This is a genomic window from Alkalilimnicola ehrlichii, assembly GCF_003399765.1.
Taxonomy (GTDB): domain Bacteria; phylum Pseudomonadota; class Gammaproteobacteria; order Nitrococcales; family AK92; genus AK92.
This window is the reverse complement of the sequence record NZ_NFZV01000003.1, coordinates 1-57,671: the sequence shown is the minus strand read 5'-3', so window position 1 is coordinate 57,671 and position 57,671 is coordinate 1. Positions and strand designations below refer to the sequence as shown.

The window sequence follows — 57,671 nt, the reverse complement described above, 5'->3', positions numbered from 1 at the left end:
CATAACGAACCCTAGCGGGTGAATCAGGTGCAACTGAGCGCCGCTATTGGCACATAAACGAATAACATTGCCGGTATTCGGCGGAATCTCCGGCTCAACCAGAACCACATGGAACATGACGGCATTCCCAATGACGCGAATCGCGGCATTCTTACCAGAGTATGGCGGAATGTCCACTCTTATTATCTTATCGGCAGAAAGCTTCTCGATCCCGGCGTTATTCCATTCCTAAGTCTTTAATCTTTCGCGTTAAGGTATTTCTCCCCCAACCCAATAAGCGCGCGGCGTCTTGTCGTCGTCCTCCGGTACGGCTCAGGCTCTGCTCGATGAGAATTCGTTCGAAACGGGGCAAGGCTTCCGCCAGGACGCCCTCGTCGCCACGCGCTAATGCTCGGCTCGCCCAACGCGCTAATGCCGCTTCCCAATCGGCGTCTTCTCTAGCCGCTTCGGGTCCGTCCTTCAACTCCGGCGGCATATCCTCCATGTGGATTTCCTTGCCGCTTGCCATCACCGTTAACCACCGGCAGGTGTTTTCCAGCTGGCGAACATTGCCTGGCCAGGGCAGGGTGCAGAAGTAACGCTCCACATCGGCGCGTAGCGTTTTGGGTTCCGTACCCAATTCCTGCGCGGCGCGCCGGAGGAAAAAGCGCGTGAGCTTAGGGATATCCTCCCGCCGGTCCCGCAAGGCGGGCAAGTGAATGCGAATCACATTGAGTCGGTGGAACAAATCTTCGCGAAACTGTCCTTCGGCCACGCGGTGTTCGAGATTCTGGTGAGTCGCCGCGATGATGCGGACGTCGACCCTTACCGGCGTGTGGCCGCCGACACGATAGAATTCGCCATCGGCCAGCACCCGTAGCAATCGCGTTTGCAAATCCGGTGGCATATCCCCGATCTCATCGAGGAACAAGGTGCCGCCATCGGCTTGTTCAAAGCGACCCAAGCGCGACTGCTGAGCACCGGTGAACGCGCCCTTTTCATGACCGAATAGCTCAGACTCCATCAGGTCTTTTGGAATAGCAGCCATGTTCAAGGCGATAAAAGGTGCGGTTGCCCGCGGGCTATGCCGATGGAGAGCCTGCGCTACCAACTCCTTGCCGGTCCCCGATTCGCCGTTAATGAGCACCGTAATACTGGAATGAGATAGTCGACCGATTGCGCGAAATACCTCCTGCATCGTGGGCGCTTCCCCGATGATCTCGGGCATCGGCTCGACGGCGGCATCCTGGACCCGCTCTTTCGAGCGCGCCGCACTTAAAGCGCGGCGTACTAGTTCGACCGCTTCGTCGACATCGAACGGTTTCGGCAGATACTCAAAGGCACCGCCCTGGAATGCCGATACGGCGGAGTCGAGGTCGGAGTGGGCGGTCATAATGATGACAGGCAGGGTGGGCCAACGCGCCGCCACCGTCTCTAACAACTCTAATCCGCTAAGACCCGGCATCCGAACGTCGGTCAACAACACAGCCGGCCGCTCACGCTCCAAGCGACGCAGAACGGCATCGGCGGTATCGAAGGCGGTTACCGAAAGATTGGCTTGTTTCAGGGCTTTTTCGAGTACCCACCGAATAGAACGGTCGTCATCGACTACCCAGACGCTATGCGCCTCGTGCATTGCTTTCCTCCAAGGGTAACCAGATGGTAAATACTGTCTCGCCCGGTTCGCTGCTACACTCGATAAGGCCGCCATTCTGGTTGACCAGCGTCTGCGCGATGGGCAGGCCCAGGCCGCTACCTTCCGCCCGCGTCGTCACCATCGGGTAGAAAATCTGCTCTTGCAGCTCGGTATCGATGCCAGGACCGTTGTCGATCACCTCAATACGGGCAACCAACTTATAAGACGTATCGCCGATCGTGAATCGGCGTTGGGTTCGGGTACGCAGCGTGATGTTGCCTTCGCCGCCAACCGCCTGTAGAGCATTACGTACGATATTCAAACATGCTTGTATTAGTTGATCCGGCTCAGCCATCAAGGGCGGGATACTGGGGTCGTAGTCCCGTACGATCCGGAATCCTTCCGGCGCCTCCGCCTCAACCAGTTGGCGAACACGCTCCAATACTTCATGAATATTGGTCTCGCGGCGGTTGGGACGGCGGTTAGGGCCCAGCATGTTGTCAACCAGCGTCTGCAACCTGTCCGCTTCCCCAATAATAATCTGGGTATATTCGGTGAGGTCCTGGTCGGCCAGCTCCCGCTCCAATAACTGAGCAGCGCCCCGCAAGCCTCCTAGCGGGTTTTTGACTTCGTGGGCAAGACCTCGGATAAGTTCGCGCACCACCCGGTTTTGCGCTAACAGATTATGCTCGCGACTAATGCGTAAGTGACGATCCAACTGCACCAATTCGATTAATAGGTCCCCGTCAGGGAGGGGCGTTACGCTGCAATCGACGGTTACGGTCTGGTTAGCGCCAAGTACCAACTGCCGCTCACGCTCGGTGTAGGCAGACTCGTTAGCCAGGGCATCGCGAATACCCGCTTCCAGCTCCTCGGCACCCGGGGCTAGCACAGGAAAAGGCTGTCCGAGCAACTGCCGAGCACTAACGCCGAACAGGATTTCTGCGGCCGGATTCATATACTGAATGCGTAACTCGCTATCCAGGCAACAAACGGCAGTGCTCATATGCTCAAGGAGCCGGGTCGGATTTGAAAGCTTCTGTATTGGCATAAACCACTCTGGTGCAAGATTCGAACCAGCTATGCAGTACAAGAGTGCACGCTAGCCTAAGTGCTTACGGAATAAAGACTATTGGAAAAATCAGGCAAATTGGGCGAGCAAAGCTTGGGCCAGTATAGCGCAACAATGCACCATCATAGTGCAAAAGGAATGCAGAAAGGACACCTTAGTAGGCATTTAAAGACGTGTGTCGCGTTCGGGGCAGGTTTTACGGTCGGCCGGTACGAGCGTGTACGCAGACGAAGAAAACGGGCCTGCCCTTCCAGGGTGGTGCCGCCATTGCCTGAAAGATGCACCTAACCGGAACGCACGTAAGCGACGCTCAGCTATTAGCTGCCTAATCCCGCCACGCCCTATGAAGGGGTGTTATCCGTACTAACGCGACGGTTGGATTAAACGCGAGGCTTGATGCAGGTAAAAGGTGGTGCTCGCCGTATCCACGACTTCCCCCCGTTGATCGACGATACTCAACCGCAACGTCTGCGCACCGCGATGTAAGCCGCTAAGCGTAAAGCGAGTCGAACGCGTCGTCGGCATTTCGCCCCAAGGTTCGCCGTTCACTTCTATGTAGAGGGTATGCTCGGGTTGCAAGGGTGGGTCGAGCACGACGCTAACGGAAACTTGCCCTAAATTGTCGCGCAGCGTCTCTTCCGGAGCAGGGCTAACGATCCGAAACGTATCGTAGCCCCGAAAAGCATTAGGTGGCTGTTCGGGCCAGGGGACCGCTTCGGCTTCCGGCGGCTGCCGACCTAGGCTTGGCACGCTGGGAGCCGGTTCCACTTCTATCTGCCGAGCGCCTTCGCGCGGCTCGTCGGAAAAATGCGTACGGCCTTCCTCATCCGTCCATGTGTATACCGTCGTACCGACTAAGAGCGGTACAACAGCAAGGCAAAGTAATTTTTTCGTCCCATAGTGAGCATAAAGAGTAGTCCAAGTCGGACTGCCCCACAAGAAGGATAAAGAAGAACGCCGCGACATTAAGCCGCGGCGTAAGGAGTTTGGGGAGGCCGCACGGTCTCCCCAGGAGAGGAAGTAGGATTTAAACGCTGTAGTAGAGATCGAACTCTAACGGGTGCGTGGTCATCCGCAGCTGCTGCACGTCTTCCATCTTCAGCCCGATGTAGGCGTCGATCATGTCGTCGGTGAACACACCGCCAGCGGTCAGGAACTCGCGATCCTCGTCCAGGGCCTTGAGGGCTTCTTCCAGCGAGAACGCCACTTTCGGGATGTCTTTCTCTTCTTCCGGCGGCAGATCGTACAAGTCCTTATCCATGGCATCGCCCGGGTGGATCTTGTTCTGGATACCGTCCAGACCCGCCATCAACATGGCTGCGAAAGCCAGGTACGGGTTAGCCGTGGAGTCCGGGAAACGCAGCTCGATACGACGTGCTTTCGGGTTCGAAACATATGGCACACGGATGGAAGCCGAACGGTTGCGAGCCGAGTACGCCAGCAGCACCGGCGCTTCGAAACCGGGCACCAAACGCTTGTAGCTGTTGGTTGCCGCATTGGTGAAAGCATTCAGCGCTTTGGCATGCTTCATGATACCGCCGATGTAGTACAGCGCGGTTTCGGACAGCCCACCGTACAGATCGCCACTGAAGGTATTTTTACCTTCGTCGGAAATCGATTGGTGCACGTGCATGCCGTTACCGTTGTCGCCGACCAGCGGCTTCGGCATAAAGGTCGCCGTTTTGCCGTAGGCGTGGGCAACGTTATGAACCACATACTTAAGGGTCTGTACTTCGTCCGCCTTCTTCACCAGCGTATTGAACAGAACGCCGATTTCGCACTGACCGGCAGTCGCCACTTCATGATGGTGAACTTCAACCTTCAGCCCCATCTCTTCCATGGCTTGGCACATAGCGGCACGCAGGTCGTGCAGAGAGTCGACCGGCGGAACCGGGAAGTAACCGCCTTTAACTTTCGGCCGGTGTCCCATGTTGCCGTCGGAATAGACTTTCTCGGTATTCCAGCCGGCTTCTTCGGAATCGATCTTGTAGAAGTTGCCGCTCATGTCGGCACCCCAACGTACGTCGTCGAAAACGAAGAATTCGTTTTCCGGGCCGAAGAAGGCCGTGTCACCAATACCAGTGGACTTGAGGTAAGCCTCGGCACGCTTAGCGACCGAGCGCGGGTCGCGCTCATAGCCTTGCATGGTGCTGGGCTCGACAACGTCGCAAGTAATGTTGAGGGTAGCTTCGTCGAAGAACGGGTCCAGCACAGCGGTGGAGGCATCCGGCATCAGGATCATGTCGGACTCGTTGATGCCTTTCCAACCGGAGATGGAGGAACCATCGAACATCTTACCGCTTTCAAAGGTATCTTCTTCCACCGTGTGGGCGGGCACGGTGACGTGCTGCTGTTTACCCCGGGTATCGGTGAAACGAAAATCTACGAACTGAATGTTCTCTTCTTTAATCAGCTTCAATACGTCTGCTGCTGTGCGAGACATGTCTCGACCTCCAATGCGAATGTATGTCGCCCAAAAATGTGTCGCTTAGCTATAGCAGGAACCATGCCAGGGCGTGAGAACAAGCAGTTGCGGGCTTTCTTGGTGCGTTAATAAAAAATCGCACGCTAAAATTGCACGCTAATGGTGCACTAAATCAGTCTATGCACCGATATAGGTCATTTAAATGGTGCTTAACGGGGCAAGCACAAGAGCGTAGGCTGGAAGAGGGCAGAGGTTGGTTCAAAGCGACCGGTAATAGGTCCCGGTCGCGACAGGATAGGAAATAAGCGCAAGGAGCGGTTTACTCGCCGATTTCGATGACCATACAAATCAAATCGCCATCGTCTTGCTCTTCGATAACCGTATGACCGTGAACGCGGCACCAGGCCGGAATATCGGCTTTAACCCCGGGATCCGTAGCATGCATTTCTACCGTGTCGCCGGCGGTAAGCTGCTTGGCCTGCTCGCCCAAGCGGATCACAGGCATCGGGCAAAGCAATCCTTTCACATCTAAAACATAATGCGCCATCGTCGTAGCTCTCTCAGTTGCGGTCAGCCGCCAGCCTAAGCAACGTACCACTCTTGTCTTACTTCGCTAGGCGCGAAAGGCTTAACATCGAATTCGCGGCTAGTACCGTCGGTTCGCGTCACGCTAACCCGTACGCTCTCGGCCTCCCTACCTTGGCTAAAGCGCGCCGTCAATTGCGCGGCCAACTCCTCGTCGTCACCCTCTAAGCTACCATCAACCAAGACTAAAGGCCCGCCGTGGCTAACAGTTTGGAGGTGGGTAAACTGCTTTCGATAACCTTGTAGGAAGCGGTTCTCGCCTTCCTCGCGAGCAATAATGAGCTTAAAGTGGGGGCGAGGCCTCAGATGCCGGCCGATCTTGAGCAACATGATGTCGTCGAGCTCGTAGCGCCGCTCGCCGCGCGCTTCCCATAGGTCGGCCAACTTTTTCGAGTATTGCGGATTAGTTAGAAAGCAGCAACCGCCGGCCGGCTGCGACCACTCCTCAAAGCCCCAGCGCCCGGCCAATTCGATCTGCGGCTTACGGCTACGCCCATTGAAATCGAACAGCTTCTCCCGATCGACCCAACCTTCCTGTTCCGGCAGGGTCGGCGGCAATAACTGCGCGCACAACGGACGCAACAGGCGCTCGCCAGCGCCGGACTCTTTAGCGATCACCGGCATCGTGTCCTTGCGCTGAGACATTGGCCTTTGGCCAATAACTTCGCCGGTAATGATAAAATCGAAACCGTTCTCTTCCATCCACTGCTTGGCGCGGGTCACCATAAACCCTTTGCAGTCCAAACACGGATTCAAATTCGCACCATAACCGTGCTTCGGATTAATCACGATGTCCTTGTATTCTTCAACGACATCGATGATGTGCAGTTTAATACCTAGCTGCTCGGCGACCCATAACGCATTATTTCGCTTCTGTCGCTCGCGATCGCGCTTACGAATGGCGTGAGTGTGGCCTTCGACGCAAAGCCGGTGTAGAAGTTAATACCTTCAACATGTACACCCTGCTCGAGCACCGCTTTTGCGGCCAGCATCGAATCCAGGCCACCAGAAATCAATGCTACAGCCTTACGGGGTTCGCTCATGACGTCACCATTACATTCCGGGTCACTGAAAAAAGGCGGGGAGTATATCAGATCGTCCCCGGTTTTTTCAGGAAGATCCGCACATTCAATCGATTAGGCTTACTGCAAAGGGAAAAATAGCTACTCGCCCGAAAACATACGCCCTGCGATACCTAACCCAACATTGGTACGGTGCAGCATATACAAAGCCATTCGATAGCCAAGCGGAACGGCCAAACCAGCGCACATCCGCAGAGGCGTCAGGGAATCGTTCTGTACTTCCTTAATGACGACGGCCCGAGGAGTCCCGTATCGGTAGACCGTCCGTTAAGCGAGCGAGTTCCTCAAACGCGGCGCGACTACCCGTATCTTCCCAATGCTCGGCGGCTAGAAGGACGTCGTACAAGGTATTATTTTGTTTATCGGTACGCATGGCACGTAGGACATCGGTCAAAGGTACGAAGGCTTCGGCAAGGTCGGAGTACAAGCGGGCGTAAGCAAGACTGGCGGTTTCCGATACCACGCCGTAGGCAGCTTGGCCCAGATCGATAAAATAGCTTACCTTAACTCGGCGCCGCCGCGCCTGCTCCGGAAACAGGCCGGCGTAAATCAAACACTGATCGCCAACTTCCTGCATCCCCTCGCCACGTTCGCGACGATTCGCAAGGCTAGCATGCAGAAACCGCAATGCCAGAATACTACGCACCAGATCCGGTCGCTGTAGGTAACGCATTAGGAGAAAGACCAGATAGCTCTCCTTGGCCTCGTCGAGGTCGCGGCTGGATCGCACAGCCGCTTCTTTGACCAGACGCTGCCAGGCGGCCTTAGCGGTTGGTTCCAGAATGAGCTCGGCCATCGTACACCTCCCCAGCTCAGTGCTAAGCGAACGCTGATGTCCCTTCCCCTCTGCCGGCTGCGAAGCGCACCTTGTTACCAAGCAATCCGGCAGGCTTGAGGAGAATCCAGGGCTTTCCCTAAGTTCTTTATTAACTTTAGCGGCAACTAACTGTTTTGCCGCAGCTCCATGCATTCAAGATGCGCCCTGGCTCACAGTTTACGACTTGAAATACCTACGCCAAACCCGGCCGAACGAAGTGTTTCGGCAGATCCGCTTATAGGAACAGATAGGAGCTAGCGTCCCGTCTCAGAAGTTCGTTGCCTGGGTGGGATCTGCATCCGTCAATCGAAAGCTAATCGGCCACGAGGGCCGGCCTTACATAGAGTTGTGCCGACAGGCTATACTTTTTCGCCAGTTTGCAGCCGGTCACGCACACCTTGCGGCCTCTTTAACCGACGCTGTCGCAGTGGTGTCACCGAGCTGTGGGGATAAACAGCCATCATCTGTGGATAAGAGACAGCTTATCCACAGAGAACCAGCGTGCCAAAGGGGGCGGTTTTGCCTGCAACGAGACAAAGCGGAAAAGCGATGAGCTTTCAGCAGCTCATCCTTGAGCTTCAGAACTACTGGGCCGAACAAGGCTGCGTCATACTCCAACCGTTGGATATGGAAGTAGGCGCCGGTACTTTTCACCCGGCAACGTTTTTACGGGCTATCGGCCCTGAGCCCTGGAATGCCGCTTACGTACAACCGTCGCGGCGCCCCACGGATGGCCGTTACGGAGAAAACCCCAACCGCGGGCAGCACTATTACCAGTTTCAGGTGGTGCTCAAGCCCTCGCCGCTGGAAATCCAAGAACTGTACCTTGGATCCCTGCGCCGACTCGGATTCGATCCGCTTGAGCACGATATCCGCTTTGTCGAGGATAATTGGGAGTCGCCGACGTTAGGGGCGTGGGGGCTAGGCTGGGAAGTCTGGCTAAACGGAATGGAGGTCACTCAGTTTACCTATTTCCAACAAGTCGGCGGACTGGACTGCGATCCCGTCATGGGGGAGATCACCTATGGCCTGGAACGGCTCGCTATGTACATCCAGGGCGTGGAAAGTATTTTCGATCTAGTTTGGACGGAAGGCCCTAACGGTATTGTCACCTATGGCGATGTGTTCAAACAGAACGAAGTCGAAATGTCCGCCTATAACTTCGAACACGCCGATACGGCGAGCCTGTTCGATTGGTTCTCCACCTGCGAGCGCGAAAGCCAACGGCTGATCGAAGCGGGGCTGCCGCTGCCAGCGTACGAGATGGTGTTAAAAGCCTCCCACACCTTTAACCTTTTGGATGCGCGCCGCGCGATCTCGGTAACGGAGCGACAAGGCTACATTCTAAGAGTCCGCGCATTGGCTCGTGCGGTAGCGGAAGCCTACTTCGCGCGCCGTGAGGCGCTCGGTTTCCCCATGCTGGCTAGCGCCGAGGAGGCTCGTCATGACTAACACCCCTCGCGATTTACTAATCGAACTCGGTACCGAGGAACTCCCTCCGAAAGCGCTACGGAAGCTTAGCGAAGCGTTTTGCGAGGAAGTCGTTAAGCAGTTGCAAGATGCCGACATCGGCTTTACGGATGCCAAGGCTTACGCAAGCCCGCGACGGTTGGCGATTCTGCTCAGCAAAGTTGCGGAGAAGCAACCCGACCGCGCGTTGGAGCGCAAAGGCCCGGCGCTTAACGCAGCGTACGACCAAGAAGGAAAGCCCACGAAAGCCGCACTTGGTTTTGCACGCTCCTGCGGTGTGGAGCTGGACGCCTTAAGCACCTTGGAAACCGAGCAAGGTGCTTGGCTTGTCTATCGAGGCGAGCAGAAAGGGCAAGCCACGTCGGCATTAGTACCGGAAATCGTCGCACAGGCCCTAAGTCGGCTGCCGATTCCCAAGCGGATGCGATGGGGGCGGGCAGTGCGAACTTTGTTCGGCCGGTGCACTGGCTTGTCTTATTGTTCGGCGAAGAAGTTATCGACGCCGAGCTTCTCGGCGTGAAGGCAGGTCGCGCAACCCGGGGCCATCGTTTTCATCGCCCGGACCCCATGGAATTGGCCACCCCCGCGGAGTACTTGCAGCGGCTGGAGAGCGAAGGGCATGTGATTGCCGACTTCCAGCGGCGGAAGACCCTCGTCCGCGAACAGGTCGAGCAAGCCGCGCGAGCGGCCAACGCGGTACCGGTCATCGATTCGGATCTGTTAGACGAGGTCACCGCCCTCGTCGAGTGGCCTGTTCCTGTAGTCGGCCGTTTTGACGAGCGCTTCCTCGACGTGCCGTCCGAGGCGCTGATCTCGAGTATGCAGGAGCATCAAAAGTACTTCCCGCTACGCGATCAAAGCGGAGCTTTACTGCCTAGTTTTATCGCCATTGCCAATATCGACAGCCGCAATCCGGAGTCGGTCAAGGCCGGTAACGAGCGGGTTATTCGACCACGGTTGGCCGATGCGGCGTTCTTTTGGAATCAGGATCGTAAACAAGCGCTGGAGACACGGCTTAACGGACTTAAGAATGTCGTTTACCAAACCAAGCTAGGCAGCGTTTACGAGAAATCGCGGCGGGTGGCCTCGCTCGCATCGGCAGTAGCGGAAGTACTCGGCCTGAACGCCGCGCAGGCGGAACGGGCCGCCTGGCTCGGACGCTGCGATCTCGCAACGGAAATGGTCGGCGAGTTTCCTGAGCTGCAGGGGATTATGGGGCGCTACTATGCGCTGCACGACGGCGAGCCGGTAGCGGTAGCCGATGCGCTCGACGAGCAGTACATGCCCCGCTTTGCAGGCGATGCCATCGCGCCCAGTGCGCTAGGCAAAGTACTCGCTGTTGCCGAACGAGCGGACACGCTAGTGGCTATTTTTGCCGTCGGCAAAGCACCCTCTGGCGATAAAGACCCATTTGCATTGCGCCGCGCAGCGTTAGGCTTGCTGCGCACGTTGATCGAGGGCGACATCGACTTGGATCTGGCCTGGCTGCTTGAACAAGCGGCACTCCATCTACCGTCAGCGTTAAACCCCGACCAACAGGCTAATGCCGTCTACGACTTCTGCTTGGAGCGCTTACGCTATTACTACCAAGGCCAAGGTTATGCGGCGGAGCTGTTCGACGCGGTAGCCGCCTGCCGACCCACTCGGCCGGTCGATTTCCATCGGCGGATCAGCGCCTGCCGCGAGTTTGTGACACTACCGGAAGCTAGCAGCTTAGCGGCTGCTAACAAACGTATCCGCAACATTCTGCGCAAAAACGAGGCGCCGTTACCGGATAAAGTCGATCCCAAACTGTTACAAGACTCGCAGGAGCAAACGCTCGCCGCGGCGGTCCAGAAGGTCGGGGGCGAAGTGCGACCCTTACTCGATAATCGCGACTACACCATGGCCTTGGCGAAGCTCGCGGCGCTGCGGGAGCCGGTCGACGAGTTCTTCGAGCACGTCCTGGTGATGGCGGAAGATCCTTCGATACAGGGCAATCGGCTACGCCTGCTGAGCGATATTTCTACCTTGTTTATGGAGACGGCCGATGTATCAAGACTCCCCAGCTAAGCCTGGGGAGCGGCTCGTCGTACTCGATCGCGATGGAGTGATCAACGCCGATAGCGATGCCTATATCAAGTCTCCGGCAGAGTGGGTTGCTCTGCCGGGGAGTTTGGAGGCTATCGCTCGGCTCAACCGGGCGGGCTTTCGTATTGTAGTGTTTACTAATCAATCCGGCATCGCTCGGGGCTTGTTCGATGAAGCTATGCTCTCCGCCATGCATGAAAAGCTCGCCCGCGAGCTGGCAGCACAGGGAGGCAAGCTCAGCGGAATTTATGTCTGTCCGCATGGGCCAAAAGACAATTGCCATTGTCGCAAGCCTCGTACAGGGCTCTTAGAGCAGATTTCGGAAGACTTCGCATGTACGCTAGAGGGTGTCCCTATCATTGGCGATTCGCGGCGGGATCTTGAAGCTGCGGAAGCCGTAGGGGGTAGACCTATTTTGGTTCGTACCGGAAAAGGGCTGCGCACGCTGAAGGATGGAGGGGCGCCACCCAAGGAAGTTTATGCCGACCTAGCGGAAGCCGCAGGGCGGCTTGTGTTCGAGATGGAATCTCAATCATGAATCTAAGCACATCCAGTAAAGCGACCAAAGTTGGTTTTCGTCACTGTTACCCGATTGCCTTCATAGGCTCTTGTCTACAGTCCGCGGGCATGATCGTCTTCACTTTTTTTGGGCGATCTTGAGCCTGTTTACGTTTCCCTTTCCGTATCGTTTTCGGTACTGGTTTATTACCCAATGGTGCAACTTCAACTTGTGGTGGCTAAAGGTCACCTGCGGGTTGGACTACCGGGTCGAGGGAGGCGAGCACCTTCCCAACGAGCCGGGCATCGTCATGTGTAAACACCAGTCGACGTGGGAGACGATGGCGCTGGAGCAGATTTTTGTGCCCCAGAGTTGGGTATTGAAGCGGGAGCTGATGCGAATTCCGCTGTTCGGCTGGGCGCTCGCCTTGCTCGATCCGATCCCCATCGACCGCAGCAGCCACTCCGAAGCCGTACGGCAGATCGTACAGCGAGGCAAGGAGCGGCTGAATCAAGGGCGTTGGGTAGTAATCTTTCCTGAGGGAACGCGGGTCGCGCCCGGCGAACGAGGCCATTACCACCCGGCAGGGGCTTTTCTTGCTACCCGGAGCGGCGCGAAAGTGATCCCGGTGGCACATAATGCCGGCGAATTCTGGGGCAGACGGCAATTCGTTAAACGCCCCGGAACGATCACCTTGAGAATTGGGCCGCCGATCGATGCAAATGGAAAGAAGCCAAAAGAAATCAACCACTTAGTAGAGGAGTGGATTGAATCTCAGATGAAGGAGATCTCCACGCTGTGAGTCTGGGACTCGTCTATGAGGATAAGACGGTTAAAAAGGGCGGAGTTTATAACTCCGCCCTTTTTAATTACACATCGAGGTTACTGGCCGACAGCGCATTCTGCTCGATAAAATCCCGTCTCGGTTCGACGTGATCACCCATTAGGGTAGTAAAGATTTCATCGGCAGCGACCGCGTCTTCGATTCGCACCTGTAACAAACGCCGGGAATCCGGGTCCATAGTAGTTTCCCAGAGTTGGTCGGCGTTCATCTCGCCCAAGCCTTTGTAACGTTGAATAGCTTGGCCTCGTTTAGCCTCATCCAGCAACCAGTCGACAACTTCTTTAAACCGAGAAACCTCGTGTCGCCGCTCTCCCTTCTTTACGTACGAGTCGGAGCCGATTAAACCGTCCAATGCTGCGGACAAGCGTTTGATCGCTTCGTATTCGGGCGACAGGAAGAACTGGGTGCCAAACACGTTCGGGTGCAAAATGCCATGCATCCGCTTCGTTAACACCGCCTCTTGGAACCCGCCATCAGGCCCGGCTGTAAGCTCATAGGAATATTCGGTACCAGCGTGCTGGCCAACATTAAGCTTATCGACAAGCTGCCGGAACCAAGGCTCCAGGCCTGCGGCATTCTGAAAGGCTTCTTTATCAAGCGGCGCTTGGCTGATCATAGCCTCCAGAATATCCGGATCGCGACGGCGACTTAGGTGACGGATCATGTCCATCACGCTGATGAATTGCCGTACCAACGATTCCAGCCCTTGCCCCGCGATTGGCGGCACATCCGAACCAGCATGGAGGGCCGCGTCGGACAAGGCTAGCTGGAGGAGGTATTCGGTCAGTTCGTTGTCGTCCTTAACGTAATGTTCCTGCTTACCGCGTTTAATCTTATAGAGCGGTGGTTGGGCGATATAGATATGCCCACGTTCAACCAAAATGGGCATTTGCCGGTAAAAGAAGGTAAGCAGTAGGGTTCGAATATGAGATCCATCAACGTCCGCGTCCGTCATAATGATAATTCGATGGTAACGCAACTTATCAGGATCGAATTCGTCCTTGCCGATGCCGCAACCTAAGGCGGTGATCAGCGTGCCCACTTCTGCGGAAGAGAGCATTTTGTCGAAACGCGCTTTCTCGACGTTCAGGATTTTACCTTTGAGCGGCAAGATGGCCTGGGTACGGCGGTCACGCCCTTGTTTGGCAGATCCGCCTGCCGAGTCGCCCTCAACCAGATACAGCTCGGACAGAGCTGGGTCCCGCTCCTGGCAGTCGGCAAGCTTGCCTGGCAGCCCCGCAATGTCGAGTGCGCCTTTGCGTCGCGTCATTTCCCGCGCTTTTCGCGCAGCTTCGCGAGCACGCGAAGCATCGATAATCTTCTCGACAATTGCCTTCGCTTCGCCGGGATGCTCTAGCAAGAACGCATTAAACTGTTCCGCGAGCGTCGATTCCACGGCTGGCTTTACCTCCGAGGAAACCAGCTTATCTTTGGTCTGAGAAGAAAACTTCGGGTCCGGAACTTTAACCGATAAAACCGCGGTTAGGCCTTCGCGGATATCGTCTCCCGTAGGGCTCACCTTAAGCTTTTTGCTGTAACCTTCAGTGTCGAGATACGCGTTCAAGGTACGGGTGAGCGCTGCGCGAAAACCGGCCATGTGGGTACCGCCGTCGCGCTGAGGGATATTGTTGGTGAAGCAGAAAATATTCTCCTGGTAGGAGTCGTTCCACTGCATAGCGACATCGACTCCGATACCGTCTTTCTCGGTGGTGTAGTAGAAGACGTCCTTATGCAAAGGCGTTTTGTTGCGGTTAAGGTGTTCAACGAACGCTTTGATGCCACCTTCGTATTTGAAAGTATCTTCCTTATCGGTGCGCTCGTCTTTAAGCGTGATGCTGATTCCCGGGTTCAGGAAGGACAGCTCACGGAACCGCTTGGCCAAAATATCGTAGTGGAACTCTATATTGCTAAAGATTTCCGGACTGGCTTGGAACGTTATTTGGGTTCCGGTCTGTTGGGTTTCGCCGATGGCTTTTAACGGCTCCTGAGGCACGCCCAGATGATATTCCTGCGTATGGACTTTGCCATTCTTGTGAATCACCAAACGCAAACGCTCGGAAAGCGCATTCACCACCGAGACGCCGACCCCGTGCAATCCGCCGGAGACCTTGTAGGAGTTATCGTCGAACTTACCCCCGGCATGCAAAACAGTCATGATGACTTCAGCAGCGGAGCGCCCCTCTTCCGGGTGGATATCCACCGGAATACCTCGGCCATTGTCGCTCACGGTTATCGAGTTGTCGCGATGAATAACGACTTCGATGTGATCGCAATAGCCGGCTAAGGCTTCATCGATTGAGTTATCGGCAACTTCGAACACCATATGGTGTAAACCGGTACCGTCGTCGGTGTCGCCGATATACATGCCCGGGCGTTTCCGGACAGCGTCTAGGCCGCGGAGGACTTTGATGCTTCCTGAATCGTAGTTCGACTGTTCGCTCATAATGAGGTCCTTCGAAAGAGTCCGAGCATTATAACACTTCTCGGTAGGAACCATGTTCCACGTGGAACCATTTGCGTTAGCGCTCGAAACCGTTAAGGCTTGCTGCTCAACACAGGTAATGAAGCTTTGGACGGGCTGGGATTCGAGAATGTCGATAACCGTTCGTCTACGCTCTTCGTCAAGCTCAGCGGGTAAGTCGTCAATTAGGAGAATAGGGCGGCGCTTGCTTCGCTCGGCAATCAGCATTGCCTGAGCGATTAAGATGGCGACCACCGCCAACTTCTGTTGCCCCCTCGACAAACGGTGCTGGGCCTCTACTTTACCTGCCCGAATGGTGAGGTCGCTGCGATGAGGCCCATACAAACAATAACCGGCTTCAAGCTCCCGCGGCCGATTCTCGTCGATGCTTTCCGCAAGATCCTTATCTTGCGGCCATCCGCGACGGTAGCCAAGCGCCAAATCTTCCTCAGGCAGCCAGCGCTCGAAAAGGGGAGCCACCGTTCTACTCAGTGCATCGATCAACGCTCGCCGATGGTCATCCAGTTGGGTCGCGGTTTCTATAAGCTCAGGCTCCCAAGCTTTGCTCAAACGGAGGTCGCGCGCTTTAAGCGCCGCATTACGCTGTCGAACTGCGCGGTCGTAGCGATGCCAGAGCTGGTAATAGTCATGTTCCACGTGGAACATTGTCCAATTTAGAAAGCTTCTCCGAACCTTCGGTCCGTCGAGCAACAAACGCTGACTTTCTGAGTTAATGACTTGGAGCGGAAAATGTTGGGCAAGTTCCGAAAGGCTTCTTACATCGCGGCCATCGATCCTTACCCGAGTATGTCCCGAGGATCGTTCGATTGCCGCCGAGGTCGTTACCCCTTGGTTAACGACCTCGGCCCTGACCCACACCTTTTCCTGCTCATACTGAATGAGTTGCTCGATCCGCGTTGAGCGAAACGAACGAGCCCGGCCCAGGAGGTGTATCGCCTCTAGCAAGCTCGTCTTACCCGCTGCGTTCCGCCCGAATATGACGTTGATCTCGCCCGGTTCCAGTTCCGCTTGTTGGATGTTACGGAAATGATGAACCGCTAATCTACGAATACTCATTCGTCGGTGCGTTACAGCCGCATCGGCATAATAACGTACTTGGCATCGTCATCGCCCCGGCCCCTTACGAGGCAACTACTGTTCGCATCGGTCAGCGCAAGCTCGACCTGATCAGTCTCAACCGCGTTGAGCGCGTCGAGCATGTAGCTTGCGTTAAAGCCCACTTCCAAAGGCTGCTCGTTGTACTCGACAGAGAGTTCCTCTTCCGCCTCTTCCTGCTCCGGGTTGTTAGATTGAATCTTTAACCGCTCGGGTTCGACGCTAAAGCGAACGCCTCGGTATTTCTCGTTAGAAAGAATCGAGGCACGCACCAGCGCCTGTCGCAGACTATCTTTGTCGACAATGACGATCTTATCGGCCGCGGCAGGGATCACCCGTTGATACTCCGGAAAACGCCCATCGATCAACTTGGTGGTAAACCGGATATCCGGCAAGGCCACCCGAATATGATTGCTGCCTAACTCCACCCGCGCCGCTTCGTCGCTTGGCTCAAGTAGGCGCAATAGTTCCTGAATCCCTTTACGAGGGACAATGACTTGTTTGCCCTCGCTCACTTGCACATCGGCTGCCGCTTCCGCCAACGCCAAGCGGTGGCCGTCGGTTGCTACCGCTCGTAACCCCGTCGGTTCGAGCTCTAGCAGCAATCCGTTCAGATAGTATCTGACATCCTGTAAGGCCATGGAAAAATGCGTGCGCTCGATCAGCTCGCGTAATTGACGTTGCGGAAGCAACAGCGGTTGGGCTTCGCCAATATCCTCTACTGTCGGGAAGTCCGCAGCGGGCAACGTCGCTAACGAGAAGCGGCTGCGAGCTGCCGTCACTGTCGCTCGATCCTGCTCAACCGTTAACTCTATCTGTGCATCGGCAGGTAAGTTGCGAACGATGTCCAACAACTTTCGCGCAGGGACAGTGCCTTCTCCTGCTTCGCTCACTTCCGTGTGAAAGTGAGACACTAATTCTACTTCTAAATCGGTGGCCGTCAGCGACACCCCATTGCTATCTGCGACGACGAGTACGTTACCAAGCACCGGCAACGTCTGACGACGCTCGACCACCCCAATGACGGCTTGTAAGGGTTTTAGGAGTTGTTCCCGTTCGATCGTAAATTTCATCGCGCCAGTCCAGTTTCTATATTAAATATATGTATAGATAAGATTGTTGATATTGTAGAGCCGCACGGAATTTGTGGATAACTCGTTAGTTTACTTTATTTACAGTTGCTTAGGTGCGAAAATCGGGGCTCACATCTTCTGTATGAGCCCGTGTGCATCTCAAGGATAAATTGTGGATAACTTTTGGATCCCTTTTCTCCACACCCTTTACCACAACTTATCCACATCATGTCGTCAATGTTCTTAACAGGATCGCGTAGTCATCGCTGATCCGGTTATCGCTCTCTTTTAACTCTTCTACCTTTCGGCAGGCATGCAAGACCGTCGTATGGTCGCGGCCGCCAAACGCATCGCCGATTTCCGGCAGGCTGTGGTTAGTCAGCTCCTTGGCAAGCGACATGGCAATCTGTCGCGGCCGGGTGATCGAGCGCGTCCGCCGTTTGGACAATAAATCGGCGACCCTGATCTTGTAGTACTCGGCCACCATCTTCTGGATGTTCTCGATCGTAACAAGCTTGTCCTGCAACGCTAATAGATCGCGGAGTGCTTCTTTCGTGAAGTCGACGGTAATGGCTTGACCGGTAAAGTGTGCATTAGCGACTACCCGACGTAAGGCACCCTCAAGCTCGCGGATGTTCGATCGGATCCGCTTAGCGATGAAGAATGCGACGTCGCCGGGCAGGTCCACACCTTCCTTGCTCGCCTTGCTCATCAAAATCGCTACCCGGGTCTCCAACTCAGGCGGCTCGATAGCCACGGTCAAACCCCAGCCGAAGCGAGACTTAAGGCGCTCTTCCAGACCGTTAACTTCCTTCGGATACCGATCGCAGGTCATGATGACCTGTTGGTGTCCTTCCAAAAGCGCATTGAAGGTGTGGAAGAATTCCTCCTGCGAACGCTCCTTGCCGGCAAAGAACTGGATATCGTCGATCAACAAGGCGTCTACCGAGCGGTAGTGGCGCTTGAAGTCATTAATCGCGTTGTGTTGAAGCGCCTTCACCATATCGGCGACAAAGCGCTCCGAGTGCAGGTACAACACACGGGCGTCCGGCCGATTACGCAGCATCTGGTTGCCGACAGCATGCATAAGGTGGGTTTTGCCTAAACCTACCCCGCCATATAGGAACAGCGGGTTGTACGCACCGCCGGGGTTTTCGACCACCTGCATGCTCGCAGCACGCGCAAGCTGGTTGGATTTACCTTCGACAAAGGCGTCAAAGGTAAAATTCGGGTTTAAGTTACTATCCGAGGCCTTGGCGGTCGGACGTTCTTTCCGGCGCGTCACAACCGCCGGACCCGGCGCTGGCGGTGCGCTACTACCTATCTCCAATATAAGCTTAGGTGGCTTGTCGGGCCTTTCGGCGGCGAGCATCTCGCTGATTCTTTTAGCAAAATGGGCCTTAACCCAATCCAGTACAAAACGATTAGGAGCGAACAGCCGCAGAGAATCGGTATCTTCCCGTGCCTGCAAGGGACGAATCCAGGTATTCAATTGCTGGTCAGGGATCTCCCTTTCCAGTCTTCTGAGGCAGCTCTTCCAGAGAGACTCGTTCACCAACGCGAACCCCCTCGATATGGGCATCAACAGATGCACGAGTCTATACCCCCAAGGTGCCTAATCTAGGGAGATGCTGAATTATTCCGCGTTGACCTAATCGGACAAAAGTCGCTTTATCTTCAAACGGAAATTGACAGTCGAGGTCTTTTCGCAGTAAATTCGCCGGCTCAGTTGACCCTGCGGATCAACGAAGGCCGTACACACGCCGACCGCTTCGTCGGACGTGTTCGGTTTTCGCTGCATTCGTTAATCATAAACTCTTCTCTGCAAACGGATACCGGATACCGCCATGAAGAGGACTTTCCAACCTAGCGTTATCAAGCGCAAGCGTACTCACGGCTTCCGTGCTCGGATGGCCACCAAAAACGGCCGTAAGGTTCTCAACCGCCGTCGTGCGAAGGGCCGTGCACGCCTCAGCGCGTGAATTGGCTACGCCTGACGACTCCGCTCGGAATCGGTTCCCTCGGCAAGCGCGGTTGACGCGGCCGGGGGAGTACCAACGTGTTTTCTCCGGCGCGAAGCGCTATGGAGATAAGTACTTTACCGTTCTCGCCGCTCATAATGACCGAGGGTACCCGCGGTTAGGCATGGCGGTGGCGCGCCGCGCCATCCCCAGAGCCGTCGGTCGAAACCGGATTAAGCGGCAGGTCCGAGAGAGCTTTCGCCATATACAAGGCGAGCTTGGGTCGTGGGATCTTGTAGTCTTGGCTAAGGCAAGCGCTCGTGATGCGTCCAACGAATGCTTGCAGCGTTCTCTGGCGCGTGTATGGCAGCGGTTAAAACGTTAATGCGTCGCGTTCTGATTCTATTGCTGCGCATCTACCAGCTGGTCATCAGCCCATTGCTGGGGCCACGCTGTCGTTTTCATCCCAGTTGCTCGAATTACGCCATTGAAGCGATTCGTCGCCATGGCGCGCTAGCCGGAACCTATCTCGCGGTCCGCCGCGTCTGTCGTTGTCATCCCTGGCATCCTGGTGGGGTAGACCCTGTCCCGGATAAATCACCCTTCGGTAAATCCTGATGGAAAACCAACGCCTGTTTCTCTACATGGCCCTTATCTTCGTTGCACTGTTGATGTGGAGCGAATGGCAAAGGGACTATCGTCAACCGGCGCCGACCGAAGAGGTCGTGGAAGAAGTGCCGTCCGAGTTCGCTGAGGCACCGGAAGAAGCAGCCCCGGCTACCGATCCGGAACGGGCCACTGTCCCGTCGCCGACCTTACTACCCCAGGCGGAAACGATCCGGGTAGTGACTGATTTGTTGGATGTGGAAATCAACACCCTCGGCGGCGATATCCGCTCCGTGAAGCTGCGCGAATATCCGGTGACGGTGGACGATCCTACGCCATTCCAGTTAATGAGCGACGAGCAGCATCCGATCTTCATTGCCCAGTCCGGCTTACAGGTCGAAGAGGGCGATGCACCGACCCATATGGCGCATTATCGGGCCGAACAGACCGAGTACCGGCTGGAGGAAGGCGAGAATACGCTCGAAGTTCCTTTGGTGTGGACGAATGAGGAAGGTGTAACCGTTACCAAACGGTATATCTTCCACCGCGACGGCTACCTAATCGACGTTCGGCACGAAGTGGCGAACGAAAGCGCCGAGCCTTGGCGTGCTTATCAGTACACGCAGCTGCGTCGCAGTCCCGATCCGGGCGGGCGGAGCATGTTTTTCATCTATACCTACACCGGCGGTGTGATCTACAGCGAAGAAGATCGTTACCAAAAGATCTCCTTTAGCGACATGGACGACAGCCGACTGTCCAGGACCATCACCGACGGCTGGGCAGCCATGATTCAGCACTATTTCTTAGGTGCCTGGATTCCGCCGCGCGAACAGCCGCAGCATTTCTACAGTCGGGCACTACCGGATAACAACTATGTACTGGGGATGTCGTCGCCGCGCCAGACCATCGAGCCCGGCGGTGAGGGTGTGTTCAGCAGCCAGTTGTATGTAGGGCCGAAAGAGCAGGCACGGTTACGGGAGATCGCACCGGGCTTACATCTGACTGTGGATTATGGCTTCCTCACCGTTATTTCCGCGCCGTTGTTCTGGTTGCTGGAGCGAATCTACAACCTCATCGGTAACTGGGGTTGGGCGATCATTATCCTGACCTTGATGATCAAGTTGGTCTTCTACAAGCTCTCGGAGACCAGTTTCCGCTCCATGGCGCGGATGCGGAAATTGCAGCCGAAGCTTCAGCAGCTGAAGGAGCGCTTCGGCGAAGATCGTCAACGGCTCAATCAGGAAATGATGGAGCTGTACAAGAAAGAAAAGATCAACCCGTTGGGCGGTTGCTTACCGGTGTTAGTCCAAATCCCGGTGTTTATCGCCCTCTACTGGGTTTTGCTGGAAAGTGTGGAGCTGCGGCAAGCACCGTTTATTCTCTGGATTCAAGACCTGTCGGTACCGGACCCGTTCTTCGTGTTGCCGGTGTTGATGGGCGTGTCCATGCTGATACAGCAAAAGCTTAACCCAGCGCCGTTGGACCCGATCCAGCAGAAGATCCTGATGGTACTGCCCATCGTCTTTACGGTCTTCTTTGCCTTCTTCCCGGCTGGCCTCGTGTTGTACTGGGTGGCCAACAACGTCTTGTCGATTGCGCAGCAGTGGGTGATTACCCGCCGCATCGAAAAGGAACCGGGTAGAAACGAAACCAAGAAGAATAAGGCTTAACGCCGTGAGCGGCGGCACCGATACGATTTGTGCCGTCGCCACTCCGCCCGGTCAGGGCGGAGTGGGCGTAGTGCGCGTGTCGGGGCCGGCTACCCGCGAATTGGCGAACGCCATTTGGGTAGCGTGCCGGCACCGCGCCAGGCAAGCTTTCGCCGCTTCCGCGATAACGAAGGCGATGTCCTCGACGAGGGCATCGCTTTGTTTTTCCGGCTCCGCACTCGTTTACCGGCGAAGACGTTCTAGAGCTTCAGGGGCATGGCGGTCCGGTTGTCATGGATCGTTTACTGCGTCGCCTGACCGAGCTCGGCGCTCGCCTCGCGCGCCCCGGCGAGTACTCGGAACGGGCATTTCTCAACGGTAAGCTCGACCTCGCACAAGCCGAGGCTGTGGCGGACTTGATTGCAGCGGGCACCGAGGCTGGCGCACGAGCGGCCATGCGTTCCCTTCAAGGTGCGTTTTCCGAGACGGTAGAGAGCCTGGTCGACGCCGTGATCGAGCTGCGCATGTATGTCGAATCCGCCATCGACTTTCCGGACGAAGAAATCGATTTCTTGACGGATGGCGAAGTCGAGCGGCGGTTGGATCGTATCGATGCGGCACTTGCCGACGTCCGAGCGAGCGCCCGCCAGGGGCAGGTGCTTCGCGACGGTATGACGGTGGTCATTGCCGGTCGACCTAACGCCGGTAAGTCGAGCTTGCTCAATCGTCTGGCCGGTTATGAAGCCGCCATTGTCACAGATATCGAAGGGACGACACGCGACGTCCTGCGGGAACATATTCAAATCGACGGCATGCCCCTGCACGTTATCGATACCGCGGGTCTGCGCGATAGCGCGGATATCGTCGAACAAGAAGGAATCCGTCGTGCCTGGGACGCTATCGCAAATGCCGATCGGGTTTTGCTGGTAGTCGACGATGCCCAAGGGCCGGGCGTGGCCGAGCGAGAGGTTGCCGGCCGCTTGCCTGCCCAAGTCGGCTTAACGGTCATTCGCAATAAGATCGATTTAAGCGGCCACGCAGCGGGTATTGAGGAAGGAGCGCTCGGTATCGAAGTTTACGTTAGCGCGGCGACCGGCGACGGTTTGGCCGAGCTGCGCGAGCATCTAAAAGCGTGCATGGGGTATCAGGAATCCGAGACCGGCTTTATCGCCCGCCGTCGCCATCTCGATGCCCTGGAACGGGCCGGACAACACCTACAAGCCGGTCGTCGCCAACTCGTCGAGTTTGCCGCCGGCGAACTACTTGCCGAAGAGCTGCGCCAAGTACAAGAAGCTTTAGGTGAAATCACCGGCCGCTTTACTTCCGACGATCTTCTAGGTCGCATCTTCTCTAGTTTTTGCATCGGTAAGTAACGGCTAACGACTCGCCCCTCACGGTAAACGCGCCCAGGAACACTGCCTCCGCAAATCTATCTGCGAAGGCACGCGAAGACAGGCTCCGTCAGGAGGCGTCATGCCATTCACCCAGCTCGACCGACTGCGTTAGCCGGGCGCCGTCTCCAATATATGTAAATAGTGAGCGATTGATGCTGCTTCGGGATTGCCCGGAAAATACTTCTGCACGAACTTAAGAATCGCTTCCGCACGCTGCGGCTCGCTCAGTTCGGTGTGAAAAATTTGCGCGGCCAGCAGGTACAAGCTGGGCGTACTCGGGTGCTTGGGAAACCGTTTATGAAATCCGTTGATGAGCTGAATCGCTTCGTGAAAGGCGCGCCGGTCGCGTAGCAGTCTTGCCAGCGGTAAATAGACGGACGGTTCGTTCAACTGGAAATCGGGGTCGAGCTGCTTACACGACACGTAAGTCTCTACCGCTTCCCGGATACGTTCCTGCGCGACTAACTTCGGAATAAAGTGGTTACCGTGACCGCGGAGTGAGGATTTATCCCCGGTTAGCTTGCAGAGCCGGTGGAACTGCCGGTGTAACTCCAGATTATCGGGCGTGCTTTGCAGTATGCCGCGCAACTCTTCCCGCGCGGCGTCGTAGCGCCCCTCGGCAAGAAAGCGTTTATATAAAGCAAGATCCGCATCGTCCTCGCCGGTTTCTGCGTCGGGAGCGTAACCGAGTTTGTCATGGTGCTGGTACAGCACGTACCCCATCAGGCTGTACATGATCACCATGAAGTAAAACGAGCTAAACGCCCAGGCCGCCATCAATACCGCTTCTGGCACCTTGTCCCAGAGCAGAGCCACTACGAGGCTGCTGCTACCGTTAAGCAGGATTAAGCAGCCGTATAAACACCAGTACGTCCATCCCAAGCGGGCGATAAGGCCGATCAGTAACATCGGGTGCAGCGCCGAGAAGACACTCCGTGTACCCGCCAAAACCATTACGCTTGCGGGCAGCGCTGCGAGGAAGAAGACGAAAAATACAATACCGAAGAACACCCCGGCGACATTTATGATCAAGCCTTGAATAAAAGGCCTACCAGAATAAACAGCGCGAGTTGTTTAAAAGCGATGCCGTAGCCTTCGAGCAAGGTTTCCCGATTCAGAGGGGGAGGGTCCAAGTAGCCCTCTCCGCAACGGTCGAGAACCTCGAATAGATACTTGGTGAAAAAGGCAAATAACGCCAGTGTGACTAAAACGCCCAGCAAACTAACCGGGAGAACGAGAAATAGCGCCGTTAACGTGGCGACGACAATGAATGCGGCGGGCTTGAACGGATAAGCGAAGAACTGCGGCAAGCGCTGCCAAAAGGGCGCTACGGCGGGAGAAGCGGTTTGCACGGAACGAATTCCCTTTCGAATCTTATGATGTGCTGACGGGTTTTATTGCCCAATTATAACAAAGCGGCCAATACGCTGAATGATCCCTTTGGGTCACTGGATGCTCTGTTATCGCTTGACACATGCAGTGCGAGGAAGTGATCCAGTATCTTAAAGCGGCGCCTCTCTTGACCAATCTCATTGACAGTAGCGGCGCACCTTTGGGTTAATCGGTAACCATAATCTCGACCTGTCGGCAATGAGGAGCACTGCAGGGTGGAAATTCAGTTTTATGGTGTTTTGCAGCAAGTCGTCGGCCAGTCGACCGTGCAGTTGGCGGGGCTTCCGAGCGGAGCGCAGGCTGCCGAGGTGTTACGGCATCTGGGCGACGAATACCCGGAGCTAGCCGAGCACCTGCCCCGGGTTGCTTGTGCGCAAGGGGATAGTTTGATTCGCCGCGATCAGCCGATCGACCCCAACCAAGCTTTAGTGTTGCTGCCCCCGGTCAGCGGTGGCTGAATGTTAGCAAGCGCAGCGACCGAGACAGGAGTTTTTATGAACCGTATTACCGAGCAACCGCTGGATTTAGAAGCCCTATTGCGCGAGACGGCGAACGATGCCAGTGGCGCCCTGGTGGTTTTTTCCGGTACGGTGCGTGACCACCACGAAGGCAAGGGCGTTAGCGGAATGCGTTACACCGCCTACGAGCCGTTGGCGGAGAAAGTCCTGCTGGAGTTGGAGCAGGAAACCATCGCCAAGTTTCCTATCCACACCTGCCGGATCGTCCATCGGGTCGGCAATCTTGCCGTGGGCGAAGACAGCGTACTCATTGTGGTTCGCTCGGCCCATCGCGGCGACGGATTCGACGCCGCGCGTTATGCCATCGATACCTTAAAAGAGCGCTTGCCGGTGTGGAAGCAGGACTTTTATACCGACGGTAGCGAGTCCTATCAGGACGGTACGCCGCTGCCCGGCTCGCAAGCCGCCGACAACTCAGAAAAGGGGTGAGCGGATGAGTCAGCAGCAAGCGCCTGAGTTTCAACCCTTGAATATTGCCGTACTGACCGTATCGGACACCCGTACCGAGGCCGACGACACGTCGGGGAGGATATTGGTGGAACGCATACGGCAGGCCGGGCATCGTCTGGCGGAGAAGCGCATCGCGCCGGACGATCGCTATCAAATCCGCGCCATTCTGTCGCAGTGGATCGCCGACGAGCAGGTCCAAGTCATTATTACCACCGGCGGCACCGGCATTACCGGCAGAGACATAACGCCAGAGGCCGTGCGGCCCTTGCTTGACCGGGAACTGGAAGGCTTCGGCGAACTGTTTCGTTTTCTCTCCTGGGAGGAAATCGGCAGTTCTACGTTACAATCGCGCGCCCTGGGCGGTATTGCTAACGCTACCTTGTTATTCGTACTGCCCGGATCTTCGGGCGCATGCCGTACCGGTTGGGATAAAATATTGCAGCCGCAACTCGACCGACGCATCAAGCCGTGCAACTTCGTAACCTTGTTGCCGCGCTTGCGAGAGCATTAATTTTAGGATCGCGCGGGGCGTTACCACCGCCTCGGACGGAGGATGTTGAGAATGACCACTGTCAGCCGCAGCAACGTCGAACAGGCGATTGCCACTTATACCGAGCCCCATTTGGGCAAGGATCTGGTTGCGACGAAAAGCGTAAAAGACGTTCGTATCGAAAGCGGTCGTGTGGCAGTGGAGCTAGCGCTTGGTTTTCCTGCACGCAGTACGTTCGATGCGTTGCGTGCCGAATTGACTCAGCGCATCGCCGCCTTGCCCGGCGTCGACCAGGTTGAGGTCTCGATAACCACCGACATTAAAGCGCATGGCGGACAAAGCCCGGCGGCGAATGTTAAGGGCGTTAAAAACATTATCGCTGTCGCCTCCGGCAAGGGTGGGGTCGGTAAATCCACCACGGCCGTTAATCTGGCGCTAGCCTTAACTGCCGAGGGTGCGCGGGTCGGTATACTCGACGCCGATATCTATGGCCCGAATCAACCGCGCATGCTTGGTCTTAGCGGTCGCCCGGACTCGCCGGACGGCAAATCGATTCTGCCGATGCGCGCCTACGACGTACAGTCGATGTCCTCGGGTTTTTTGGTTGACGAAGAAACCCCGATGATTTGGCGCGGGCCGATGGTAACTCAGGCCCTAGAGCAACTGCTGCGGGATACCCGCTGGGACGAGGTCGATTACTTAATTGTCGATATGCCGCCCGGCACTGGCGATGTGCAACTGACCCTATCGCAAAAGGTACCGGTGAGTGGCGCGGTTATCGTGACGACGCCACAAGATATAGCCCTGTTGGATGCTCGCAAGGGGCTTAAAATGTTCCAGAAAGTCAACGTGCCGGTGTTGGGTATCGTTGAAAACATGAGTACCCATATTTGCAGCCAATGCGGGCACGAGGAACCGATTTTCGGCGCCGGCGGCGGGCAGCGGATGGCAGAGCAGTACGAAGTCGATTTGCTGGGATCCTTACCGCTCGATATCCGTATTCGGGAGCAGGCCGATGGCGGCAAACCGACCGTAGTTGCCGAACCCGAAGGTAAGATTGCCCTGGCTTACCGCGACATTGCTCGTCGCGTCGGCGCCAAGCTCGCGTTGCAGGTGCGCGATTACGGCAGCCGTTTTCCCAAAATAGTCGTCGAGAACAGCTAGACCCTATGGCGAATGCGTCGGTAACCGGGCTCATCCTCGCCGGCGGGCGCGCTACCCGCATGCAAGGGCGCGATAAGGGGTTGGTAAAACTTGCCGGTAAACCGATGATCGAGCATGTCATTGCGCGATTACGGCCCCAAACCTCCGCTTTGCTTATTAACGCCAATCGCAGCCAGGCGGCGTATGCCGCCTATGGTTTTCCCGTCATTGCCGACGACCTGACGGGCTATGAGGGGCCGCTGGCGGGTATCGCAGCTGGACTGAACGTCGCCGAAACCGAATGGATAGCCACCGTACCTTGCGACGCGCCTTTGTTGCCCAAGGATCTAGTCGACCGCTTGCTAAGCGCCTTACGGACTCGGCGCGCCGAAGTGGCCGTTGCCAAGGCGGACGGTCGTTGGCAGCCGGTGTTTGCATTGATAGCGCGCCGGTTACTGCCAAGCCTGGACGCTTACCTAGCGGCCGGCGGACGTCAGGTTAAACGTTGGTATGCCGAATGCGGTGCCGTCGAGGTCGATTTCGAAGACAGCGCGCTTGGTTTCGCGAACATCAATAGCGTCGACGAACTCACCACCCTGGAATCGGTGCTGCGGGTTGCGGAGTAGCGACGGCGGGTTTTACTGTCCACGCTGAATCGGTAAATCGAAAGTCGATCGGCTTTTACTCCGCGACGTATTGCCTTGATGCAATATCCGGTGTCGCTTAAACTGAACTGTTCTCTTTACTCGATCCGAATAGTTTGAGGCATCCCTCCCATGCAGTACGCGCAGCAGTTCGATGTCATCGTCGTCGGTGGCGGACATGCCGGCACCGAAGCCGCGCTGGCGGCCGCGCGCACCGGCTGTCGCACGTTGCTCCTGACCCACAATATCGAAACGATCGGTCAGATGAGCTGTAATCCGGCGATTGGCGGCATTGGCAAAGGCCATTTAGTCAAAGAGATCGACGCCATGGGGGGGCTGATGGCGCGGGCGATCGATCGCGGCGGGATTCAGTTCCGTATCCTCAATAGCCGTAAAGGCCCTGCCGTGCGAGCGACGCGCGCTCAGGCTGACCGGGTATTGTATAAACAGGCCGTGCGCGCCGCGGTTGAAAATCAACCGAACCTCACCTTCTTCCAGCAGGCTGTGGAAGACCTGACGGTAGAAGGCGACCGAGTCACAGGCGTGGTCACCCAGATGGGTTTGCGTTTCGCCGCGCCGACCGTTGTGCTCACCGTTGGCACCTTCCTCGGCGGCCAAATCCATATCGGGATGAGCAATTATCAAGGCGGCCGAGCTGGGGACCCGCCGGCCAACGCGCTTGCTAAACGCTTGCGTGAGCTACCATTCCACGTGGAACGTTTGAAAACCGGCACGCCGCCCCGTATCGACGGGCGCACCATCGATTTCGAGCAATTGCAGGCCCAGCCGGGTGACGATCCTGTCCCGACCTTTTCCTTCTTAGGCAGTGCCGACCAGCATCCGCGCCAGGTGCCGTGTTATATCACCCATACCAATGAGCGGACGCACGAGATTATTCGTGGCGGTTTGGACCGTTCGCCGATGTACGCCGGTGTGATCGATGGCGTGGGGCCACGTTACTGCCCGTCGGTAGAAGATAAGGTCGTACGCTTTTCCGATAAGAATTCGCATCAGATCTTTCTAGAGCCGGAAGGTCTGGACACGCACGAAATCTACCCCAACGGCATTTCTACCAGTTTGCCGTTCGACGTGCAGTACGAGCTAGTTCGTTCGATCCGTGGAATGGAAAACGCGCATATCACTCGGCCGGGATACGCAATCGAATACGATTTCTTCGATCCTCGGGATTTGAAGCCGAGTTTGGAGACGCGCTTTATCGAAGGGTTGTTCTTCGCCGGCCAGATTAATGGCACGACCGGTTACGAAGAGGCGGCCGCTCAAGGCCTGGTGGCCGGGCTCAATGCCGCCAATCGGGTACTGGAGCGCGAGGCCTGGAGTCCGCGCCGCGACGAAGCCTATATCGGCGTGCTGATCGACGATTTGATTACCTGCGGTACCCAAGAGCCGTATCGGATGTTTACCAGTCGTGCCGAATACCGTCTTTTGCTACGTGAGGATAATGCGGACCTTCGGCTTACCGAGAAAGCCCGCGAGTTGGATTTGATCGACGATGCTCACTGGGAAGCTTTCTGTCGTAAGCGGGAAGCCATCGAACACGAGCAGGCGCGTTTGCAGGCGACGCTGCTGCGGCCCGAACAAGTCACCGAGGAAGAGGCTGAGCGCGTGTTGGGCGGGCCTTTGAAGCGCGAGCAACGCTTGAGCGAGTTGCTCCGTCGCCCGGAAGTCAACTATGCGGATCTGATGAGCTTGACGGCCGCAGGCGAGCCGGTGAGCGATCCGAAGGTGGCCGAGCAAGTCGAGATTCAGGCCAAATACACCGGCTATTTAGAGCGCCAGGTGGAGGAGATCGAGCGCGCCCGTCGTTATGAGGAAGTTCGCGTTCCGGCAGACATCGATTATGACCAAGTACAGGGCTTGTCTTCCGAAGTTCGCGAGAAATTCAAGCAGCGCCGACCGGAAACCTTAGGTCTTGCCTCTCGCATTCCAGGTGTGACGCCGGCGGCGGTTTCGCTGCTTCTGGTTCATCTGAAAAACAAGGTTCGCTGCGTCGCAGCGCATAGTAGTAGCCGTGCTTGAGCATACCGTGAAAGAGCGCTTGTCGCATGGCTTAAGGCAGTTGCCGGAGCCGGTAGACGAGACAGTAGAACGCCCATTGTCGGCCTATCTTGCGTTGCTGGCAAAGTGGAATCGTGCCTTTAATCTATCCGCCGTGCGCGAGCCGGCGGAAATGGTGACGCGCCACTTGCTCGACAGCCTCAGCGTACTGCCTTATCTCGAAGGGCGCCGTTTGCTGGATGTTGGCACCGGCCCAGGGTTGCCGGGGATTCCGCTGGCTTTAGCGCGGCCGGATATGAGCGTGGTACTGCTCGATAGCAACGGAAAGAAAACCCGTTTTCTGCGCCAAGTCGTACTTGAGCTTTCTCTAAGCAATGTGGATGTCGTCGACAGCCGGGTCGAGGCGTATTCGCCCGCGGGCGCTTCGATACGATCGTATCGCGCGCCTTCGCCGACGCCGGGCTTTTTTCCGCTTAACGCAGCCGTTGCTGAATGAGGGTGGGCAACTGCTTGCGATGAAGGGCCGAATCGACGAAGCGGAAATTGCCAAAACCCGCTCGGAACGCGGTAAGCTTCTTATCCACCCATTGCAGGTACCGGGTTTGGATGCCGAGCGGCATTTGCTGCAATTCAAACCGGCAATCGCCTCTCGGGAGGAGGCTAGAGTTCAATAGCCCTTATCCCCAGGGAATGGATGCCGATAACGGGGTACGCATGTCATGACATCATCGATGTCGTATCGCCCGCGTAGCAGAATGCCGACGCCCTGCTACGGGAAACCATTAAAGCTAGCCTTGGGGGACCACTGAACCTATGGGCAAAATTATCGCGGTAACCAACCAGAAAGGCGGGGTTGGAAAAACCACCACCGCCGTTAACCTGGCCGCAGCGCTCGCTGGCAGTCGTAAACGGGTGCTTTTGGTCGATCTCGACCCGCAGGGAAACGCTACGGTCGGTTCCGGGATAGACAAGGATGCCGTCCCCCACAGCGGCTACGATGTGCTGATGGATACGGTAAGTATCCGCGAAGCCTTGGTACCCGTCGAACACGCCAATTTTACGTTGCTACCGGCCAATGGCGATCTAACCGCCGCCGAAGTGACCTTGCTGGAAGCCAAAGGGCGAGAGCAGCGACTGCGCCTGCAACTGGCGCGGGTCAAATCCGAGTACGACTATATATTGGTCGACTGCCCGCCTTCGCTGAATATTCTCACCGTCAATGCCTTGGTGGCGTCTCATGGCGTTCTAATTCCTATCCAATGCGAGTACTACGCGTTGGAAGGGTTGACTGCCTTGCTGGATACCATAAAACGCGTTCAGGAAACGGTGAACCCGGAGCTGGTGATCGAAGGTTTATTGCGTACTATGTATGACCCGCGGAATAACCTCGCGACGCAGGTCGGGGCGCAATTGATCCAACATTTCAACGACCGAGTCTATCGGACGATGATTCCGCGGAACGTACGCTTGGCCGAGGCCCCTAGTTACGGCTTGCCGGCTATGCAGTACGATCGCACCTCGCGCGGGGCCTTAGCCTACATGGCCCTGGCATCGGAGATGATCCGGCGCGACCAGCGCGCTGCCATGAACGACGGCGCGGGTACGGCATAGTAAGGGAGTAGTGGAGCGATGAGCGCGGGAAAACGCAGAGGCTTAGGGCGTGGTTTAGATGCCCTTCTAGGAGCGACTACCGAGGCTGCCGAAGCGGCGGACCACGGCGAGTTGCGTAATTTACCGGTAGAGTTTCTGCAGCGTGGTCGTTATCAGCCACGTACCGAGTTTGATCCTGCCGCTTTACAGGAACTGGCGGATTCCATCCGTGCGCAGGGTGTGGTGCAACCTATCGTTGTGCGACCGCTAGCCGTGGATAGCTACGAGATTGTCGCCGGCGAACGTCGCTGGCGTGCAGCCCAGCTGGCCGGTTTGCACGAAATCCCGGCCTTAGTTCGGGATGTGTCGAATGAAGTCGCCGTTGCCGTCGCCCTGATCGAGAATATCCAGCGGGAGGATTTAAACCCCCTGGAAGAAGCCGTCGCCTTCAAGCGCTTGGTCGACGAATTCGGGATGACCCATCAAGAGGTCGCGGACACGGTAGGACGATCGCGAGCGAGTATCAGTAACCTCCTACGTTTACTGGAACTCAACAGCGACGTCAAAAAACTGGTCGAACAAGGCGAACTCGATATGGGGCATGCGCGCGCACTTGCCGGACTAGCCGGCCCCAAACAAAGCGAAGCGGCTGCGCAGGTCGTCAATCGCAATTTAAACGTTCGGGCGACCGAGGCTTTAGTACGGCGAATGTTAGAAGAGGCCAATGCTCCAAAACCGGCGCCGCGTCCCTTAGATCCCAATATCCGCCGTTTGCAAGAGGATCTCTCCGAGCGGCTAGGCGCAGCGGTTAAAATTCAACAGGAACCGCGCGGCAAAGGGAAACTGGTGATCCAGTACAGCAGCCTGGATGAACTAGATGGCATTTTGGAGCGCATTCGTTAGCCGTGCACTATTTTCGAGCACATTTTTGCCTTTGCTTTGCAAGCGAGCGTTGACCGCTAACTGGCTAATCTTTATACTCCGCGCCTGAACTTGAGCCGGCCAGCAGCCAGCCTCAGTCGCAAAGGTACGCTGGCACGAACCTCGCGGGACGCGGCTATGACATCGATAGAGCAATGTGGATGCAGCCGGTAGTTTCGCGAGTCGCAGTTGGGCAGCTCCTCGTTGCCGTCATTAGCGCCGTTATTTGGTTCATTGTGCGTGAAGCGGGCGCCGCCGAAGCCGCATTCTTCGGGGGAATGATCGGGTTCGTCCCGACCACGGTCATGGCGCTGATTATGTTCCGCCGGCGTGCGATGGGCAGCCCAAAAATCATGGTGCGGGCGTTCTACTGGGGAGAAGCGGTCAAGTTTGTGTTAACGGTTGCAATGTTTCTCATCGCGATACCGTTGTATCACGCAAACTTTCTGCCCTTGATCGTGACGTACGTCTTTTCATTGATGGTGTCCTGGTTCGCTCTTTTAAAGGGCAACACCTAAAGACAGCGGTAGGGAAAAATGGCTACGAACACCGAATCCGTGTCCGCAACCGATTATATTCTTCACCACCTTACCCACCTGCAGGTCGGCGAGGGTTTCTGGACTTTTCACATCGACACGCTCGCCGTTTCTTTTATTCTCGGCGCGATTTTCTGTGGCGTGTTCTATATGGGAGCGCGCCGCGCGACGGCTGGCGTGCCCGGGGGGCTGCAGAACTTTGTCGAATCGATGGTGGATTTCGTTAGCAACCTGACGAAGGAAACCTACGGCGGTAAGAGCAAACTGATTGCACCGCTCGCGCTGACGCTGTTCGTCTGGATCTTCCTGATGAACCTCATGGACTTGGTGCCGATCGACTTGGCGCCGAACACCATGGCCGCCATGGGCGTCGGTTACTTCAAGATTCTCCCGACCGTGAACCTCAACACGACTTTCGCGCTGTCGATCAGTATCTTACTGCTCACCTTCGCCTTCGGTGTGATGAATCAGGGCGGCGGCCACTACGTCAAGCACATGTTCACGCACCCGTTCGGCCCTTGGCTGGCGCCGTTCAACTTCGTGCTGTTTATCGTTGAGAGCTTCGCACGGACCATCTCTCTCTCGCTGCGTTTGTTCGGCAACATGTACGCCGCCGAGTTGATCTTTATTCTGATTGCCATTTTTACCTTGGGCCATGCCATCAGCGACATCGCCAGCCTCAGCGTGATTCCGATGTTCCTGACCCAGATTGTTCTGGCCTTCGCATGGGCGGTGTTCCATATCCTGGTTATTCCGCTACAAGCGTTTATTTTCATGATGCTTTCGATCGTCTACCTCAGCATGACGCTGCCGGAAGAAGATCACTGATTAACTGTTGTTTTTCTTGTCCATAACTGAGCCATCTCTTGGAGGTAACAATGGAACTCGCTAGTCTGGAACTCGCTGCTCTGATCGCCAACGTCCAGGGCATCACCATCATCGCCGTCGCCATCATCATTGCTGCTGGCGCCATCGGCACCGCTTTTGGCTTCGCTATCATGGGTGGCAAGTTCCTGGAAAGTATTGCCCGTCAACCGGAAGTGGCTCCGATGCTGCAAGGCCGTATGTTCCTGTTGGCCGGTCTGCTCGACGCCGTGTCCATGATCGGTATCGGTATTGCCCTGTTCTTCACCTTTGCCAACCCGTTCCTGGATGCCATTTTTCAGGCTGCTGGCGCCTAAGTAATACGTCCACCGAATCCAAACGGGAGGTGATGGCATGGATATAAATGCCACCCTATTCGGCCAGATGATCGCCTTTGCGCTCTTCGTCTGGTTTACGATGAAGTTTGTCTGGCCGCCGATCTCGGAAGCCATGCGCGATCGTCAACAGAAGATCGCCGATGGCCTTGCTGCCGCTGAACGTGGTCAGCAGGATCTCGATCTCGCGCAAGAGCGTGCATCCGAGATTCTTCGCGAAGCCCGTCAGCAAGCGGCCGAGATCATGGAAAAGGCCAACAAGCGCGGTAACGAGCTGGTCGAAGAGGCGAAGACCGCCGCCCGTGAGGAAGGCGAGCGTCAGATTGCCGCTGCCCAAGCCAAAATCGAGCAAGAGCTCAACGAGGCGAAGGCGGAGCTACGCGAGCAGTTGGTGACTCTGGCTATTACGGGTGCCACCAAGGTACTTGAGCGTGAAATCAGTGCGGAAGCGCACAACGACATGCTCAACGAGCTGGCCAAACAACTGTAAGGCGAATCTCGATGGCGGAATTAGGCACAATCGCGCGTCCTTACGCACAAGCAGTGTACGAGCTGGCCAAGGATACAGGCCAGCTCCCGCAATGGTCCGAGCAGCTGGACTTTGCCGCGGCGGTCGCGAGCGACAACCTCATGCAAGGGCTGCTACTGAGCCCGCGGTTCTCTCCGGCGCAGCTTGAAGAAATGTTCATCAAGGTCTGCGAGGAACGGCTGACCGACCAGGGTCGAAACATGATCCGGTTGCTGGCCGAGAACCGGCGTCTGCACCTGCTACCGCAAATTGCGAAGCAGTTTGCCGACCTGCGTGCCGCCGCCGAGAAGACCCTGCAGGCCCGTCTCATTTCTGCACAGCCGGTTGAACCCGCTGCCCAAGAGAAGTTGGCGGAAGCCCTGGGCAAGCGTCTTGACGTCAAGGTGACTCTCACCAACGAAATCGACGCAGGCCTCCTCGGTGGCGCAGTCATTCGCGCGGGAGACTTGGTTATCGATGGTTCGGTGCGCGGTCGGCTGGAGCGCCTTGCCGCCGGCTTGAACCGTTAAGGGGATATTCCAATGCAACTTAAAGCTTCGGAAATTAGCGATATTATCAGAAAGCGCATCGAAGACTTCGATGCTGTTGCCGAAGCCCGCAACGAAGGCACGGTAGTCTCCGTTACCGACGGAATCGTGCGCGTCGCCGGCCTGGCGGACGTCATGCAGGGCGAGATGTTGGAGTTCCCGGGCAACACCTTCGGCATGGCGCTCAACCTTGAGCGCGACAGTGTCGGTGTCGTGGTGCTTGGCGAATACCTGCACATCTCCGAGGGCGACCCGGTTAAATCGACCGGCCGTATTCTCGAAGTGCCGGTCGGCGAAGGCCTGTTGGGCCGCGTTGTCGACGCTCTGGGTAATCCGATCGACGGCAAAGGCCCGATCGAAGCCCAAGCAAGCTCGCCGGTCGAGAAAGTCGCGCCTGGCGTTATCGCCCGGCAGTCGGTAGATCAACCGGTGCAAACCGGTCTGAAAGCCGTCGACGCGATGATCCCGATTGGTCGTGGCCAGCGTGAGCTGATCATTGGCGACCGCCAAACCGGTAAGACGGCCGTCGCGATCGATGCCATCATCAACCAAAAAGGCACGGGCATTAAGTGCATCTACGTGGCTGTGGGGCAGAAAAACTCCTCCATCGCTTCCGTAGTGCGTAAGCTCGAAGAGCATGGCGCGATGGAGCACACCATCATCGTCGCCGCTGCTGCTGCCGACTCCGCGGCCATGCAGTTCATCGCTCCGTACGCCGGTTGCGCGATGGGCGAATACTTCCGCGACCGCGGCGAAGACGCCCTGATCGTCTACGACGATCTGTCCAAGCAGGCGGTTGCTTATCGTCAGGTGTCGCTGCTGTTGCGCCGTCCGCCGGGCCGTGAAGCGTTTCCGGGCGACGTGTTCTACCTCCATTCGCGTCTCCTTGAGCGTGCTGCTCGCGTTAACGCGGACTACGTAGAAAAGGTCACCAACGGCGAAGTGAAAGGCAAAACCGGCTCGCTGACGGCACTGCCGATCATCGAAACCCAGGCCGGCGACGTATCCGCCTTCGTTCCGACCAACGTAATTTCCATTACCGACGGTCAGATCTTCCTGGAAACCGACCTGTTCAACTCCGGTATCCGTCCTGCGATTAACGCCGGTATCTCCGTTTCGCGTGTAGGTGGCTCCGCGCAGACGAAGATCATTAAGAAACTCGGCGGTGGTATTCGTCTGGCACTGGCACAGTATCGCGAGTTGGCAGCGTTCTCCCAGTTCGCATCCGATCTCGACGAAGCGACCCGGAAACAGCTGGAACGCGGTCAGCGGGTAACGGAGCTGATGAAACAGCCACAGTACTCGCCGCTGTCGATTGCGGAGATGGCGTTGTCGCTGTACGCCGCGAACGAAGGTTACCTCGACGATCTGGAACTCGCGAAAGTCGGTCCGTTCGAGCAGGGCCTGCACGCTCATCTGAAATCCGCTCATAAGCCGTTGATGGACAAGATTAACGAGAAGGGCGATTTCAACGACGAGATCGAGCAAGGTCTGCGCAAGGTGATCGAAGAGTTCAAATCGACCGGCACCTGGTAAGCGATAGCGAGGAGCTCCAATGGCTGGCGCAAAAGAGATCCGCACTCAGATCAAGAGCGTACAAAATACGCAGAAGATCACCAGCGCGATGGAAATGGTCGCTGCGAGCAAAATGCGCTCAGCGCAGGTACGCATGCAGGCGGCCCGGCCCTACGCGGAGAAGATCCGTAACGTAATCGGCCACTTGGCACACGCAACGACTGACTATCAGCATCCGTTTCTGGTGCGGCGGGAAGTCAAGCGGGTAGGCTACATCGTAGTCACCAGCGACCGTGGTTTGTGCGGTGGCTTGAACGCTAACCTGTTTCGTCTGCTGTTGCCCCGTCTGCAACAGCACGAGAAGGACGGGGTCGAGGTGGATCTCTGCGCCATCGGCAGCAAGGGCGTGCAGTTTCTGAGCCGGTTTAAGGGCGGTTTGGTCGGACAGGCTACTAACCTAGGCGATACCCCGCATATTTCCGACTTGATCGGTACCGTCAAGGTTATGTTGGACGCCTATCGGGAAGGGCGGATTGACGAGTTGGTGGTATGTTACAACCAGTTCGTCAATACAATGACCCAAAACCCGACCTTGGAAACTGTGCTGCCGTTGCCGCCGGCCGAGGATCTCAAACAGGAGCATTCCTGGGATTACATCTACGAGCCGAACGCCGCCGAAGCGCTTGAGCAGTTGCTGTTCAGGTACATCGAGTCCTTGGTGTACCAGGCGGTCGTTGACAACATCGCCAGCGAGCAGGCGGCCCGAATGGTGGCGATGAAGGCGGCGTCGGATAATGCCGCCAGCCTGATCGACGACCTGCAGCTGGCCTATAACAAGGCCCGTCAGGCGGCGATCACCACCGAACTGTCTGAGATTGTAGCCGGCGCCGAGGCGGTGTAGGCGTCGGGCACCGCCGCCGCACCTAACGCGGGCGGCCCGGTTATCAAAATTCGCGAAGAGGATCAGGGGTATGAGTTCAGGAAACATTGTCCAGATCATCGGTGCCGTTGTGGACGTCGAGTTCCCGCGGAACGCCGTGCCGAAGGTTTACGACGCGCTGGTTGTCAACGACGCCGGGCTCACCCTGGAGGTGCAGCAACAGATTGGCGACGGCACCGTGCGCACCATCGCCATGGGTACCACCGATGGTTTGAAGCGTGGCCTGAGCGTGACCAGCACCGGCGAGCCGATTTCGGTTCCGGTCGGTACCGGGACTTTGGGTCGCATCATGGACGTGCTCGGTAACCCGATCGACGAAGCCGGCGAGCTGGCCATCGATACCAAAATGCCGATTCACCGCGAGCCGCCGAGCTTCGCGGAACAATCCGCCAGCACCGAGCTGTTGGAAACCGGCATTAAAGTGATTGACTTGATCTGTCCGTTCGCGAAAGGCGGTAAAGTCGGCCTGTTCGGCGGCGCCGGTGTGGGTAAAACGGTTAACATGATGGAGCTGATCCGTAACATCGCGATCGAGCACTCCGGTTACTCCGTGTTTGCCGGTGTCGGCGAGCGTACCCGTGAAGGTAACGACTTCTACCACGAAATGAAGGACTCCAACGTACTCGATAAAGTAGCGTTGGTTTACGGCCAGATGAACGAGCCGCCGGGCAACCGTCTGCGCGTTGCGCTGACCGGCTTGACCATGGCCGAGTACTTCCGTGACGAAGGCCGCGACGTGCTGCTGTTCGTCGATAATATCTACCGTTACACGCTGGCCGGAACCGAAGTTTCCGCGCTGCTCGGCCGTATGCCCTCCGCGGTGGGTTATCAGCCGACATTAGCCGCCGAAATGGGCGCCTTGCAGGAGCGTATTACCTCCACGAAGACGGGTTCCATTACCTCTATTCAGGCGGTATACGTCCCGGCGGACGACTTGACCGACCCGTCGCCGGCTACCACCTTCGCTCACTTGGACGCGACGGTAGTCCTTTCCCGCGACATCGCCGCACTGGGTATTTACCCGGCCGTAGACCCGCTTGATTCTACTAGCCGTCAGCTTGACCCGCTGGTTATCGGCGAAGAGCACTACAATGTAGCGCGTGCGGTGCAGGGTACCTTGCAGCGCTATAAAGAGCTGAAAGACATCATCGCCATTCTCGGTATGGACGAGCTGTCCGAGGAAGATAAGCAGGTCGTCGCGCGGGCGCGTAAGATCCAGCGGTTCCTCTCCCAGCCCTTCTTCGTAGCGGAAGTTTTCACTGGCGCGCCCGGCAAGTATGTGCCGCTGAAGGAAACGATCCGCGCGTTCAAAGGCATCGTCGACGGCGAGTATGACGAACTGCCGGAGCAGGCCTTCTACATGGTCGGCACCATCGACGAAGCGGTCGAGAAGGCGAAGAACCTCTAAGACGAATGGGGTAGGCACTTATGGCCAAGACAATGCACGTGGACATCGTCAGTGCCGAGGAAGAGATTTTCTCGGGCGAGGCGGAGTTCCTGGTGGCGCGCGCGGTCAACGGCGAGGTAGGCATCATGCCTCGCCACACCCCGATGCTGTTGCAGCTGCAGCCTGGCGAGGTCCGCGTCAGCCTGGCCGAAGGCGAAGATCAATACTTCTTCGTCTCCGGTGGGATGTTGGAAGTACAGCCGCATGCGGTGACGATACTTTCCGATACTGCGCAGCGGGCTAGCGACATCGACGAGGCGGCGGCACTAGAAGCCAAGCAACGGGCGGAAGACGCGATTAAGAATCGCACTTCGGAAATGGAGTACGGTAAAGCGGCAGCCGAGCTGGCTGCGGCCGCAGCACAGCTGCGCGCACTCCAGAATCTGAAGAAAAAACCCGCCGCTGATTGGCCCGTTCGGAGTCTTGATTTCGACTCCGAAAAGCGCCAACTTCATCAAGGCCGCCGTCGCCCGAGGTGACGGCGGCTTCCTTATTTCTAGCGAATCGGCAGAGACGTATGAAGCTAGCTGTTACCATACTAGCGGCCGGCCAGGGTTCGCGTATGCGTTCGCGGCTGCCGAAGGTTTTGCACCCGTTGGGTGGGCGGCCGTTACTCGGCCATGTATTGCATACCGCGCGCGCGCTGAATCCCGACGGGGTTTACGTGGTGTACGGCCATGGCGGGGATACCGTGCGGGCACAGATCGACCAGACCGACATTGTCTGGGTCGAGCAAGACAAACAACTCGGAACGGGCGATGCGGTTGCGCGGGTTCTCCCCCAGATCGACGACGACACGGCGCTGCTCGTCCTCTACGGGGATGTGCCGCTGGTACGGGCTGAGACCCTTAGGCCGCTGGTTGAAGCGGCGGTATGCGGCCGCGTAGGCTTGCTCACCGCCACCCCGGCCGACCCCAAAGGCTATGGACGCATCGTTCGCAACCACGCCGGCGAGGTTCAGGCGATCGTCGAAGAGAAGGATGCGAGCGAGGCGCAAAAGACTATCGGCGAGGTCAACACCGGGCTGCTGGCGGCGCCAGCGAAGTTGTTACGGCGCTGGCTGGGTGCGTTGAGTAACGATAACGCGCAAGGCGAGTACTACCTTACCGACATTGTTGCCGCCGCGGTGGAAGACGGTGTCGAGGTCGCTGCTTATGCCGCGGAAGACTTTAACGAGGTGCTTGGCGTTAACGACCGGGCACAGCTCGCACACCTAGAGCGGGTTTTTCAACTGCACCAGGCGCACGCGTTGATGCGGGAGGGCATGACGTTGGCCGATCCGTGCCGCTTCGATCTAAGGGGTACGCTTCGCATCGGCCAAGACTGTGCCGTGGATATCAACGTAGTGTTCGAAGGTGAGGTAAGCTTGGGCGATGAAGTTATTATCGGCCCTAACTGCTACCTAAAGAACGTAAGCGTTGCCGATGGCGTGACCATTGAGGCCAACAGCGTTCTCGAAAACGCGATTATCGGCCCGCGGGCGACCATCGGGCCGTTTGCCAGAATCAGACCGGGTACCGAACTCAAGGCCGGCGCTAAGGTTGGAAACTTTGTAGAAATTAAGCAAGCACTGCTTGAAGAAGGTGCGAAAGTTAACCACCTTAGCTACATAGGCGACGCGGAAATTGGTCCGGGTACAAATGTCGGCGCGGGCACGATTACCTGCAATTACGACGGTGCGCGAAAACACCGTACGACGGTAGGTGCTAACGCCTTTATCGGCTCCGGTACCCAACTGGTCGCACCGGTCACGGTTGGCGACGGGGCAACGATCGGCGCCGGTTCGACGATTACGAAGAATGCGCCGGCAGAACAGTTAACCATTACCCGCGTTAAGCAACTTACGGTTCGGGGTTGGTCCCGACCGCAGAAAGACAAGTGACGGGCAGGGCGGCGCGTTAGCGCTCCGGTGAAGGAGGTAAAGCAAGTATGTGCGGAATCGTGGGAGCGGCGGCTGAACGGGATGTCACGCCAATTCTTATCGAGGGGCTGCGGCGTCTCGAATATCGAGGTTACGATTCTGCGGGGCTCGCTGTCCTGAACGGGCAAAACAATCTCGAACGGGTTCGCGCCGCTGGTAAAGTTAGCAAGCTTAGCGAAGCGCTTGAGTCGACGCCGGTGAACGGAAGGGTCGGTATCGCCCATACCCGCTGGGCAACCCATGGCGCTCCCACCGACCGGAATGCGCATCCGCATATCTGTCGCGACGAAGTCGCCATCGTCCATAACGGTATCATCGAGAACTTCGAGGCCTTGCGGGAAACCCAGTTAGCCCAAGGCTACGAGTTTCAATCGGAGACCGATACCGAGGTAGTGGTTCATCAGATTCACCGCAATATGCAAGGCAGCGGCGATCTTTTGGCGGCAGTACGTGCGACGGTGGCCGAACTTGAAGGCGCTTATGCGTTAGGTATCGTTTCGTGCAACGATCCGGGGCGTATCATCGCGGCGCGGCGGGGTAGCCCGCTCGTTATTGGAGTGGGAATTGGCGAACATTTCATCGCCTCCGACGTATTTGCTTTATTACCCGTCACTCAGCAGTTTATCTTTCTTGAGGACGGCGATATCGCCGATATCCGCCGTGACAGCCTGCGGATTTACGACCTCGACGGCAATCTCGTCGAGCGGCCGATACAGCGCTCCGAGTTAGCGGCCGATTCCGCCGACCGTGGCCGTTACCGCCATTACATGTTGAAAGAGATCCACGAACAGCCGCGGGCTATCACCGATACCTTGGAAGGTCGGCTCCTCGACGATCATGTGCTAGAAGCCGCATTCGGTCCCAAGGCGCACGACATCTTCTCTCAACTCGCTCGGATCCAGATCGTTGCCTGCGGCACTAGTTACCACGCCGGTATGGTAGCCAAACATTGGATGGAAACGTTGGCCGGGTTGCCATGCGACGTTGAGGTCGCGAGCGAATTTCGCTACCGCTCGCACGTGGTAACGCCAGGCACCCTGTTCGTAACCATTTCCCAATCCGGCGAAACAGCCGACACGTTAGCAGCGTTACGCGAAGCCAAGAATCTGGGTTATGCCGCTACCCTGGCGATCTGCAATGCGCCGGAAAGCTCCTTGGTCAGGGAGTCGGATCTTACCCTGATGACTCGGGCCGGACCGGAAATCGGCGTCGCCTCGACGAAGGCCTTTACCACGCAGTTGGTTGCCTTGCTCTTACTCACCGTTGCGACGGGCCGTTACCACCGCTTGGATAAAGCGGGCGAGACGGCAGTGGTCGAAGCCTTGCGCCGTCTACCTCGGAGCTTGGAGGCAGCATTGGCGTTGGAAGCGGATATCGAACGCTTGGCCGAGCAGTTCGTCGATAAAAACCACACCTTATTCTTAGGTCGCGGCCCGCAGTACCCGGTGGCTAAAGAGGGCGCATTAAAGCTCAAAGAAATCTCCTATATCCACGCGGAAGCATATCCGGCCGGGGAGCTAAAGCATGGCCCTCTGGCGCTCGTGGATACGGAAATGCCCGTGGTTGCCGTAGCGCCCAAAGACGACTTGGTGGAAAAGCTGAAATCCAACCTGCAAGAGGTGAGGGCCCGCGGCGGCGTGCTTTATGTGTTTGCCGATGCCGGCGTGAACCTAAAATCAGGGGATGGATACGAGGTGTTGCGGGTTCCCGAAGTGGCGGAAGTCATCGCTCCTATCGTCTATACCGTGCCTCTTCAGCTATTGTCGTATCACGTAGCGGTCCTTAAAGGTACCGACGTCGACCAGCCGCGTAACCTCGCGAAATCGGTGACCGTCGAATAGTATACGGACGCAAATGCACGATGTGCGGCACATCCCTGTGTCGCTCAAGCGGGCTGTCGAAAATGATATTTCAGCAGTCCGCTAGTCGGAAAAAGCTTTCCATTTAACCTGATAGATACGGCCGGCTTGTTCGGCCGCGTCCAGGTGTAACCCCAAATAATCGATAATCTCTGCCGGAGCGGGCAGCCGATCCCCTTCCGTTTCCACCGCCATAATCGCAACCGCCGCCGTTATGTTCAAAAAGCCGGCGTACGTTTTATAGGCGCGTAAATTAAGCGCTTGATGAATTCGGCGGAACGAATTGGGATGGCAGCGACGATCGTCTTCGTGGCGAATCAAAATCCCGAAGCATTGTTCATCGAGCCGGGCCACAACGTCTAATGGCCGCATGGCCTGCTGTAGGCGATTGACACTTGCTTCCATCACCTGCTCGGCGATCCGGGTGCCGTACTTAGCCCGTAGCGCCGGAATGTCGTTTAGGCGAATCACGCCGCAGCAGGCGGCGCCGCCGCGCCCCGCAATATGGCGGACGAGGTTATCGAGCTGGCGCTCCAGGTAGGCCCGGTTGCCAAGGCCGGTAACCGCATCGAAACTATGCCGTTCCTCCAGCTCGCGATTCATCGCCAACAGTTTTCTGTTCGCCTTAATGAGATCGCCTTGCAGCTCCGATACCCGGCCTGCCGCATGAATGCGAGCCAACAGCTCCTTATTATCCGGCGACTTATTGATGAAGTCGTCCACGCCTTGGTTAAACGCTTCCGTTAACGACTCCAGACCTTCCTTAGCAGTCAGCAGGATCACATAAGTATAATGATGGCTATCCTCGTCGAGCTGTCTGACCCGCTTGGTTAGACTCAGCCCGTCCATCTCCGGCATCAGCCAGTCCGCGATAAGGATATTGGCCGGCCGCTCTCGTATGAGCTCCAACGCCTGAGCCGCGTTGTTGGCTATCCGGATATCGATAAAGCCGGCGCCCAAGAGCACCCGCTTTATCATTTCGCAGGTAAAACGCGCATCATCGACAATGACGATGGAAAGGCGATCGATATCAATCGAAGGGTGTATTCTCATTGTTGTAGTGTCCCTTACTTCCGATAACGCCAGAATGCGTAGGCAACACACGCTTGGCTCGCGGCAATCGCCGCTAGAACCGTTGCCTGGCGCTTCACGGTAAGCCCACCGCTAGCAAATGTGGGTGAAACTCATTATTTCGGCGCTTTCTACTTCGTAACGGTGTACACGTAAGTGTATGTCGCCTTATTTATTTTTGCTTGAGTAGGCTTATTCTTAGCTGCTGTCGAGTATCCCCTTTTCTACTATACGACAAAATAGCAAACCGTCTCACGCAATATTTATCGGAACGCTCAATAATTGCCGTACCTTGTCTTCGCGTCCGGCAACAAAGCCGGGCATAATTTGACTCTGCTTGAAGCTTAGGGAAACATTCGGTGTTTGTTGGGTTCCTTTCTATGTAGCGGTGGATTCCCCGCTCAGCATAAGAACCCCGCCCAGCGGTACAGAGGTATCGATGAACCTGCGAGATCTACGTTATTTAGTGGCTGTTGCCGAGCACCGTCATTTTGGTCGGGCCGCAGAATCCTGTTATGTCAGTCAGCCGACCCTCAGCACGCAGATAAAGAAGCTGGAGGGGTTTCTCGGTGTGCAATTGATCGAGCGTAGCCACAAGCAGGTTATGTTGACACCCGCCGGGCGAGCGGTTGTGGAGCGGGCGCGTAAGATACTGACCGAAGTCGATGATATGGTCGAGCTATGTCGGGCAGCGCATACGCCTCTCGGGGGCGAGTTACGGCTCGGGCTTATTCCGACCTTTGCGCCCTATTTACTGCCGCATCTCGTGCCGGCCCTGCGTACGGAGCTCAAAGAGTTGCGCCCTTTGCTCTACGAAGATCAAACGGCGCGGCTATTAGAGCGCCTACGTCATGGCGAGCTGGATGCCGGCATGATGGCCATGCCGGTAGAAGGGCTGGATTTGAACTGCGAACCGTTATTCGATGAACCCTTCGTTCTAGCGCTGCCTTCTGGACATCCGCTGGCCGATAAATCGGAGATAGATCTTAACGAACTTAAAGACCTGAAGGTTCTGCTGCTCGACGAAGGCCACTGCCTACGCGATCAGGCCTTAGATATCTGCAAAATGGTCGGCGCCAGTCGGGAAGAGGAATTTCGCGCGACCTCCATGGAAACGCTACGGCAAATGGTTGCCTCCGGTGCCGGCGTGACATTATTACCGGCATTGGCAGCGATGACGAACGCAAGCTTGCCCAACCGCGCGGCATTTGTCCTACGCCCTTTTGCTGAGCCCACGCCGAAACGGCGAATGGCGATCTACTGGCGCAAAGGCTCGGCGCGGGAAGAAGCGATTCGCGCCGTTGCCGAGGTATGCCGCAACCTCCCGGTATTGGATAAATTGGCCTCTCCGGCAGAACTCTTAGAAGAGGTGTGATCGGCGGCCGAGCACTCGTTTCCCGTTTTCCACCAAGGAGTCTGGTAGAATCTCGCGCCATGGACGTATCGGATCTCATCGACCCTCTAAACGAGGCGCAGCGGGTAGCTGTCACGGCGCCGTTAGGGCGCGCTTTGGTCTTGGCCGGCGCCGGCAGCGGCAAAACCCGCGTGCTTACCCACCGTGTTGCTTGGTTAATCCGGGTGGAAGGCGCATCGCCTTATTCCATCATGGCCGTGACCTTCACCAACAAAGCCGCTACCGAGATGCGCGGGCGAATCGAATCGCTGATCGGGGCGACCACCGGCGGCATGTGGGTAGGCACCTTCCACGGTCTCGCGCACCGCTTGCTCCGCCAACACTGGCAAGAAGCCGACTTGCCGCAGAGTTTCCAGATCCTCGACTCCGACGACCAACTGCGCCTGATTAAGCGCGTCATGCGCGCGCTGGAAGTCGACGACGGCCGCTGGCCGCCGCGGCAGGTACAAGGCTTTATCAACGCTCGTAAAGACGAAGGCGAGCGCCCGGACCATATCGATGTCGGGTACGAAGTTTACACACGCGAGATGGTGCGTATTTATCGCGCTTACGAAGAAGCCTGCCAACGTGCCGGCCAAGTGGACTTCGCCGAGCTTTTGCTGCGCGCTCACGAAACGCTGCGCGACAATCCGAGCCTGCTGGCGCACTATCAAGGGCGATTTAGGCATATTCTGGTCGACGAGTTCCAAGATACCAATACCATCCAGTACGCATGGCTCCGCTTACTCGCCGGTAACGATGCCGACGTGTTCGCCGTTGGCGACGACGATCAATCGATCTACGGCTGGCGCGGTGCGCGTGTGGAGAATATTCGCCGGTTCAGCGACGACTTCAAGCAACCGCAGGTATTTCGCCTGGAGCAAAACTACCGCTCTACCGGCGTGATTCTAAAGGCGGCGAACGCGTTGATCGCCCATAACAGCGGCCGGATGGGCAAAACGCTATGGACGGCCGGCGACGACGGCGCGCCGGTTGCGCTGTATGCGGCATTTAACGAGCAGGACGAAGCCCGCTTCGTTATCGACCGAATTCAACAAGAGCTGGAACGCGGCGCGGCACGCTCCGATTTCGCCATCCTCTACCGCTCCAACGCCCAATCGCGCAACTTCGAGGAAAGCCTACTCAGTCGCGGTATTCCCTATCGCGTCTATGGCGGCTTGCGCTTTTTCGAACGGGCGGAGATCAAAGACGCTTTGGCGTATTTGCGCCTGGTTAACGCCCGCTATGACGACCCGGCCTTCGAGCGAGTCGTTAACACGCCGCCGCGTGGCATCGGCGAGCGGACGATTGCCGAGGTGCGCAGCTGGGCACGGGATTACAACCTGACGCTGTGGCAAGCGGCCGAACGGATCGTCGCGGAGAAGGCGTTACCGGCACGGGCCTCGAATGCCTTGAAGGCCTTTCTGGAGCTAATCCAGGGCGTCGCCGGCGAAATCACCGAGCTGCCTTTGCACCTCAAGCTGGAAGAGCTCATCGGCCGTAGCGGGTTGCGAGAACACTACCGCAAAGATCGCAGCGAAAAAGGCGAGGCCCGGGTAGAAAACCTTGATGAGCTGATCTCCGCCGCCCGCACCTTCGAGCAAGAATACCAGCCGGAAGAAGGCATCGATATGCTAACGGGGTTCCTCTCTCACGCCGCTTTGGAGGCAGGCGAAGGGCAGGCCGACGAATGGCAGGACTCGGTTCAGCTCATGACGTTACATTCGGCGAAAGGGCTGGAGTTTCCGGTCGTGTTCCTGGTCGGGGTCGAAGAAGGGTTATTTCCGCACCGGATGTCGGCGGAAGACCCGGGTCGCTTAGAGGAAGAGCGGCGGCTGTGCTACGTGGGTATCACCCGTGCTCGGGAGCGGCTATGTTTGACCTACGCCGAGCGGCGGCGGCTGCATGGTATGGACAACTACACTACCCCGTCCCGCTTCATTCACGAATTGCCGCCCGAATTGTTGGAAGAAGTGCGCAGCCGATTTAGCGTGACGCGGCCGGCCATGGTACAGACGACGCCAACAAGCGCTGGCGGCGGCGCTGCTTTCAACCTCGGCCAACCGGTTTTTCACGAGAAATTCGGCGAGGGCGTCGTGCTGAAATACGAAGGTAGCGGTGCGAGTGCGCGGGTTCAGGTGAATTTTGCGGAGGCCGGCGCCAAGTGGCTAGTCGCCGCGTACGCCAACCTCCGCGCCTTGTAGTTGTTAGTCGTCGATTAGGGGTTCGGTCGCTGTTCCGATTTATCGCTGGCGGCCGGTACTCGCCGCAAGCGATGTAAGCCTTCGGAAATCTCCTCGACCAACTTATGGCAGAATGCCTTGATATCGCCTGGTTTGCGGCTGGTTACTAAGCCTTCGTCGACGACCACCTCTTCGTCTTGCCAATCGGCGCCGGCGTTTATGAGATCCGTTTTAATGGAGTGATACGAGGTCATCCTCCGCCCTTGAATCACGTCGGCCTCAGCCAGTAGCCAAGGGCCATGGCAAATGGCGCCAACCGGTTTCTTCGCGTCGAAAAAGTCCTTCACAAACTGTACCGCCTGCGGCTGTACGCGCAGTAGATCGGGATTAATCTGGCCGCCGGGTATTAGCAGAGCGTCGAACGCTTCGGAATCGGCCTCGTCCAAGAGCATATCCACTTCGAACTCATCGCCCCAGTCGGTCATCTGCCAGCCTTTAACAGGGCCTTCCTTGGGCGAAACCAGAATCGTCTCCGCCCCGGCGTCGTCCAAGGCTTGTCGCGGTTCGGTCATTTCCACTTGCTCGAAACCGTCGGTTACCAAGATGGCTACCCGTTTACCAGTAAGATCTTTTGCCATCGACCGTGCCTCCTTCCAGAAACGCTTAGTAGGTCCTCTTGGCTTCGGCGCTAAGTTGCGCGGGCAAAGGGACCAGAGAGTTGTATAGCCGTTTCTCCATGTGGGGGAAGGGGTGTGGCCAAGCAAGCGAAGAAGATCAGGCCCGCGAGCCTTAGGTGATCATGGCCGGCAGTCGAATGAGCAACACGGCCGCACCGGTCAGCATCGCGCTACCCATACCGAGCAAGAAAAAGCGGATATCGAGATGAGAGAATTTTGGCGCGATGCCGGCAAAGAAAAGCACCGAGGCCAGCATTACCGTTGCCAACAAGTACATATCCGAGCGATGGTTCGCTTCGGCGGCAGCGTCGTGGACGCGTGCCGACTCGCTTTCCAGCGCGTCGGCACGATGAACGAAATCCGAGTCGTACTGCGGCATTTCGAATGGCGTGGTGGGTGCGGCGGCGTCCTCGAAAGGGTCGGTGGCTAGCCATGCATCCACCGCTTCCCGCATCGCAGGCCGGAAGCGGTGGTAGTAGAACTGGGCAAGGGCGTCGTCGCCGCGAACGCGGGCGTCGATGAACTCCGCTAAATGCCCCGCTTCCAATAAGGCTTCTTGATTGGCTTCCAGGCGTTGCATGATCGACTCCCGGCTCAGGCGATTGGCATCCGACAGCTTAAAGGCCTGAATGCCGCCCCAGACCGCAGACTGATAAGAACACCAAGCGGTACCTACCGTTGCGATCGACAGCAGTATGGCCGAGATCAGCTCCGTGCGCTTGACGAGCCAAGCCAGGTTCAGCCGATGAACGAACATAATCACCCCACATCCATGTGGCGCAAGACAAGCTCAGGGGCCCCCCTGAGCTTGTCGATAATTACAGATCGAGCAATATCTCGCGCTCCTCGCGAGAAGGCTCAAACCCACGATGTTCGTAGTGGTCGAAGATAGCGTCTACTACTTCTTTGGGTTCGTTGACGACTTTAAACAGATCGAGATCGCTGGTGTTAATCGTGCCTTCCGCGACCAAGGTATGCTTGAACCATTCGAGCAGGCCATGCCAGAACTTCTCGTGGACGAGAATGATCGGAATGCGCCGGGTTTTGCCCGTTTGTACCAAAGTCAAAATTTCCGCTAATTCATCCAAAGTACCGAAACCGCCGGGCAGCACTACATAGGCGGATGCGTACTTCACGAACATCACCTTCCGCGAGAAGAAATGACGGAAGTTCAACGCGATGTCCTGGTAAGGGTTGCCCATCTGCTCGTGCGGGAGCTGGATATTCAGCCCGATCGAAGGCGACTTGCCGGCGTGAGCGCCCTTATTCGCCGCCTCCATAATACCCGGCCCGCCACCGCTAACCACGGAGAAGCCCGCATTAGACAGCGCCAGCGCAATATCCTCCGCCAACTTATAATAAGGGTGGTCCGGCGGAGTGCGTGCCGAGCCGAACATACTGACCGACGGTTTGATCTGCGCGAGTCGCTCAAAACCCTCCACGAACTCAGCCATGATCTGAAAAATCTTCCATGATTCCCGGCTCATCAAGGAGTCGTTGGCCAAAGTGCGGCCAAGAAATTTATCGCCGTATTCCATAACGCTCCTAATCTACTAGATGTTCAAGCTGTGACCGGTGCCGTAGCAATCTACTGAGAGTGCTGAACAATGCTTCTAAGCAGGTTATTGAGAACGCCCCGGAAGGGACTTCCTCAATATACACATAGACCTGCCAGAAAAACCGACCTTACAATTCTTGTACCATAAAGGTACGGTGTGTGCTTGCTGTTCTATTATTAAATAAGAACAAGTCCACAGGACGGTACGCTCAGTATTTCCCGAATCTGCCGATAAGCGTAGGGATACTGATCGAGCTGTGTTGACAAGAAGCCCTGGGTGGCGGGTTTAACTTGATCAACTTGTCACTATTTAAGTAATTGATAAATGAAACCAGGGGGTTCCATGAAACTTCTAAAATCCGTCATCGCCGCGCCGGGCTCGCGCTGCTTCCCTTTAGCGCGCAGGCGTTACTCTTCGATGCCGAAGTCGGCGCCGCGTTCTGGAGCCATAGCCCCAGCGGCCACATGGGGACTGGCGACGGTAATTTCGATGCCGACGACGAGCTGGGCTTTGGCCGCGAGAACGGTTTCTTCGGCTGGGCCAAGTTCGAACCGATGTTGCTACCCAACATCCGGGTTGCCTACACGCCGCTGGATTTCGATGGCAGCGGCCGTGTCGACCGTACGCTTAGATTCGGCGATATAGAGGTGGATGCGGGTCAGGACGTTGACAGCAAGCTCAGCCTCGATCAGCTTGATGCTACGATTTACATTCAACCGTTGAGCAACGTCGTTAGCCTGGGCGTCGGTTTGAACGTCCGCTTGATGGATGGCGAGGCCCAAGTCACCGCCAACGGCCAAACCGACCGTATTTCTTTCAGCGGCCCGATACCGATGCTATACGGTAACGCGGGTGTGGCGCTACCGTTTACGGGCTTGTCCGCCAATGCCGAGGCGAGCGCGATCGCCTACTCCGGCAACCGCTTGATCGACGCCCAGATCGGCCTACGCTACCATGTTGCGCCGTTCGTTCGGGTCGAAGCCGGTTATCGCCGCTACGAGTTGAAGCTGGACGATTTCGACGACATCGACGTCGACCTGAGTATCGACGGACCTTATCTCGGACTGGTCGCGCGCTTCTAAATCGCGCGCATTGCCTGCCTGTTATAATGCCGCCGCTCTATGGCGGCATTTTTGTTATTCTCCTTGATCTGTCTTCTTCTATCCCAACAGGCTGTCGGTAACGGCAGTCCTAGCAGACTGTTGCGCAAAGACTGCTAGCGGGCACACGTACGGAACGCACTCATGGCCAACGCAGAGCTTAACGACAAACCTTTGTTGCTGGTGGACGGTTCGTCCTACCTCTATCGCGCCTTCCACGCCCTGCCGCCGCTGACGACGTCGCGCGGCGAACCTACCGGCGCGATGTACGGCGTGCTTAACATGCTGCGCAAACTGTTGGATGAGTATCAGCCCAGCCACATCGGCGTCGTATTCGACGCGCCGGGGAAAACCTTTCGCGACGAGCTATTCGAAGCCTACAAAGCCAATCGCCCGAGCATGCCGGACGATTTGCGCTGCCAGACTCAGCCCCTGAAGGACATCGTCCGGGCGATGGGCCTGCCGCTGATAGAACAGCCCGGGGTGGAAGCCGACGACGTTATCGGCACGTTGGCGCAGGTGGCCCGCGAGGCCGGTGTCCGCACCGTCATCTCCACCGGCGATAAAGACATGGCGCAGTTGGTGGATGACTCCGTGACCTTGCTCAACACCATGAGCAACACCGTACTCGACATCGAAGGTGTGCAGAACAAGTTCGGCGTCGGGCCGGAGTGCATCATCGATTACCTTGCCCTGGTCGGCGACACCTCCGATAACATTCCCGGCGTACCGAAGGTGGGCCCCAAAACGGCCGCCAAATGGCTCAACGAATATGGCTCGTTGGACGAAGTCATTCGCAACGCCGACTCCATCAAGGGCAAAATCGGCGAGAATCTGCGCAATAACCTCGAACAATTGGAGCTGTCGCGTAAACTCGCCACCATCAAATGCGATGTCGAACTGGGATTCGGCATTGGCGACTTGCAACGCAAAGACCCCGACCGGGCGCAACTGGCCGAGGCTTACCAGCAGTGGGAATTCACCGGTTGGCTAAAGCAGTTGAAGGAAAGCGAGTCCGCCGCCCCAGGCGAGGATGCGCCGTCAACCGCGGCCGAGGTTAACTACCAGTGCGTTCTTACGTGGGAAGAGTTCGAAGCCTGGCTGCTGCGGCTTAAGGAAACCGAACTATTCAGCTTCGATCTGGAAACCGACAGTCTCAACTACATGGAAGCGGCCATCGTCGGTATCTCCTTTGCCGTTGAAACGGGCGAGGCGGCGTACGTGCCGGTAGCGCACGACTATCCGGAAGCCCCCGATCAGTTAGATCGCGACAAGGTGCTACAGGCACTGAAACCGCTGTTGGAAGATCCCAAACGGCCTAAACTCGGCCAGAACTTGAAGTACGACATGAGCGTGTTGGCCCGTTACGGCATCGCCCTACAAGGGGTGGCGCACGACACCATGCTCGAATCCTACGTGCTCGATAGCACCGCGACCCGCCATGACATGGACTCCCTGGCACTGAAGTACCTCGGCCGGCGCACCACCACATTCGAAGAAGTGGCGGGCAAGGGCGTCAAACAGGTCACCTTCGATCAAGTCGCGCTGGAAGCGGCGACCGATTACGCGGCCGAAGACGCCGAGGTTACCCTGGCTCTGCATCGACATCTGTATCCGCGCTTGGCCGAACAGGACGGCCCGCAGCGGATATACCGCGAGATCGAAGTGCCCCTGATTTCCGTGCTCTCGCGCATGGAGCGAGCCGGCGTGCTGGTGGATAGCGATATGCTGGCTAAGCAAAGCGCCGAACTGGCCGAGCGCATCGACGAGATCGAAGCCGCCGCGCATGAGGAGGCAGGCGGCGCCTTTAACCTAAGCTCCCCGAAACAAATCCAGGAAATCCTGTTCGAAAAGCAAGGCTTGCCGGTTATTCAGAAAACGCCCAAAGGCGCGCCGTCCACCGCCGAGTCCGTGCTTGCCGAGCTGGCTCACGAATACCGCCTGCCGCGCCTGATTCTCGACCACCGCGGTCTGAGCAAACTGCGCTCGACCTATACCGACAAACTGCCGCGGTTGATTAACCCGGCAACCGGGCGCGTGCATACCTCCTACCATCAGGCGGTGGCCGCGACGGGGCGACTGTCCTCCTCCGATCCAAATTTGCAGAACATTCCGGTACGTACCCCCGAGGGGCGGCGAATCCGCAAAGCGTTCATCGCCGAACCCGGCAACAAGCTCATCGCCGCCGACTACTCGCAAGTCGAATTGCGCATTATGGCGCATCTGTCGCAGGACGAGGGCCTGCGCCGGGCGTTTGCCGAAGGCCAGGACATTCACCGCGCTACCGCGGCGGAAGTTTTCGGAGTAGCACTCGACAAGGTCAGCGACGAACAGCGCCGGGCGGCCAAAGCCATCAACTTCGGCTTGATCTACGGCATGTCCGCTTTCGGCTTGGGCAAACAGCTCAACATCGGCCGCAACGAAGCCCAAGCCTATGTCGACCGTTACTTCCATCGCTACCCGGGTGTGGCCGACTACATGGAGCGGACGCGCAAGCAGGCGCACGAACAAGGCTATGTAGAAACCGTATTCGGTCGTCGCTTATATCTGCCGGAGATTAACGCGCGTAACGCCCAGCGCCGCCAGTACGCCGAGCGCACCGCCATTAACGCGCCGATGCAAGGTACCGCTGCCGACATCATCAAGCGCGCCATGCTCCGGCTGGATGGCTGGCTGCAAAAAGAGCACGGCGATGTGCGGATGGTGATGCAGGTGCATGACGAATTAATCTTCGAAGTGCCGGAGCAAGCGGCTGAAGCGCTTAGCCCTCGCATTCAGCGTTTTATGACCGAAGCGGCCGAACTCAGCGTACCGCTGGAGGTCGAACTCGGTATCGGCGACGACTGGGAATCCGCCCATTAAGCAAGGGCAGCGGAAGGCGAGAAGAAATACGAACGATTTCGAACATCGCGTGAACTTTTCTCAGCAGCGCCTGTCATAAACAGTAAGCGCCAGTGCCCGGCGCGGCTCGTCAACTCTCCCCCTTTTGACGGGCCAGACCGGCTTCCCCCAAAAGCCGGACTTAACCCGGGTCCCATCCCCCAGGGGCCCGGGTTTTTTTGCCTGTATGTCGCTCTACGCCATGTCGGATTGGCGGGTAATCGCCCAATACCGGGTTGGGATGCGCGCGGAATTTTTGACAACCGTCCCCATTTTAGGGGCCAGGGCATTGTCGGAGAGAAAGCGCTTATTTAACGCACGGTGTAGCTTGCCGTCGTCGTTCCCCCGAGGTTCGGTCATGCCGACAGTTGGCGATTACATAGAACGAAACCGCGAGCGGCTCGTGGCGCAGTATGCGGAGGAAGTAGGCCAGCTGCCTTCGGCCCGCGGTCTGTCGTACAACGAGGTGATCGACACGCTGCCCGAGTTCCTCGATACGCTGGTGAAAATCTCTCATACAGGCAAGCGGGAAGGCCTCAGCGAGATCGCTCTACGGCTGGAGGAGACGCACCTGAATCTGCGGTTGCGACTTGGTTTCAAGCTCGAAGAGGTTACCAAGGAATTCGTACTGCTGAGTCGGATCATCGCCGAGCTGTGGCAACAGCGGCCGCTCAAGGAGCGACCCGCACCGGAGGATGTGCAGCTATTGACCGACCAGTTGCAGGTGTTCATCGACAAGGCGGTCGAGGTCTTCAGCGGCTACTCCCGTGAAGAGTATCAGGCAGAGAAACACTACCTGCACCGGCTCAATAAGCTTTCGACGCGCTTGACGGAAGATCCGCCGAGTCTCGCTACACTTGGCGCTCGACTCGAACCGCTGGTCGAGGTCGTGCAGGAGGCGGTGCAGGCGGCTGGGGCAGCGTTGTTTCTTGCCGACGACAAAGGGCAATGGCTCTCGGCGCCAACGACGTGCGGCTTGGCTGCGGAGCCGGACCAGCCGGTTTCGCTCGCATCGTCGACCTTCGTGGCCGAGATCGCCGCCGAGGAAAGCCCCGTCTATCTTCCCGACGCGCGGTACGCCGACAACCGAGTGAGCGCACAGGCCCGCCAGAGCGGGTTAAATTCGCTGCTGGGTCTGCGGCTCTACCCGCACGGCAAGCTGCTGGGGGTGCTCTACGTCGGTACGCCTCATGTTCAGCTCTTCGAGCCGCGTACCAAACGCCAGCTGCATATGCTGGTCGATTATCTCGCGGGGGTCATCGAGCGCGCCCGCCTATTAGCGGAAGTGCAGCAGGGTCGTAACCGCCTTCAGCTGCTATTGGATTCGGCCGGCGAAGGAATCTACGGGATCGACGGCGAGGGCCGTTGTACGTTTGCCAATCCGGCCTGTGTCAAACTGCTGGGCTATGACAGCAGCGCTGATCTGATCGGCCAATTCATGCACGACTTGATCCACCACACGAAGGAGAACGGCGAACCGTATCCGGCCGAAGAGTGCCCGCTGCTCCAGACCGCGCGCCAGGGTAAGCCGTTCCGTTCCGAAGCCGAATTGCTCTGGCGGGCGGATGGCACGTCCTTCTATGCCGATCAACGCGCAAGTCCCATGTACGAGGAGGGGCGATTGATTGCCGCCGTCGTCACCTTCGTCGACGTTAGCGCTCGCCGCCGGGCCGAAGCCGAGCGACAAGCGCTGCTTGAACAGACCCGGCAGGCGGTTAGCGCTCGCGAGGAAACCGTGCGCATCGTCTCCCACGACCTGCGCAGCCCGCTAAGTGCCATCCAGCTCTCGGCCGGTCTGCTGATAAGAGACTCCGCCTCGTATGAGCAAGGGCATCGGGTGCGCAGACAGGCTAAGCTAATCCAGCAATCTACCCACAGAATGCAACGGCTGATCGACGACCTGACCGATTTTGGCAACATCGAAGCGGGAACGCTCGCGATTAGCCTAGCGCCGCACGACCCTAGCGCGCTCGTACACGAGGCGACGGAGGAATTGCGCGAGGCCGCCGAAAAAAAGGTTTAACGCTCCAGTACTCGATACCCGAAGCCTTGCCGGCGGTCTTGTGCGACCGCGACCGGCTGCTACAGATCCTTGGCAACCTGCTTTCCAATGCCGTGAAGATTACCGGCGAAGGTGGGCGGGTGAGCGTTACGGCGCAGAGGCAGACGACGGCGGTGCGGTTTTCGGTATCGGATACAGGCCCCGGTATAGCCCCTGACGAGATCCCGCGTCTGTTCGACCGCTACTGGCGTGGCCGCAGAGCGTCCTATCAGGGCACAGGGCTTGGGTTAGCCATCGCTAAGGGCTTAGTTGAGGCCCACAACGGGCATATCTGGGTGGAGAGCCGGTTGGGCGAGGGAAGCACCTTTTGCTTCAGTATTCCGGCTGCTTAGGCCGGCATGGCCTGCTCGGGCAGAAAAGCGATCGCGATATGGGGCCCGCAGTGGTCCGGTATTCCGCAAAAAGATTCTCGCCGCCTTGAACTTTCCCGGCCAGCGAGTGTCTTAACCAGTAAGCGCCAGTGCCCGGCGCGGCTCGTCAACTCTCCCCCTTTTGACGGGCCAGACCGGCTTCCCCCAAAAGCCGGCACTAACCCGGGTCCTCCCCCAGGGGCCCGGGGTTTTTTTCTGCACGCTTTAATAACAGACAGCTAGCCCTGTCGATCGAACGCCTGCTCTTGCTAATTCGTGACACTTCATCCGCTTTGCCCACTCTTATTTCCTTAGGATCTTCAATCTGTAAGAATCGAGGTTTGTACTTATCGAGAGACCCGCTGGAGATCATGAAAACGGATATTTCCCACCTGCCGGATAATAAGCAGCGCGAGCTGCGTTTGATCGTGGAAACCATCACCGCCTTAGTGGACGTGGAGCTGATCGTGTTGTTCGGCAGCTACGCCCGCGGTAATTGGGTGGAGGACAGCTACGTCGAAGGGCACATCACCTACGAGTACCGCAGCGACTACGATTTGCTGGTGGTCACCGATCTGGTGCGGACGAAGAAATCCAAACCGCTGTGGAGCAAGGTCGAGCAACGGGTGCATGAGCATCCGGCCTTAAAGACCTGGCCGAACCTGATCGTGGAAGACTGCGGCCGCTACAGAAGCATCTGCGGGAAGGGCATTACTTCTACACCGATCTCTACAAAGAAGGCATCGTGCTCTACGACAGCGGTCGGGTGGAACTGGAGCCGCCCCGGGAGCTGGATGCGAAAGAGCGTAAGGAGCAGGCTCAGGAAGACTTTGATTTTTGGTTTCAGAAGGGAAAGCAAGCACTGCTTGGCTTCTCGATGTATTTACAAGAAGGCATGTTGGATGACGCTGCTTTCTTGCTACATCAAGCAACCGAACGTTTTTTGAATGCCGTTTTGCTTGTTCATACGGGCTATAAAGCCAAAGAGCACAACATCGAAAAGCTTTATAAGCAGGTGGTCAGATGTGACCCACGCTTTTTGCCTGCATTTCCACAAGCATCCGAAGTCGATAAGCACCGCTTCAAACTACTCAAAAAAGCCTATATCGATTCCCGCTATGAGCGAGATTACGACATAACTCGCGATGACCTGGAATGCTTGGCCGAACGCATCGAGCACGTCAAAGCGCTAACCGAGCAATCTTGCCGCGAGCGGATCGCGAGTTTCTAAAGCCGCTTAAGCTGTACGTTCGCTTTCGCTTCAGTATGATATAACGTAACGATAAAAAATAATCTGTCGCAAGGAGTGCGGCGTGACCTTCTGGAAAAAACAACCGCAAGCCGCTAAGGCCGAACCACCCGCCCCCCAACGCCCCGAACCGCTGGCGCTCATCGCCACCGGCGTCTGCACCCTCGCCGGCACCGGCGACTACGCCGCTCAAGGCGCGGTGCAACTCCAGATCAACGGCGGGCGAGCGCATCCGGAATTACGCACCCCCGTTGCCGGCCAAGGTTTACAGCCGGTGATGACCGCGCCGGTCGAGGACGCCGCCTTCGCGAGCGCAACAGCGCCTGCCGAGCGGCAGTTACTGCTGGCAAGGATCGCACTCGGCAAATTACTGGAGACACGGCCGCCCGAGCCAACCGATGTGCGCACGCGGGTTCAGGTGCTATTACCCCCCGAGGCCAGTAGTCGCGGCCGCCAACTGACGCAAGAAGCCGTCTGGGAAACCTTGGTCGAGGCGTTTCCGGCCACGGCCGCGTATGCCTGGGGCTTTACCCGAACGGCAACCGGCGGCGTGCAAGCGCTGATCGACTGCCTAGCGCCGGAGGCCGAGGAGGAGAACTGGCAGCAATTGATCTTGCTCGGCGCGGACTCGTTGCTGGATGCCCGAACCGTGCTCGCGCTGGCCCAGGCTAATCGAATCATGACCGCGGGCGCCGGCCAGGGCATTGTGCCGGGCGAGGCGGCCGGGGCCGTGGCACTGACCCGCACGCCCGGCGCGCAGCCGGTACGGGC

Annotated in this window: 54 protein-coding genes and 4 pseudogenes (1 of these 58 running past the window's edge); 39 read left to right on the top strand and 19 right to left on the bottom strand. The window is 57.3% G+C overall.

Annotated elements, in window-relative coordinates; translation table 11 throughout:
* The 9 genes from trmL to CAI21_RS03870 form a co-directional block, all read right to left on the bottom strand.
* On the bottom strand, window positions 1-117 hold the start of the coding sequence (gene trmL, locus CAI21_RS03905) for a tRNA (uridine(34)/cytosine(34)/5-carboxymethylaminomethyluridine(34)-2'-O)-methyltransferase TrmL (protein ID WP_116301098.1). Its footprint begins 369 nt before the window's first position; 117 of the gene's 486 nt are visible here — the first part of the coding sequence; it begins with the start codon at window positions 115-117; its stop codon lies off the left edge, out of view.
* Window positions 118-217: 100 nt separating this feature from the next.
* Entirely contained in the window at window positions 218-1,615 is a 1,398-nt protein-coding gene (gene glnG / locus CAI21_RS03900; RefSeq protein WP_116301097.1) for a nitrogen regulation protein NR(I), read from the bottom strand.
* On the bottom strand, window positions 1,599-2,666 hold the full coding sequence (glnL, locus tag CAI21_RS03895) for a nitrogen regulation protein NR(II) (protein ID WP_116301096.1): 1,068 nt from the start codon (window positions 2,664-2,666) through the stop codon (window positions 1,599-1,601). Before glnL ends, glnG begins: the two co-directional genes overlap by 17 nt.
* A 384-nt stretch (window positions 2,667-3,050) precedes the next feature.
* Window positions 3,051-3,653 (bottom strand): DUF4124 domain-containing protein, encoded by a 603-nt coding sequence (locus CAI21_RS03890; RefSeq protein ID WP_116301095.1) that lies wholly within the window; start codon window positions 3,651-3,653, stop codon window positions 3,051-3,053.
* Window positions 3,654-3,714: 61 nt separating this feature from the next.
* Complete coding sequence (gene glnA, locus CAI21_RS03885; RefSeq protein ID WP_116301094.1) at window positions 3,715-5,130, bottom strand: glutamate--ammonia ligase; 1,416 nt, start codon at window positions 5,128-5,130, stop codon at window positions 3,715-3,717.
* 301 nt (window positions 5,131-5,431) lie between these two features.
* Window positions 5,432-5,659, bottom strand: a complete 228-nt coding sequence (locus CAI21_RS03880; RefSeq protein ID WP_116301093.1) for a sulfurtransferase TusA family protein — start codon at window positions 5,657-5,659, stop codon at window positions 5,432-5,434.
* A gap of 35 nt (window positions 5,660-5,694) precedes the next feature.
* Complete coding sequence (locus CAI21_RS03875) at window positions 5,695-6,516, bottom strand: tRNA (5-methylaminomethyl-2-thiouridylate)-methyltransferase (RefSeq protein WP_309544651.1); 822 nt, start codon at window positions 6,514-6,516, stop codon at window positions 5,695-5,697.
* Window positions 6,517-6,533: 17 nt separating this feature from the next.
* Window positions 6,534-6,740, bottom strand: coding sequence for a hypothetical protein (locus tag CAI21_RS24605; protein ID WP_258867993.1), 207 nt, complete (start codon window positions 6,738-6,740; stop codon window positions 6,534-6,536).
* A gap of 262 nt (window positions 6,741-7,002) precedes the next feature.
* The gene (locus CAI21_RS03870) at window positions 7,003-7,575 is read right to left on the bottom strand and encodes a hypothetical protein (protein ID WP_116301092.1); all 573 of its coding nucleotides are present in this window, start codon (window positions 7,573-7,575) and stop codon (window positions 7,003-7,005) included.
* 570 nt (window positions 7,576-8,145) lie between these two features.
* On the opposite strand from CAI21_RS03870, the gene glyQ reads away from it, so the two are divergent.
* The 4 genes and pseudogenes from glyQ (at window position 8,146) to CAI21_RS03850 (ending at window position 12,437) form a co-directional block, all read left to right on the top strand.
* On the top strand, window positions 8,146-9,048 hold the full coding sequence (gene glyQ, locus CAI21_RS03865; protein WP_116301091.1) for a glycine--tRNA ligase subunit alpha: 903 nt from the start codon (window positions 8,146-8,148) through the stop codon (window positions 9,046-9,048).
* A pseudogene (glyS, locus tag CAI21_RS03860) lies at window positions 9,041-11,118 on the top strand (glycine--tRNA ligase subunit beta). Before glyQ ends, glyS begins: the two are co-directional and overlap by 8 nt.
* The gene (gene gmhB / locus CAI21_RS03855; RefSeq protein WP_116301090.1) at window positions 11,096-11,674 is read left to right on the top strand and encodes a D-glycero-beta-D-manno-heptose 1,7-bisphosphate 7-phosphatase; all 579 of its coding nucleotides are present in this window, start codon (window positions 11,096-11,098) and stop codon (window positions 11,672-11,674) included. The pseudogene glyS and the gene gmhB overlap by 23 nt, the downstream one beginning before the upstream one ends.
* Window positions 11,675-11,792: 118 nt before the next feature.
* Complete coding sequence (locus CAI21_RS03850; protein ID WP_220347749.1) at window positions 11,793-12,437, top strand: lysophospholipid acyltransferase family protein; 645 nt, start codon at window positions 11,793-11,795, stop codon at window positions 12,435-12,437.
* A 67-nt stretch (window positions 12,438-12,504) separates the two neighbouring features.
* Here CAI21_RS03850 and gyrB read toward each other — a convergent pair whose 3' ends face one another.
* The 4 genes and pseudogenes from gyrB to dnaA form a co-directional block, all read right to left on the bottom strand.
* On the bottom strand, window positions 12,505-14,922 hold the full coding sequence (gene gyrB, locus CAI21_RS03845; RefSeq protein ID WP_116347563.1) for a DNA topoisomerase (ATP-hydrolyzing) subunit B: 2,418 nt from the start codon (window positions 14,920-14,922) through the stop codon (window positions 12,505-12,507).
* Between the two features lie 93 nt (window positions 14,923-15,015).
* Window positions 15,016-16,017 (bottom strand): annotated as a pseudogene (gene recF, locus CAI21_RS25485) (DNA replication/repair protein RecF); the annotation flags it as partial.
* Between the two features lie 11 nt (window positions 16,018-16,028).
* Window positions 16,029-17,129, bottom strand: a complete 1,101-nt coding sequence (dnaN, locus tag CAI21_RS03840) for a DNA polymerase III subunit beta (RefSeq protein WP_116301087.1) — start codon at window positions 17,127-17,129, stop codon at window positions 16,029-16,031.
* A 226-nt stretch (window positions 17,130-17,355) separates the two neighbouring features.
* Window positions 17,356-18,687: a chromosomal replication initiator protein DnaA gene (gene dnaA, locus CAI21_RS03835; protein WP_404840851.1), complete on the bottom strand. Its 1,332-nt coding sequence runs from the start codon at window positions 18,685-18,687 to the stop codon at window positions 17,356-17,358.
* 289 nt (window positions 18,688-18,976) lie between these two features.
* On the opposite strand from dnaA, the gene rpmH reads away from it, so the two are divergent.
* The 5 genes and pseudogenes from rpmH to mnmE all read left to right on the top strand — a co-directional run bounded on the left by rpmH (window position 18,977) and on the right by mnmE (window position 22,718).
* Window positions 18,977-19,111: a 50S ribosomal protein L34 gene (gene rpmH / locus CAI21_RS03830; RefSeq protein WP_116301086.1), complete on the top strand. Its 135-nt coding sequence runs from the start codon at window positions 18,977-18,979 to the stop codon at window positions 19,109-19,111.
* Window positions 19,080-19,475 carry a ribonuclease P protein component gene (gene rnpA / locus CAI21_RS25795; protein ID WP_404840850.1) on the top strand — a complete coding sequence of 132 codons (396 nt, stop codon included), beginning with the start codon at window positions 19,080-19,082 and terminating at the stop codon, window positions 19,473-19,475. Before rpmH ends, rnpA begins: the two co-directional genes overlap by 32 nt.
* A complete protein-coding gene (yidD, locus tag CAI21_RS03820) occupies window positions 19,475-19,708 on the top strand; it encodes a membrane protein insertion efficiency factor YidD (protein ID WP_220347768.1) in 234 nt (77 codons plus the stop codon). Before rnpA ends, yidD begins: the two co-directional genes overlap by 1 nt.
* Window positions 19,708-21,366: a membrane protein insertase YidC gene (gene yidC / locus CAI21_RS03815; protein WP_116301083.1), complete on the top strand. Its 1,659-nt coding sequence runs from the start codon at window positions 19,708-19,710 to the stop codon at window positions 21,364-21,366. Before yidD ends, yidC begins: the two co-directional genes overlap by 1 nt.
* 4 nt (window positions 21,367-21,370) lie before the next feature.
* Window positions 21,371-22,718, top strand: a pseudogene (mnmE, locus tag CAI21_RS03810) (tRNA uridine-5-carboxymethylaminomethyl(34) synthesis GTPase MnmE).
* A 129-nt stretch (window positions 22,719-22,847) separates the two neighbouring features.
* On the opposite strand, the gene CAI21_RS03805 reads toward mnmE, so the two are convergent.
* Both CAI21_RS03805 and CAI21_RS03800 read right to left on the bottom strand, forming a co-directional pair.
* Entirely contained in the window at window positions 22,848-23,771 is a 924-nt protein-coding gene (locus CAI21_RS03805) for a tetratricopeptide repeat protein (RefSeq protein ID WP_147305027.1), read from the bottom strand.
* Entirely contained in the window at window positions 23,768-24,091 is a 324-nt protein-coding gene (locus CAI21_RS03800; protein ID WP_116301081.1) for a hypothetical protein, read from the bottom strand. The genes CAI21_RS03805 and CAI21_RS03800 overlap by 4 nt, the downstream gene beginning before the upstream one ends.
* A gap of 255 nt (window positions 24,092-24,346) precedes the next feature.
* Here CAI21_RS03800 and CAI21_RS03795 point away from each other — a divergent pair, with 255 nt between their 5' ends.
* From CAI21_RS03795 to glmS, 21 genes and pseudogenes are all read left to right on the top strand, one after another.
* Window positions 24,347-24,589 (top strand): MoaD/ThiS family protein, encoded by a 243-nt coding sequence (locus CAI21_RS03795; RefSeq protein WP_116301080.1) that lies wholly within the window; start codon window positions 24,347-24,349, stop codon window positions 24,587-24,589.
* Window positions 24,590-24,625: 36 nt separating this feature from the next.
* A complete protein-coding gene (locus CAI21_RS03790) occupies window positions 24,626-25,078 on the top strand; it encodes a molybdenum cofactor biosynthesis protein MoaE (protein ID WP_116301079.1) in 453 nt (150 codons plus the stop codon).
* A gap of 4 nt (window positions 25,079-25,082) precedes the next feature.
* On the top strand, window positions 25,083-25,610 hold the full coding sequence (moaB, locus tag CAI21_RS03785) for a molybdenum cofactor biosynthesis protein B (RefSeq protein WP_116301078.1): 528 nt from the start codon (window positions 25,083-25,085) through the stop codon (window positions 25,608-25,610).
* A 51-nt stretch (window positions 25,611-25,661) separates the two neighbouring features.
* Window positions 25,662-26,753, top strand: a complete 1,092-nt coding sequence (apbC, locus tag CAI21_RS03780; protein WP_116301077.1) for an iron-sulfur cluster carrier protein ApbC — start codon at window positions 25,662-25,664, stop codon at window positions 26,751-26,753.
* 5 nt (window positions 26,754-26,758) lie between these two features.
* Window positions 26,759-27,358, top strand: coding sequence for a molybdenum cofactor guanylyltransferase MobA (gene mobA, locus CAI21_RS03775; protein WP_116301076.1), 600 nt, complete (start codon window positions 26,759-26,761; stop codon window positions 27,356-27,358).
* 150 nt (window positions 27,359-27,508) lie between these two features.
* Window positions 27,509-29,413 (top strand): tRNA uridine-5-carboxymethylaminomethyl(34) synthesis enzyme MnmG, encoded by a 1,905-nt coding sequence (gene mnmG, locus CAI21_RS03770; RefSeq protein WP_116301075.1) that lies wholly within the window; start codon window positions 27,509-27,511, stop codon window positions 29,411-29,413.
* Entirely contained in the window at window positions 29,406-29,888 is a 483-nt protein-coding gene (gene rsmG, locus CAI21_RS03765; RefSeq protein ID WP_116301074.1) for a 16S rRNA (guanine(527)-N(7))-methyltransferase RsmG, read from the top strand. The genes mnmG and rsmG overlap by 8 nt, the downstream gene beginning before the upstream one ends.
* Before the next feature lie 19 nt (window positions 29,889-29,907).
* Window positions 29,908-30,066, top strand: coding sequence for a hypothetical protein (locus CAI21_RS24600; RefSeq protein WP_258867992.1), 159 nt, complete (start codon window positions 29,908-29,910; stop codon window positions 30,064-30,066).
* A gap of 139 nt (window positions 30,067-30,205) precedes the next feature.
* Window positions 30,206-31,003, top strand: coding sequence for a ParA family protein (locus CAI21_RS03755; RefSeq protein ID WP_116301072.1), 798 nt, complete (start codon window positions 30,206-30,208; stop codon window positions 31,001-31,003).
* Between the two features lie 18 nt (window positions 31,004-31,021).
* Window positions 31,022-31,885 carry a ParB/RepB/Spo0J family partition protein gene (locus CAI21_RS03750; RefSeq protein WP_116301071.1) on the top strand — a complete coding sequence of 288 codons (864 nt, stop codon included), beginning with the start codon at window positions 31,022-31,024 and terminating at the stop codon, window positions 31,883-31,885.
* Window positions 31,886-32,064: 179 nt separating this feature from the next.
* Window positions 32,065-32,421, top strand: coding sequence for an ATP synthase subunit I (locus CAI21_RS03745; protein ID WP_181919252.1), 357 nt, complete (start codon window positions 32,065-32,067; stop codon window positions 32,419-32,421).
* Between the two features lie 18 nt (window positions 32,422-32,439).
* On the top strand, window positions 32,440-33,267 hold the full coding sequence (gene atpB / locus CAI21_RS03740; protein ID WP_116301069.1) for a F0F1 ATP synthase subunit A: 828 nt from the start codon (window positions 32,440-32,442) through the stop codon (window positions 33,265-33,267).
* A gap of 50 nt (window positions 33,268-33,317) precedes the next feature.
* Window positions 33,318-33,620: a F0F1 ATP synthase subunit C gene (gene atpE / locus CAI21_RS03735; RefSeq protein WP_404840849.1), complete on the top strand. Its 303-nt coding sequence runs from the start codon at window positions 33,318-33,320 to the stop codon at window positions 33,618-33,620.
* Window positions 33,621-33,657: 37 nt separating this feature from the next.
* The gene (locus CAI21_RS03730) at window positions 33,658-34,128 is read left to right on the top strand and encodes a F0F1 ATP synthase subunit B (RefSeq protein ID WP_116301068.1); all 471 of its coding nucleotides are present in this window, start codon (window positions 33,658-33,660) and stop codon (window positions 34,126-34,128) included.
* A gap of 11 nt (window positions 34,129-34,139) precedes the next feature.
* Window positions 34,140-34,676, top strand: a complete 537-nt coding sequence (locus CAI21_RS03725; protein WP_116301067.1) for a F0F1 ATP synthase subunit delta — start codon at window positions 34,140-34,142, stop codon at window positions 34,674-34,676.
* A gap of 6 nt (window positions 34,677-34,682) precedes the next feature.
* The gene (gene atpA, locus CAI21_RS03720) at window positions 34,683-36,230 is read left to right on the top strand and encodes a F0F1 ATP synthase subunit alpha (RefSeq protein ID WP_181919269.1); all 1,548 of its coding nucleotides are present in this window, start codon (window positions 34,683-34,685) and stop codon (window positions 36,228-36,230) included.
* A gap of 19 nt (window positions 36,231-36,249) precedes the next feature.
* Window positions 36,250-37,110 (top strand): F0F1 ATP synthase subunit gamma, encoded by an 861-nt coding sequence (atpG, locus tag CAI21_RS03715; protein ID WP_116301065.1) that lies wholly within the window; start codon window positions 36,250-36,252, stop codon window positions 37,108-37,110.
* 70 nt (window positions 37,111-37,180) lie between these two features.
* Complete coding sequence (gene atpD, locus CAI21_RS03710) at window positions 37,181-38,557, top strand: F0F1 ATP synthase subunit beta (RefSeq protein ID WP_116301064.1); 1,377 nt, start codon at window positions 37,181-37,183, stop codon at window positions 38,555-38,557.
* A gap of 20 nt (window positions 38,558-38,577) precedes the next feature.
* Window positions 38,578-38,991: pseudogene (locus CAI21_RS03705) on the top strand (F0F1 ATP synthase subunit epsilon); the annotation flags it as partial.
* A gap of 122 nt (window positions 38,992-39,113) precedes the next feature.
* Complete coding sequence (gene glmU, locus CAI21_RS03700; RefSeq protein WP_116301062.1) at window positions 39,114-40,478, top strand: bifunctional UDP-N-acetylglucosamine diphosphorylase/glucosamine-1-phosphate N-acetyltransferase GlmU; 1,365 nt, start codon at window positions 39,114-39,116, stop codon at window positions 40,476-40,478.
* Window positions 40,479-40,525: 47 nt separating this feature from the next.
* The gene (glmS, locus tag CAI21_RS03695) at window positions 40,526-42,358 is read left to right on the top strand and encodes a glutamine--fructose-6-phosphate transaminase (isomerizing) (protein ID WP_116301061.1); all 1,833 of its coding nucleotides are present in this window, start codon (window positions 40,526-40,528) and stop codon (window positions 42,356-42,358) included.
* An 81-nt stretch (window positions 42,359-42,439) separates the two neighbouring features.
* Here the strand turns inward: glmS and CAI21_RS03690 are convergent, their stop codons facing one another.
* Entirely contained in the window at window positions 42,440-43,429 is a 990-nt protein-coding gene (locus CAI21_RS03690; protein ID WP_116301060.1) for a GGDEF domain-containing response regulator, read from the bottom strand.
* 457 nt (window positions 43,430-43,886) lie between these two features.
* Between CAI21_RS03690 and CAI21_RS03685 the strand changes: the two genes are divergently transcribed.
* Together CAI21_RS03685 and uvrD are read left to right on the top strand one after the other, a co-directional pair.
* Window positions 43,887-44,822, top strand: coding sequence for a LysR substrate-binding domain-containing protein (locus tag CAI21_RS03685; protein ID WP_116301059.1), 936 nt, complete (start codon window positions 43,887-43,889; stop codon window positions 44,820-44,822).
* A 59-nt stretch (window positions 44,823-44,881) separates the two neighbouring features.
* Window positions 44,882-47,044, top strand: a complete 2,163-nt coding sequence (gene uvrD / locus CAI21_RS03680) for a DNA helicase II (RefSeq protein ID WP_116301058.1) — start codon at window positions 44,882-44,884, stop codon at window positions 47,042-47,044.
* Window positions 47,045-47,058: 14 nt separating this feature from the next.
* Here the strand turns inward: uvrD and CAI21_RS03675 are convergent, their stop codons facing one another.
* From CAI21_RS03675 to CAI21_RS03665, 3 genes are all read right to left on the bottom strand, one after another.
* Complete coding sequence (locus CAI21_RS03675) at window positions 47,059-47,661, bottom strand: type 1 glutamine amidotransferase domain-containing protein (protein ID WP_116301057.1); 603 nt, start codon at window positions 47,659-47,661, stop codon at window positions 47,059-47,061.
* Window positions 47,662-47,812: 151 nt separating this feature from the next.
* Window positions 47,813-48,463, bottom strand: coding sequence for a hypothetical protein (locus CAI21_RS03670; RefSeq protein WP_147305492.1), 651 nt, complete (start codon window positions 48,461-48,463; stop codon window positions 47,813-47,815).
* Window positions 48,464-48,518: 55 nt separating this feature from the next.
* Window positions 48,519-49,238: an LOG family protein gene (locus CAI21_RS03665; protein WP_116301055.1), complete on the bottom strand. Its 720-nt coding sequence runs from the start codon at window positions 49,236-49,238 to the stop codon at window positions 48,519-48,521.
* Window positions 49,239-49,576: 338 nt separating this feature from the next.
* On the opposite strand from CAI21_RS03665, the gene CAI21_RS03660 reads away from it, so the two are divergent.
* The 7 genes from CAI21_RS03660 to CAI21_RS03630 form a co-directional block, all read left to right on the top strand.
* The gene (locus CAI21_RS03660) at window positions 49,577-50,341 is read left to right on the top strand and encodes a TIGR04219 family outer membrane beta-barrel protein (RefSeq protein WP_116301054.1); all 765 of its coding nucleotides are present in this window, start codon (window positions 49,577-49,579) and stop codon (window positions 50,339-50,341) included.
* Window positions 50,342-50,503: 162 nt separating this feature from the next.
* Window positions 50,504-53,221, top strand: coding sequence for a DNA polymerase I (gene polA / locus CAI21_RS03655; protein ID WP_116301053.1), 2,718 nt, complete (start codon window positions 50,504-50,506; stop codon window positions 53,219-53,221).
* Between the two features lie 376 nt (window positions 53,222-53,597).
* Entirely contained in the window at window positions 53,598-55,262 is a 1,665-nt protein-coding gene (locus CAI21_RS03650; RefSeq protein ID WP_181919251.1) for a PAS domain-containing protein, read from the top strand.
* Window positions 55,263-55,288: 26 nt separating this feature from the next.
* Window positions 55,289-55,633, top strand: a complete 345-nt coding sequence (locus tag CAI21_RS03645) for a sensor histidine kinase (protein ID WP_181919250.1) — start codon at window positions 55,289-55,291, stop codon at window positions 55,631-55,633.
* A 389-nt stretch (window positions 55,634-56,022) separates the two neighbouring features.
* A complete protein-coding gene (locus tag CAI21_RS24595; RefSeq protein ID WP_147305026.1) occupies window positions 56,023-56,598 on the top strand; it encodes a nucleotidyltransferase domain-containing protein in 576 nt (191 codons plus the stop codon).
* Window positions 56,529-56,882, top strand: a complete 354-nt coding sequence (locus tag CAI21_RS03635; RefSeq protein ID WP_147305025.1) for a HEPN domain-containing protein — start codon at window positions 56,529-56,531, stop codon at window positions 56,880-56,882. Before CAI21_RS24595 ends, CAI21_RS03635 begins: the two co-directional genes overlap by 70 nt.
* 82 nt (window positions 56,883-56,964) lie before the next feature.
* Window positions 56,965-57,671: hypothetical protein (locus tag CAI21_RS03630; RefSeq protein WP_220347748.1), on the top strand; the 707-nt coding region annotated here is incomplete at its 3' end.

Bases quoted from the DNA above. Each gene is read 5' to 3' on its own strand.
- dnaN (WP_116301087.1), bottom strand. From the start codon at position 17,129: ATGAAATTTACGATCGAACGGGAACAACTCCTAAAACCCTTACAAGCC.
- CAI21_RS03870 (WP_116301092.1), bottom strand. From the start codon at position 7,575: ATGGCCGAGCTCATTCTGGAACCAACCGCTAAGGCCGCCTGGCAGCGT.
- apbC (WP_116301077.1), top strand. From the start codon at position 25,662: ATGACCACTGTCAGCCGCAGCAACGTCGAACAGGCGATTGCCACTTAT.
- CAI21_RS24605 (WP_258867993.1), bottom strand. From the start codon at position 6,740: ATGAGCGAACCCCGTAAGGCTGTAGCATTGATTTCTGGTGGCCTGGAT.
- glyQ (WP_116301091.1), top strand. From the start codon at position 8,146: ATGAGCTTTCAGCAGCTCATCCTTGAGCTTCAGAACTACTGGGCCGAA.
- glnG (WP_116301097.1), bottom strand. From the start codon at position 1,615: ATGCACGAGGCGCATAGCGTCTGGGTAGTCGATGACGACCGTTCTATT.
- CAI21_RS03755 (WP_116301072.1), top strand. From the start codon at position 30,206: ATGGGCAAAATTATCGCGGTAACCAACCAGAAAGGCGGGGTTGGAAAA.
- CAI21_RS03650 (WP_181919251.1), top strand. From the start codon at position 53,598: ATGCCGACAGTTGGCGATTACATAGAACGAAACCGCGAGCGGCTCGTG.
- atpD (WP_116301064.1), top strand. From the start codon at position 37,181: ATGAGTTCAGGAAACATTGTCCAGATCATCGGTGCCGTTGTGGACGTC.
- CAI21_RS03745 (WP_181919252.1), top strand. From the start codon at position 32,065: ATGCAGCCGGTAGTTTCGCGAGTCGCAGTTGGGCAGCTCCTCGTTGCC.
- CAI21_RS03675 (WP_116301057.1), bottom strand. From the start codon at position 47,661: ATGGCAAAAGATCTTACTGGTAAACGGGTAGCCATCTTGGTAACCGAC.
- CAI21_RS03890 (WP_116301095.1), bottom strand. From the start codon at position 3,653: ATGTCGCGGCGTTCTTCTTTATCCTTCTTGTGGGGCAGTCCGACTTGG.
- moaB (WP_116301078.1), top strand. From the start codon at position 25,083: ATGAGTCAGCAGCAAGCGCCTGAGTTTCAACCCTTGAATATTGCCGTA.
- uvrD (WP_116301058.1), top strand. From the start codon at position 44,882: ATGGACGTATCGGATCTCATCGACCCTCTAAACGAGGCGCAGCGGGTA.
- glmU (WP_116301062.1), top strand. From the start codon at position 39,114: ATGAAGCTAGCTGTTACCATACTAGCGGCCGGCCAGGGTTCGCGTATG.
- CAI21_RS24595 (WP_147305026.1), top strand. From the start codon at position 56,023: ATGAAAACGGATATTTCCCACCTGCCGGATAATAAGCAGCGCGAGCTG.
- glnL (WP_116301096.1), bottom strand. From the start codon at position 2,666: ATGCCAATACAGAAGCTTTCAAATCCGACCCGGCTCCTTGAGCATATG.
- CAI21_RS03880 (WP_116301093.1), bottom strand. From the start codon at position 5,659: ATGGCGCATTATGTTTTAGATGTGAAAGGATTGCTTTGCCCGATGCCT.
- CAI21_RS03730 (WP_116301068.1), top strand. From the start codon at position 33,658: ATGGATATAAATGCCACCCTATTCGGCCAGATGATCGCCTTTGCGCTC.
- atpG (WP_116301065.1), top strand. From the start codon at position 36,250: ATGGCTGGCGCAAAAGAGATCCGCACTCAGATCAAGAGCGTACAAAAT.
- CAI21_RS03790 (WP_116301079.1), top strand. From the start codon at position 24,626: ATGAACCGTATTACCGAGCAACCGCTGGATTTAGAAGCCCTATTGCGC.
- atpE (WP_404840849.1), top strand. From the start codon at position 33,318: ATGGAACTCGCTAGTCTGGAACTCGCTGCTCTGATCGCCAACGTCCAG.
- CAI21_RS03725 (WP_116301067.1), top strand. From the start codon at position 34,140: ATGGCGGAATTAGGCACAATCGCGCGTCCTTACGCACAAGCAGTGTAC.
- CAI21_RS24600 (WP_258867992.1), top strand. From the start codon at position 29,908: ATGAAGGGCCGAATCGACGAAGCGGAAATTGCCAAAACCCGCTCGGAA.
- glmS (WP_116301061.1), top strand. From the start codon at position 40,526: ATGTGCGGAATCGTGGGAGCGGCGGCTGAACGGGATGTCACGCCAATT.
- gyrB (WP_116347563.1), bottom strand. From the start codon at position 14,922: ATGAGCGAACAGTCGAACTACGATTCAGGAAGCATCAAAGTCCTCCGC.
- polA (WP_116301053.1), top strand. From the start codon at position 50,504: ATGGCCAACGCAGAGCTTAACGACAAACCTTTGTTGCTGGTGGACGGT.
- CAI21_RS03635 (WP_147305025.1), top strand. From the start codon at position 56,529: ATGTATTTACAAGAAGGCATGTTGGATGACGCTGCTTTCTTGCTACAT.
- mnmG (WP_116301075.1), top strand. From the start codon at position 27,509: ATGCAGTACGCGCAGCAGTTCGATGTCATCGTCGTCGGTGGCGGACAT.
- mobA (WP_116301076.1), top strand. From the start codon at position 26,759: ATGGCGAATGCGTCGGTAACCGGGCTCATCCTCGCCGGCGGGCGCGCT.
- CAI21_RS03750 (WP_116301071.1), top strand. From the start codon at position 31,022: ATGAGCGCGGGAAAACGCAGAGGCTTAGGGCGTGGTTTAGATGCCCTT.
- glnA (WP_116301094.1), bottom strand. From the start codon at position 5,130: ATGTCTCGCACAGCAGCAGACGTATTGAAGCTGATTAAAGAAGAGAAC.
- CAI21_RS03685 (WP_116301059.1), top strand. From the start codon at position 43,887: ATGAACCTGCGAGATCTACGTTATTTAGTGGCTGTTGCCGAGCACCGT.
- rpmH (WP_116301086.1), top strand. From the start codon at position 18,977: ATGAAGAGGACTTTCCAACCTAGCGTTATCAAGCGCAAGCGTACTCAC.
- CAI21_RS03690 (WP_116301060.1), bottom strand. From the start codon at position 43,429: ATGAGAATACACCCTTCGATTGATATCGATCGCCTTTCCATCGTCATT.
- yidD (WP_220347768.1), top strand. From the start codon at position 19,475: ATGCGTCGCGTTCTGATTCTATTGCTGCGCATCTACCAGCTGGTCATC.
- CAI21_RS03665 (WP_116301055.1), bottom strand. From the start codon at position 49,238: ATGGAATACGGCGATAAATTTCTTGGCCGCACTTTGGCCAACGACTCC.
- yidC (WP_116301083.1), top strand. From the start codon at position 19,708: ATGGAAAACCAACGCCTGTTTCTCTACATGGCCCTTATCTTCGTTGCA.
- gmhB (WP_116301090.1), top strand. From the start codon at position 11,096: ATGTATCAAGACTCCCCAGCTAAGCCTGGGGAGCGGCTCGTCGTACTC.
- atpB (WP_116301069.1), top strand. From the start codon at position 32,440: ATGGCTACGAACACCGAATCCGTGTCCGCAACCGATTATATTCTTCAC.